Consider the following 57,671-nt stretch of genomic DNA (forward strand, 5'->3'; position numbering starts at 1 on the left):
AACCCGGTAGTTAAGCCTTCCAGCGCCGATGGTACTGCACTCGTGAGGGTGTGGGAGAGTAGGACGCCGCCGAACATATTTTCGCCTTCAGGGGCACTCGACATGTCGGGTGCCCCTGAAGGCTTTTCGCGTTCTGCCCTGGGTCGACGCGGTGCGCCCAAGCATCCGCGACTAAGTTCTCGTCCATGCACCACGAGCCCACCGACCCCCGAACGCAACGCCGCTCCGGCGGGAACGCCGCCGCCCAGGCCGACCTGGCCACGACTCCGTTCCGGATCGACCGGGACCGGGTGGCCAGTTCGCCGTTCTTCGCCCGGCTCGGCGGCGTCACGCAGGTCGTCAGCTCGACCGGCTCGGGCCTGCTGGTGCACAACCGCCTCACGCACAGCCTGAAGGTCGCGCAGGCCGCCCGCGCCATCGCCGAGCGCCTGAACGCCCGTCCGGACCTCGCCAACCTGCTGGACAAGCTCGGCGGCTGCGACCCGGACGTGGTGGAGGCCGCCTCGTTGGCGCACGACCTGGGGCACCCGCCGTTCGGCCACCTCGGCGAGGAGGTGCTCGACCGCCTGGCACGGCACCGGTTCGGGTTGTCGGACGGGTTCGAGGGCAATGCCCAGTCGTTCCGCATCGTCACGACGACCGACGTGCGCGGCCCGGCGGCGGTCGGGCTCGACCTGACGGTGGCGGTGCGCGCGGCGATGCTGAAGTACCCGTGGACGCGCCTGTCCTACCCGCGGCCGCACCCGCGTGACCTGCCCGCGCCGCCGCGGGGCGCGGCCGAGCCGACCGACGCGCCGGGCACGGGTTCCAGCAAGTTCTCCGCCTACGTCACCGAGCTGGAGGACGTGGAGCAGTCCCGCGCGTGCTACGCGGGCCGGGTGGAGCCGTGGCAGCAGACGGTCGAGGCGTCGGTGATGGACACCGCCGACGACATCGCCTACGCCATCCACGACCTGGAGGACTTCTACCGGGTGGGGGTGTTGCAGCACGCCGCCGTCTCGACCGAGCTGAACACGTGGCTGGACCACGCGCTGGAGCTGGCCGGCCTGAGCGCCGCCGACCTCGACGCCCAGCAACGCCGACCGGGCCGTTCGCTGGAGGCGCTGCGCCGACGGTTGCACGCCAAGGACTCGTGGGCGGTGGACGACGGCGCGTTCGCGCAGGCGGTGGCGAAGGTGCGCGCCGAGCTGGTGGACGGGCTGCTCGCGGTGCCGTTCGACGGTTCGGTGGAGGCCGAGCAGGCCGTCGCCGGGTTCTCCGCCCGGTGGACGCGTCGGCTGGTGGACGCGGTCGGCGTGATCGAGGAGCCGACGACCCGGTCGGGGCACGTGGTGCTGGCCGTGCCGCAGTGGCACGAGGTGCAGGTGCTGAAGTTCGTGCACCGCCGGTTCGTGCTGTTGCGCCCTGACCTCGCGCTGCACCAGCGTGGTCAGGCACGGCTGCTGACCGCGCTGGTCGAGGCGTTGGAGCAGTGGGTCACCGACCGGCACGAGGCGAACCGGCTGCCGCGGCGGCTGCACGACCTGGTGGAGCTGGCGGGTGAGGAGTACGCGGCGCTGGCCCGGACCGATCCGTCCGCGCTGGTCGGGGCCACCGGGGAGACGCCGTCGGGGCCGGACGCGGTGCGTGCGCTGGCTCGTGGCCGCGCGGTGGTGGACTTCGTCGCCTCGCTCACCGACAACCAGGCGGCGGCGTTGCTCGACGCCCTGTCCGGCCGGACCGGTCAGCTGTGGACAGATGCTTTTGTACTGTGAAATGTGATGGATTCACCGTCTGAGAAGTAGGCCGAACGGTGGCAGACGGTACTTGTCCATGCGCAATACGTTGACCCCTCGGTCGGAGACATCCGACCGCAGGCCGCGTGCGTCGGGGGCACGCACGATCTGGGGGAGACGCCTGTGCGCTCACCGAAACGCCGTTCGCGAAGAAGCACCTTGATCGCGGCGGGCGCCGCCGTGCTGGTGACCTTGGGCGTGGTGTCACCCGCGTCCGCGGACCCGACCAAGGCGTCCAAGGGTGTCGCGGACACCACCGCCGCGCAGATCGCGGCGCTCCAGGAGATCAAGAGGTCCCTCACCGCCGCCGAGTCCAAGGTGGACAGCGCGCTCGTGGTGGAGCAGCGCAGGCGCGCGAACGCCACCACGTTCGCCAAGCTGCCCGCCGTCGAGACCGGCGTGAAGGTCCACAGCGGAGACACCGTCGTGGTGGACATCCGCGCGTTCGAGGTCACCGACGCCCTGGTCGCCGCGGTGAAGGCCGCGGGCGGCGGGATCCGCTCGGTGTCCACCGAGGGCCGGACGGTCCGCGCCCAGCTGCCGCTCGGCGCGCTGACCGGGCTGTCGGCCCGCGGCGACGTGCGCCGCGTCGAGGCCGCGGTCGAGTACAAGACGTCCAACCAGCAGGACCGCGGCAAGGTCGACCGGACGTCCTCCAAGGAGGACAAGGCCCGCCGGATCGAGGCCCGCACCCGCGACGCCCTGGTCGCGCCGCAGGCGGCCCGCACCGGCGAGGGCGACCGGGCGCACGCCGCCGACACCGCCCGCAACGACTTCCGCGTCACGGGCACCGGCGTGAAGCTGTGCGCGCTGTCCGACGGCGTCGACTCGCTGGCCACCTCGCAGGCCGCCGGCGAACTGCCCGCCGGCGTCGAGGTCCTGGCCGGTCAGGAGGGTGACGGCAACGAGGGCACCGCGATGCTGGAGATCCTCCACGACATCGCGCCGAACGCGAGCCTCGGCTTCGCCACCGCGATCAACGGCGACGCGAGCTTCGCCGACAACATCCGCGCCCTGCGCTTCCAGCTGGGCTGCGACGTGATCGTGGACGACATCCTCTACTTCAACGAGTCGCCGTTCCAGGACGGCGTGATCGCGCGGGCCGTGGACGCGGTCACCGCCGACGGCGCGCTGTTCTTCTCCTCCGCGGGCAACGAGGGCAACGTCGCCGACGGCACGTCGGGCCACTGGGAGGGCCAGTTCGTCGACTCCGGCGTCGGCGTCGGCAAGTTCGCGGGCACCGCGCACGACTTCAACCCCTCCCTGGACGCCAAGCAGGTGTTCAACCCGCTGTCGGACAGCTCGGGCAACGTGCCCGTGACGCTGTTCTGGTCCGACCCGCTGGCCTCGTCGTTCAACGACTACGACCTGTACCTGGCCAACGCGCAGGGCAACGTGGTGGCGTTCAGCCAGGGCGTGCAGGACGGCACCCAGGACCCGTACGAGCGGCTGACCACGCCGAGCAGCGCGTTCGGCCTGCGGCTGGCCGTGGTCAAGTTCCGCGGTGACGACAAGTACCTGGCGCTGACCGCGCTCGGCGGTCGCTTCAAGGACTCCTCCGACGGGCTCAAGAAGTACGCCACGCCCGGCGTGACGCGCGGCCACTCCGCGGCCAAGGGCGCGATCAGCGTCGCGGCGGCCCCGGCGAACAACCCGCTGCCGTTCGACCTGGAGCCGGGTGACCCGGCCAACCCGCGCGGCCCGTACCCGAACGCGTTCGACGGCACGCAGAAGCCGGAGCGGTTCACCTCCGACGGCCCGCGCCGGGTGTTCTTCGCGCCCGACGGCACCCCGAGCGAGGAGGTCCGGCAGAAGCCCGACCTGACCGCGGCGGACGGCGTGCAGACCAGCGTGGCGGGCTTCAACCCGTTCTTCGGCACGTCGGCGTCCGCGCCGAACGCCGCCGCCATCGCGGGCTTGGTGCTGTCCGGCAACCCCGGCCTGTCGCCCGCCGAGGTGCGGCAGGCGCTGACCGCCACCGCGATCGACATCGCCGAGGCGGGCGTCGACAACCGGACCGGTGCGGGCGTCGTGCGCGCCGACCTGGTGCTGGCCTACACCGGCGCGTCGCCGCAGCCGCTGGCGAAGGCGGCGAAGCCGTCCGTGGTCAACGACGCCGACGGCAGCCAGTACCTCAAGCCGGGCACCACGGCCACGGTCACCGTGCCGGTGGTCAACACCGGTGACGGCACGGCCGCGTCGACCAGCCTCGTGCTCACCACGCCCACCGCGGGCGTGACGATCGCGCCCCGGTCGAAGTACTACGGCAACGTCGAGGTCGGCCAGACGGTCACCAACACGTTCAAGGTGAGCGTGCCCGCGTCAATGACCGTCGGCTCGGCCATCCGCCTGGACGCCAAGGTGACGTTCTCCGGCTCCACCTCGCCGACCACGAGCGCGTTCACGCTCAACGTCGGCGAGCCGTCGCGTGACGCGAAGACGTTCGCCTACAGCGGCCCGGTCGTGGCCATCCCGGACAACGACGCCACCGGCGCGACGATCTCGATCCCGGTCAGCGGCATCGGCCGCGGCTCCAAGGTCGTGTTCTCGATCGACGGCGACACGTGCAGCACGGCCACGGGCGCGACCACCGTCGGCATCGACCACTCGTTCGTCGGCGACCTGGTCGGCACGCTGACCTCGCCGTCCGGCGCGACCGCGACGGTGTTCCAGCGCAACGGCTCGACCGGCAACAACCTGTGCCAGGTCGTGTTCGACGACACCGCCGCGCAGCCGTTCTCCTCGGTGACCAGCAACCTCGCGCCGTACACCGGCACGTGGCGGCCCACCACCCCGCTGGGCACGCTGCTCGCCGAGCCGGTGGACGGCACGTGGACGTTCAAGGTCGTGGACGCGGTCGCGTCCGACAAGGGCTCGATCCGGGCGGTCTCGTTGAAGATCAACGGTTACGTCTGATCGTGACGATCATGTGACGAGGGCCCCGGGAGACGCGCTCCCGGGGCCCTCGTTCGTAACGTGTTACTTCGGCCACTCCCAGCGGATGCCGAACACACCGGGCCCGAAACCGAGCGCCACGGCGTGCACGCCACCCGCCGCGTCCAGGGCCAGGTTGCGCCGCCGTGACGGGGTGTCGTCACCGGCGGGCACGCTGAACTGCTGGCAGCGCGCGGGCAGGTTCGACTGGTCGAACCGGACCTCGATCACGTACTCGCGCACCGGCAGTCGGAACTTGCGGGTGAAGGAGTTGTTGCCCGCCGGGTAGTGGCCCTCGGCGAACAGCAGCTCGTACTCCATGATGATGGTCTCGCCCCTGCTCAGGGGCCGGTCGAACATCATCTCGGCGGCCATGATGTTGGCCTCGGTGTCCTCGACCACGCGGCCGAGGTGGCAGTTGCGCAGGTTCACCACCTGCGGCAGCACGTTGGCCTGCTCGGTCTCGAACACCAGCGCCCACCGGTCGGGGCCGTCCTGCTCGGCGCGCAGGATCTGGCGCACCCACACCGAGCGCTGGCCGCCGTCCGCGGCGATCTCGATCCGGTCGTGCTGGCTGATCCGGCCCAGCTTGACGTCCGAGGACGTGTCGACCTTGGTGAGCAGGTTCGCGACCCGCTCGCGGCGCGCCCACAGCGCGTCGATCGGCATCATCGTCGTCGGCCGGGACCGCCTGCCGCGCGGGCGCGGCGGTCCGAGCAGCGCGGACAGGCCCGCCTGCGGCACGCCGAGCACGGTCTCCAGGTGGCGCAGCGCCTCCAGCGACTCGGGTCGCTCGGGTCGGCGTCGGCCGGACTGCCAGTAGCTCAGCGTGGCGACGCTGATGGTGACCCCGCGCAGCGCGAGCCGGTGCTGGATGCGGTCGAGGCTCAGCCTGCTCGCTTTGATCGCGGCTCTCAGCGCCTCGGGGAAGGGTCCCGTGGTGAGAAGCTGCGCAAGACTGCCGTGGCCCGTCGAGTCGAGTTCGTCGACGGACAGGTTGGGTCGACCGGCAGCGTTGGTCATTGTGACTCCCCGCTGTCATGAGATCACGCCCCAGTGACCCTACCCGCCAACGCAGGGCGTTGGTGCCTTCCAGGTGGAGTCATTGATTGGGCCATACGGGTCAAGAGTCCACTGGGGTGGGCATCGTTCTGTCAAGTGGTGAACATCCGTGCTCCCCCTTTTGTAAACCCGTCGGTAACATTGTGCAACGGTAGCTTCGGTGTCGTGTGGCCGGCCCCTTCGGTCCGGGGTGCGCCCCGGCGGTCCCGGCGTTGGCGGTCGTTGATCCGTTGGGCCTACTGTGTGCCCGGTGACCGCCGCCCAGGACCTCGTGCCCCTGCCGGAGGACCCTCTGACGGAGGTCGCCGCCGCCGTGCTCGGCGTCGGCCACCACGTCGTGCTGGACCTGCTGGACGTCGTGCGCCACCAGGGCGGTCCGCCCGTCGACGTGGTCCGCGCGGGTGACGACCTGCTGCCCCGGCTGGCCCACGAGAACGCGCTCGACGAGGCGCTGCGGCTGGCCCGGCGGGCGCTGCGGCCGGGCGGGCTGTTCGTCGCCGCCGTGCCCGAGCTGGACAAGCTCGGCAGGCTGCGGCCCACCGCGCCGCCGCCGAAGGTGTCCGGGCGCGGCCAGGAGCGGCAGGTGACCGTGCAGCTGTGGGACTGGGCGGCCGACGGCGAGTCCTACGCGCTCGAAGTCGTGCGGCTGGTGCGTGGCGCGGACACGTGGGAGGTGGCCAACACCGTGTCGACCCGGCACCGCGTGCTGTCGCCCGAGCAGATCGCCGCCTCGCTGGCCGACGCCGGGTTCGGCGCGGTGCAGCGGCTCTCGCCCGCCGAGTGCGGGCACCCGCTGCCGGTCTGGGTCGCGGTCGCGCCGGCGTGAACGCCCTGGTCGAGCCGGCATGAGCAGGGTGCGCCCGGTGTCCGGGGGCGGCCGGGCGGTCGAGGTGGCGCCCGAGCGCCTGGACGGGTGGTTCGCGCGGTTCGGCCGGCGTCACGGCGGAGTGGTGTCGACGGCGGTGACGCCGGACCGCTGCCTGGTCACGGCGGTGGACGGGGCCACGGCCGAGGTGTCCGCCGCGTTCGGCGGGTTCGTCCCCGCGGGCCAGCACGCGGGCTTGGTGCTCGACGCGGTGCTGGCGAACGCGACGGCGTCGCGCCGGATCGGGCTGCTGCTGGTGCGGCTCGGCGGGCACAGCATCGGGGTGGCGCAGGACGGCGTGGTGCTCGTGTCGACCACGGACAGCCGTCAGGTGCACGGGCGCAACAAGGCGGGCGGGTGGTCGCAGCAGCGGTTCGCGCGGCGGCGCGAGGGGCAGGTGCGGGTCGCGCTCCAGGCGGCGGCGGACGACGCGGCGCGGGTGCTGGCGCCGCGGGTGGGGGAGCTGGACGCGGTCGTGCTCGGTGGTGACCGTCAGGCGTTGGACGCGCTGCGGGGTGACCGTCGGCTGGGCGAGGTGTTCGCGTTGGCGTCACCGCGCGTGTTGGACGTGCCGGAACCTCGCCGGGCGGTGCTGGACGAGGCCGCGGCGCGGGCGCGGGCGGTGGAGATCGTGGTCCGCGAAACTCCCCCGAACTCGTGACAACCCCCGGCGACCCCGACCGCATTGATAAGGGTGAGGGGACGCCGACCAGCGGCGGCCTCACGAACCCGAGGAGCAGTCTTGCTGCGCAAACGACTCGTGCTGGCGGTCGGGGCCGTCGTGCTCGGCGGCATCGCCGTGGCCGGTACCGCGCTGGCGTCCGGAGGCGGGGACGAGGGGCCCGTGTCGACGACGGTCAGGCCACCCGCCACCTCGGTCACCACGTCGCCGCCCGCGCCGACGTCCGTCGAGACCTCGCCGCGACCGACCTCCATCGAGACGTCGCCGCGGCCCACGCCGATCGAGACCTCGCCGCGACCGACGGTCAGCGAGCCGGTCGGCACCACGCCCGGCCCGCGACCGACCACGACCACCCCGCGGCCCGAGCCGACGCCCCGGCCGACGACGTCCCAGCCGCCGGCGACCACGACGACGGTGACCACGTCGCCGGGCGCGTCGTTCCCGGCGGAGACGCCGTCGCCGACCTCCACGAGGCGCTGACGGCGTGAGCTGGGACGCGGAGTTCAGCCACTACTTCGACCGGTGCGCCGACTCGATGCGCTTCACCGCGTTCTTGTTGTGCGGCAACCACCACGAGGCCGAAGACGTGGTGCAGTCCGCGTTCCTCAAGTTCTACCTGGCGGGGCCGAAGCTGGCGCAGCGCGAAGGGGTGCCCGCCTACCTCCGGCAGATCGTGGTGCGCACGTTCCTGGCGGAGCGCCGCCGGGTGCGGTGGAAACGCGAGAAGCTCACCGACACGCTGCCGGACCTGCCGGAGGCGGGGGTGTTGAGCGAGGACCGGCTGGTGGTGTGGCAGGCGTTGGACGCCGTGCCCGCCAAGCAGCGTGCGACGCTCGTGCTGCGGTACTGGCACGACCTGGGGGTGGAGGAGACCGCCGCGGCCCTCGGTTGCTCGGTCGGCACGGTGAAGAGCAACACCAACCGCGGCCTCAAGGCGTTGAGGCAGCGGCTGGGACCGGAGTTCGGCGCGTTGTGGCAGGAGGTGTCGCGCGGTGCTTGAGGACGAGCTGAAGAAGACGTTCGAACAACTGAACATCGAGCCGCGGCCGAGCACGTTCAACGCGGTGGACATCGTCTTCCGCGGCACGGCCGTCAAACGCCGCCGCCGCACCTACGCGGTCGCCGCGACCGGCACCGGCACCGCCGTGGTGGCCGTGGTCATCGCCTTCGCCCTGAACCAGCCGCCGAAGCAGGGCGACCACAGCCCGGCCGGCCCGCCGGGCCCGGACGTCAGCACCAGCTCACCGATGCGGCCGAGCCGCACGACGAGCCCTGAGCAGCCCACCTCGCTGCCGGTGGAGACCCCGGCCATGACCACCACCAACACGACGAGCCCCATCCCCACCACGACCACTAACAGCGTCGACCCCGGACCGCAGAACAGCACCACTGCCACCGACCTGCCCCGAACCACCACCAGCCCGTCGCGCTGACCCAGGTGCCGGGCCATCGACGGTAACGGCGAGGCCCCTCGCCGTGCGCCGTGAGCCCCGCCGTCCACCGCGGCCGTCTCAGCCCAACGTGCCCGTGGCGAGCAGCCCGCCGTCCACCCGCACGGTCTCGCCGGTGATCCACTCGGCCGCGTCCGAAGCCAGGAACGCGACCAGCCGCGCGACGTCCTCCGGCGTCCCGAGCCGCTTCATCGGGTAGCCGGACGCCGCCTCCTCCTCACGCCCCGTGTACAGGGCCTCGGCGAACCGCGTCTTCACCACGGCCGGCGCGACCGCGTTCACCCGCACCTTCGGCCCCAACTGCCACGCCAGCTCCTCCGTCAACCGGATCAACGCCGCCTTGCTCGCCCCGTACGCGCCGATCACGCCCGTCGACCGCAGCCCGCCCACCGACGCGATGTTCACCACCGCCCCGCCGTGCTCCTGCATCCACGCCTTCCACGCCAACTGCACGAACCCGAGCGCGGCGACCACGTTGACGTCGAAGATCTTCCGCACCGCGTCCAGGTCCGCATCCACCAACGCGCCGAACACCGGGTTGATCCCGGTGTTGTTCACCAGCACGTCCAGCCGCCCGAACCGCTCCACCACCAGCTCGACGGCCCGCGCGCGATCGTCGGCGTCGCCCGCGTTCCCCGGCACCGCCAGCACCCGGTCGGGTGACACGCCCACCGTGGCCACCAGTTGCTCGGCCGCCGCCGTCACCGCCTCCGCCTTGCGGGACGTGATCGCCACCGACGCGCCGCGCGACAGCAGTTCCAGCGCGATGCCGTGCCCGATGCCCCGACTGGCGCCCGTGACCAGGGCCGCCCTGCCCGTGAAGTCCGAAGTCATACCGGGCAATCTATGCCGGTCGACACACACGGGTAATCCGGTGGCACACACCCCGTAGACTGGAACCCGTGGTCATCCTCATCGAGTAGGTCCAGCGCCAGCCGCGCCGTCGACCTCGCATGACCACACCCCGGAGTAAAACTTGATCACCGCGACCGATCTCGAGTTGCGCGCGGGCTCGCGCATCCTGCTGTCCGGCGCCACCCTCCGCGTCCAGCCGGGCGACCGCATCGGCCTCGTCGGCCGCAACGGCGCCGGCAAGACCACCTCCCTGCGCGTCCTCGCGGGCGAGGGCCAGCCGTACGCGGGCGACGTCCGCCGCACCGGCGAGCTCGGCTACCTGCCCCAGGACCCGCGTGAAGGCGACCTGTCGGTCATCGCCAAGGACCGCGTGCTGTCCGCGCGCGGCCTGGACCAGCTGCTCCGCGACATGGAGAAGATGCAGTCCACGATGGCCGAGCTGGTCGACGACGCCGAGCTGCAGGCCGCCGTGCGCAAGTACGGCCGCCTCGAAGAGCGGTTCGCCGCCCTCGGCGGGTACGCGGCCGAGAGCGAAGCCGCCCGCATCTGCGCCAACCTCGGCCTGGCCGACCGCGTGCTGGCCCAACCGCTGCGCACGCTGTCCGGCGGTCAACGCCGCCGGGTCGAGCTGGCCCGCATCCTGTTCGCCGCCTCCGAGGGCGGCGTCGGCACGAAGTCCAGCACGATCCTGCTGATCGACGAGCCGACCAACCACCTCGACGCGGACTCGATCGCGTGGCTGCGCGGGTTCCTCAAGTCCCACGAGGGCGGCCTGGTCGTGATCAGCCACGACGTCGAGCTGCTGGACGACGTGGTGAACAAGGTGTGGTTCCTCGACGCGACGCGCGGCGAGGTCGACATCTACAACATGGGCTGGAAGAAGTACCTCGAAGCGCGAGCCGCCGACGAGAAGCGCCGCCGCCGTGAGCGCGCCAACGCGGAGAAGAAGGCCGGCGCGCTCATGGCGCAGGCGGACAAGATGCGCGCGAAGGCCACCAAGGCGGTCGCCGCGCAGAACATGGCCCGCCGGGCCGAGAAGCTGCTCTCCGGCCTGGAGGACACCCGCCAGGCGGACAAGGTCGCCAAGATCCGCTTCCCGCAGCCCGCCCCGTGCGGCAAGACGCCGTTGACCGCGGAAGGGCTGAGCAAGTCGTACGGCTCGCTGGAGGTCTTCACCGGCGTCGACCTGGCCATCGACCGCGGGTCGCGCGTGGTCATCCTCGGGCTGAACGGCGCGGGCAAGACCACGTTGCTGCGGCTGATCGGCTCGATGGAGCGCCCGGACAGCGGCGAGGTCGTCGCCGGTCACGGCCTCAAGCTCGGGTACTTCGCCCAGGAGCACGAGACGCTCGACCACGGCGCATCGGTGTGGGAGAACATCCGCCACGCCGCGCCGGACGTGCCGGAGCAGCAGTTGCGGTCGTTGCTGGGCACGTTCCTGTTCAGCGGTGAGCAGCTCGACCAGCCCGCGGGCACCCTGTCGGGTGGCGAGAAGACCCGGTTGGCGCTGGCGGGGCTCGTGTCGAGCGCGGCGAACGTGCTGCTGCTCGACGAGCCGACCAACAACCTCGACCCGGCCAGCCGCGAGCAGGTGCTCGACGCGCTGCGCCGGTACGAGGGCGCGGTCGTCCTGGTCACGCACGACCCCGGCGCGGTGGAGGCGCTTGAGCCCGAGCGGGTGATCCTGCTGCCCGACGGGACCGAGGATCACTGGTCCCAGGAGTACCTGGAACTCGTGCAGTTGGCTTGAGGCAACGGGATTCGCCGCTCTCACCCCAACGTGAGCCCTGATCGACTCTGCGTGATCAAACGACCGCTCGCAGATCATTTCGCTTGATCACCTGGCGTTCTTGGTCTTCGTGTTCGATCATTGCGACGACAGGGGCTTTCGAAGGCCCGACCTGCTGTCTACGGAAGGCGGGACAAGGTGGCTGACCTGAAGAAGGGCGCCCGGATCACCGGCGCCACGCGGGACAAGCTGGCCGCTGACCTGAAGAAGAAGTACGAAAAGGGCGCGAGCATCCGGGCGTTGGCCGAGTCCACCGGGCGCTCCTACGGCTTCGTGCACCGGGTGCTCAGCGAGTCCGGTGTGCAGCTGCGCGGTCGCGGTGGCGCCACCCGCACGAAGAAGAAGTAAGCTACCCTCCGGTAACCTACAGGTGTCGAGGAGAGACGACGCCTGACGAAACCCGGAGGTTCACGCATGTCGGCACCGACCACCATCGACGCCGGCCTGCTGGAACGCGGAGGCGTGCGGCTCGTCGTCGACGGACCGCGCGCGACGATCACGCTCGACCGTCCCGACGTGCTCAACGCACAGACGCCGTCGACCTGGGTGGCGTTGCGGACGATCGGTGAACAGCTGGGCCCGGACGTCCGCGTCGTGGTCGTCCGGGGTTCCGGTCGCGCCTTTTCCGCCGGGCTCGACCGGCGCATGTTCACGGGCGCCCCGGTGGAGGGCGAACCGGGTCTGCCGGAGATCACGCGACGGGGACCCGAAGCAGGTGCCGCGCTGATCGCGGAGTTCCAAGAGGGCTTCCGCTGGCTGCGCGACCCGGCTCGGGTGACGATCGCCGCGGTGCGCGGGCACGCGATCGGCGCGGGCTTCCAACTCGCCCTCGCGTGCGACTTCCGCGTGGCCGCCGACGACGTCCAGTTCTGCATGGCCGAGACCTCGCTCGGCCTGGTGCCCGACCTGGGCGGCACGCTGCCCCTGGTGCGCCTGGTCGGGTACTCGCGCGCGGCCGAGATCTGCCTGACGGGACGCCGGGTCGGGGCCGAGGAGGCGCTGCGGATCGGCCTCGCGACCTCCGTCGTGCCCGCGGACGGCCTGGACGACGCGGTCGACGCCCTGGTCGCCCAACTCCTCCAGCCACTGCCGGGTGCCGTCCGCGAGACGCTGGCCCTGCTCGCCTCGGCCGCCGACGGCGCCTCGGAGCAGGACCAACTGCGCGCCGAACGCGAAGCCCAACTCCGCCGCCTCGCCGACCTGTCGGCCCTGGTCAACGGCCAATCCTGACCCCCGACCAAACACGATCGGGTGAGATCACCGGGAAAATGTACGGAAACACCGTTCCCGTACCTCGGTTGAATATGACCGAGCCCCGAAACCACCCCCACTGCCCCCACACCCCAGCGCCACCCCCGCCGCCCTAGCCGCCCACCGCCACACTCACCCCACCCCTGGCCCCGCACTCGCCCCGCACCCCGCACCCGGCCCCGCGACGCGCACCCGGCCCCGCGCCCCGCACCCGGCCCCGCGATGCGCACCCGGCCGCGCGACCACACCCGGCCCCGCGACCTGCGACCGGCCGTGTGACCTGCGACCGGCCCAGCCTCGGCCAGCCTCACAGCGACAGCGCCTCCGCCCGCCGGCGTGGCGCGTGGCGTGGGCGGGATGCGGCGAGAGCTCGCGGGTGCACGGGGGAACGTCGGGGCTGCCGCAGGCGTTACCGTCTGTCGTGGACGGTTCCTGGGGATTGATGCGCAGCGCGATGCGGGCGTCGGACGCACCCACCGCGGTGCGGCGGGGCACGTTTCGGCGGGTGTTGGGGTTCGCCGGACCGCACCGCGCGAAGTTGGTCGTGTTCTTGCTGCTCACGGTGGTGTCGGCGGTGCTCGCGGTCAGTACGCCGGTGCTCGCGGGGCGGGTGGTGGACGCGATCGTCGGCGGGCGGGACGTGTCGGTGGTCGTGTGGTTGGCCGTCGTGATCGCGGGGATCGCGGTGGTGGACGCGGGGCTCGGGTTGGTCGAGCGGTGGCAGTCGGCGCGGATCGGGGAAGGGCTGATCCACGACCTGAGGGTCGCCGTGTACGCGCACGTGCAGCGCATGCCCATCGCGTTCTTCACCCGGACGCGCACCGGGGCGTTGGTCAGCCGGCTGAACAATGACGTGATCGGCGCGCAGCGGGCGTTCACGTCGACGTTGTCCGGTGTCGTCACCAATGTCATCCAGTTGGGGCTCTCGCTGGGCGTGATGTTCACCCTTTCGTGGCAGGTGACCGCGCTCGCCCTCGTGCTGCTGCCCGCGTTCGTGATCCCCGCGCGGCGCATGGGCAGCCGGATGGCGGACCTCCAGCGGGAAGCGTCGACGCTGAACGCGGGCATGACCACCCAGATGACCGAGCGGTTCTCCGCGCCCGGCGCGACGTTGGTGAAGCTGTTCGGCCGGCCGGACGGCGAGACCGCCGAGTTCGCCGAACGGGCCGGCCGCGTCCGCGACATCGGCGTCCGCACGGCGATGGCCACCCGCTGGTTCATGACCGGCCTGACCCTGGTCTCCGCCCTGGCCCAGGCCCTGGTCTACGGCCTCGGCGGCTACCTCGCGCTGACCGGCCACCTCGCCGCCGGCACCGTCGTCTCGCTCGCCCTGCTCCTGACCCGCCTCTACTCGCCGCTCACCGCGCTGGCCAACGCGCGGGTCGACGTGATGACCGCCCTCGTGTCGTTCGAACGTGTGTTCGAAGTTCTCGACCTCAAGCCGATGATCGCCGAACCGGACGCCCCGCGCCGCGTGCCCGACGGCCCGGTGTCCGTCGAGTTCGACGACGTCCGGTTCGCCTACCCGGCCGCGGAGAAGGTCTCACTGGCCTCACTGGAATCAGTGGCCACATTGGACACGCGCGGCGGCGAGGACGTGCTGCACGGCATCAGCTTCCGCGCCGAACCCGGCCAACTCGTCGCGATCGTCGGGTCGTCCGGCGCGGGCAAGTCGACCATCGCCTCCCTCGTCCCCCGCCTGTACGACGTGGACTCCGGCGCGGTGCGACTGTCCGGCGTGGACGTGCGCGAGCTGGCCTTCGACTCGCTGCGCCACACCGTCGGCGTCGTCACCCAGGACGGCCACCTGTTCCACGACACGATCCGCGCCAACCTGAGCTACCCCCGGCCGGACGCGACCGAGGACGACCTGTGGGACGCGCTGCGCCGCGCCCGCCTCGACCAGCTCGTCGCCTCACTCCCGGACGGCCTCGACACCGTCGTCGGCGAGCGCGGCTACCGCCTTTCCGGCGGTGAGCGCCAGCGCCTCACCATCGCCCGCCTGCTGCTGGCCCGCCCGCGCGTGGTCATCCTGGACGAGGCCACCGCGCACCTGGACTCCGAGTCGGAAGCCGCGGTGCAGGTCGCGTTGACGGAGGCGTTGCGCGGCCGGACCGCGCTGGTGATCGCGCACCGGCTGTCCACGATCCGCGCGGCCGACCAGATCCTCGTCGTGGAGGACGGGCGGGTGGTGGAACGCGGCACGCACGCCGAGCTGCTGGCCGCCGACGGCCGTTACGCCGACCTGCACCGCACGCAGTTCGACCAAGCGCCCGCGCGAACGGACGGGGAGCCCGCCGTTCAGAGGCCGCCGAGGAACGTGCCGGTGGCCGCGACAGCGACCTTGGAGGAGCCACCGTTCACCACCAGCACCGAGAACGCGAGGTCGCCCCGGTAGCCGATGAACCAGCCGTGCGACCGCGTGCCGTCGCCGAACTGGGCGGTGCCGGTCTTGCCGCGCACCCCGCCGTAACCGGCCAGCTCACGCGCGGTGCCGCCGGTGACGACCTCGCCCATCATCGACCGCAACGCACCCGCGACCCCTCCGGGCAACGGCGGCGGAGCGACGCCCTCGGTCGGCATCTCGCGGATCAGCCGCGGCACCGGCGTGCGGCCGTTCGCGACCGTGGCCGCGACCAGCGCCATGCCGAACGGCGACGCCTGCATCTGGCCCTGGCCGATGCCCGCCTCGACGCGGGCGGGCACGGAGTCGGCGGGCGGGATCTTGCCGGTGTTCGTGGTGATGCCCGCGACGGTGAAGTCCGACGTCAACCCGAAGTACCCGGCGGCCTCGGGCAACGCGGTCGGCGACATGCCCGCCGCCAACTGGCTGAAGCTGGTGTTGCACGACGCCGCGAACGCCCGGTGCAGCGGCACCGTGCCCAGCTCGAACGAGTCGTCGTTGGTGATCTGCCGGGTGCCGATGGTCGCCTTGCCGGGGCACGGCACGGGCGTGTCGGCCGTGGCGAGGCCCGCCGTCAACGCCGCCGTGGCCGTGACGACCTTGAACGTGGACCCCGGCTCGTAGTGCCCGTAGAGGGCGAGCGGGTCGTTGCCGGCGGTCGCGTTCTGCGCCACCGCGAGGATCTCCCCGGTCGACGGCTGCACCGCCACCAGCATGGCCGCCTCGCCCGCCACCTGGTCGACCGCGGCCTGTGCGGCGGCCTGCGTCTTCGGGTCGAGCGTGACCGTCGTCGACGGCGCGGCCTGCGCTTTCTGCTCTTGCAGCACGGTGACCGGCGCGCCGGCCTGGTCGACGATGGCGACCTGCCAGCCCGGCTTGCCGTTCACCGAGCCGACGGCCTGCCGCACCGAGCCCATCACCACCGGGGCGAAGTCCGGTGGCACCGGCCGGCCCGTGCGGTCGACCAGCGCGCCGTCGGCCGCCGTCGTCGTGTAGGCCAGGCTCTGGCCCTCGGCCAACTGGGGGTGCACCAGTGACGGCGACCAGTGCACGAGCCACCGGTCGTCCACCAGCCGCAACTCGACCTCGGTGGCGTACTTGAGCGGCACGCCGCCCGGCAACGTCCACGTGACGTCGACGTCGACCCCGGCCGTCGTGGCGCCCTCGTCGACCTGCGGCAACCGGCCGAGCTGCGCGTGGTACGCCGCGCCGGGCATGCCCTGCTGGGTCCGGGCGAGCACGGCGCCCGCCACGCCCGCCGCGTCGGTGACCGCGGCCGCCTGTCCCGCCTGGCCGGACATCACCGCGGTGAAGAACTGCTGGGCGACGACGCCGGGAGCCACCCGTTCGGGTTTCTTCCCGGCCTTCGGCCCGTCGTCGGGCCACAGCACCAGCACACCCGCGACGATCACGGCGACCGCCGCGGCTCCCCCTGCCGCCAGCACCCAGCGCTTTGCCTTCTTGTTCACGAATGCCCCCTTGTCGTCCGAGGCTAACGCGGACGTGTGGAGGATTCGTGAAAACGATTCAGCCCAGCTGGGGCACGCGCGTCTGGTACTTGCGCAGCAGGTCCGCGTTCGCCGTGTCGCCGCCCTCGACGTTCGCGCTGCGCCACAACGGCAGCGGCACGCCCGCCTCGGCGGCCTTGTCGAACAGGCGCACCATCAGCAGGTTCCACAGGAACGCGGTCGCGATCGTGGACACGGCGGCGGTCACCGGGTTGTCCAGCGGGTAGGTCGCGTCGCCGGGCGGCACCAGGTTGTCCAGCACGACGGTGGCGTTCTCGGCGAGCGTGGTGCCCGCACGGCGCGGTGCGAGCGCGCTCGCGGCGACCGACGTGACGGCGACCACGGGGCAACCGGCGTCCGCGGCGAGCATCGCCAGTTCCACGGGGTAGGGGTTCACGCCCGAGGTGGAGAAGACGAAGAGCACGTCGTGCGCGGCCAGGCCCGCTTCGCGCAGCACCTCGGCGGCCAGGCCGGAGCGGCGTTCGGCGGAGGTGCTGCTCACCGCGCCGTGCATGGGCAGCAGTTCGGGGTGGTAGATCGGGCGCACGCAGGCCAGGCCGCCGGCGCGGTAGAACGTCTCGGCGACCGCGGCCAGCGAGTGGCCCGCGCCCGCGGTGAGCACCATGCCGTCCGCGCGGACGCTCGCCAGCACCAGCTCGGCCACGTCGTCCAGGGCCGCCGCGTTCTGCTGCTCCACCCGGGTGAGGTGGTTGCGCACGACGTCGCCGTAGTCGGTGTCGGTCACGGGCTCGGTCGTCATGCGGTCCTCCAGTGGTCTATACCAACCGGTGCTGGTGCCCACGTTCTACCGGATCGTCCCACCACTCGCCAGGGTGTTGATTTTTGAACATGGTGAGTGTTCAAATGAACGCCGTGGATGTGTCATGGCGTCACGAGAAAATCCTCCACCGCTTGCGCGGCGGCGAGCGGGTGTCCGTCGCCAGCCTGGCGGAGCTGGTGGGCGCTTCGGAGATGACCGTGCGGCGCGACCTCGACGCGTTGGAGCGGGAAGGGCTGCTGCGGCGGGTGCGCGGTGCGGCGGTGAGCATGTTGACGGGGGAGGAGACGCCGTACGCGGCGCGGGCGCGGCAGCGGCTGGAGGCGAAGCGGCGGATCGGGGCGGCGGTCGCCGGGCTGCTGGACGACGGCGAGACCGTGGTCCTCGACGGCGGCAGCACCGCGGTCGAGGTGGCACGGCGGCTGGTCGACCGGCGGCTGACCGTGCTGCCGTTGTCGCTGCACGCGGCGGACGCGCTGCGGGGCGCGGAGCAGGTGCGGATGGTGGTGCCGGGCGGCGACATCCGGCCCGGTGAGCTGGCGTTCGTCGGACCGTTGACCGAGCACGCGTTCCGGGTGATGCGGTTCGACACGATGGTGCTGGGCAGTTGCGGGCTCAGCGCGCGCAACGGGGTGTCGGCGCACGACCTGGCTGAGAGCGCGGTGAAGCAGGCGGCCGTCGAGGCGTCGACGCGGGTGATCGCGGCGATCGACGGCTCGAAGTTCGGCCGCACGGCGTTCGGCCGGGTGTGCCCGGTGGACGCGATCGACGTGCTCGTCACCGACTCGGACGCGCCGGAGGAGGAGGTGTCGCGGATCCGTGAGGCCGGGGTGGAGGTGAGGCTGGTCTGACGGCCGGGCGCCGGTGGTGGTCGTGTCGACGATCAGCGGGGATCACGGGCAGCCGGGGTGGCGGTCGGGCGGCTGGCCGATCGCCGGGCCGGGCGGTGAGCGGCGGGGGTGGCGGCACGGCGGTCGGTGGGGGCTGGGCTGGTCCGCTGCGGGGTGGGGGGCAGGTGTTGGCCGGGCGGTCGGGGTGGTGTGAGGGCTGGGCGGTGGGCGGCGGTGGGCATTGGCTGGGTGGTGGGTGGTCGGACGGCGTGGCGGTCGTCGGTCGGCTGGTCGGCGGGTGGCTGGCTGGGACGGGTGGCGTGGCTGGCTGGGGAGGGGGCGGCTGGGACGGGTGGCTGGCTGGGACGGGTGGTGGCTGGGGACGGGGGTCCGGTGCTGGCTGGGTGGGTGGGACGGGGTGTCGGGGGTGGCGGATGCGCTGGGGTGGTGGGTGTCGGGGTGTGTGGCGGGGCGGGGTAGGGGGTGGTCGAGGGCTCGGTCATGTTCAACCGAGGGGCGGTAACGGTGTTTCCGTACATTCTTGGGGCATGATCACTCGACAGTGTTAGTGGCCGGTCCTGTCAGTGCAGGTCAGGGGCGGCGGTAGCGGGGCTCGACCGGGGGTAGTGGTTTCTCCGGCAGGTTGGCGTGGGCCTTCATCATGAAGTCGAACCAGGTTCGGGCGGGCAGGGTGCCGCCGTAGATGTCGCCCTCACCGCACAGGTGCGGGGGGCCCGAGTTGACGCAGATGCCGCTCGGCGATGTGCTGTCGTTGAACACCTGCACCGCCCCGGCGTAGTCCGCGGTCGCGCCGATGAACGCGGCCGACTTGTACTCCTCCGTCGTCCCCGTCTTCCCCAGCGCCGGCCGGGTCCAGCCGAACTGCTTGGCCGCCGCCGCTGCCGTGCCGCGCTCCTGGTCGTCCTCGCTCAACCCGACCGCGAGGGCGTTCGCCAGCGGCTCCTCCACGACCTGCTCGCACGGCGCGTCGGTGTAGCCGACGTCCTTGCCGTAACGATCGGTGATCTTCACGATCGGCGTCGGCGGGCACCACGCGCCGCCCGACATGATCGTCGCCGCCACGTTCGCCAGCTCCAACGTGCTGGTCGGCGCAGGCCCCAAGGTGAACGAGGCGTTGCCGGACTTCTTGTAGAACTCCGACTGCGTCACCCGCAGTTCCTTCTGCTTCGACTTCGGGTCCGGCGGCACGCCGGCGATGTTGGTGGCCAACGTGTCCCGCATCCCCAACCGGTGCGCCATGTCGACCACGGCGTCCAACCCGACCCGCTCCTCCAGGATCACGAACGCGGTGTTGGGGGAGGTCGCCAGGGCTTCCTTCAACGGCATCCGGGGCGGGTAGCTGCCGTCGTGGTTGCGCAGGCAGTACCAGTACGTGAACGGCTCACCGGTGCCCGGGCACCCCGGCGCGCCGCCGCGGAACACGTGCGAGGCGTACGAACCGGGCGACTCGACGATGCTCTCGATCCCGAGCCCGCCCTTCTCCAGCGCCGCCGCCGCCGTGAACACCTTGTACACCGACCCCGCGCCGAACTTGTTCTCCACCGCGCTGGGCAGGTCGAACTGGGTCTGGAACTCCTCCTTCTTCAACCCGTAGTCCCGGTTGGCCACCAGCGCCACGACCTCGTGCCGCTGCTTGCCCGGCCGCACGACCGCCGCCGTGTTCGCGATGCCCGGCGTCGTCTTCGGCACCTGCGCCTCGGCCGCCTGCTTGGCCTGCTGCGTGAGCGTGCGGTCCAAAGTGGTCTGGATCGTGTAGCCGCCGACCTTCAGTTCGTTCAACGAGTAGCCGTTGCGGGTCAGGTGGTTGACCACGAACGAGCAGTAGAACCCGAACTCCACACCGGACCCGACGCAGCCGGTCGACAGCGGGCGGACCGGCGTGGCCAGCCCCAGCGGCGCCTGCTTGTGCACCTCGGCCTGCTCCCGCGACAGCTTGCCGTTCTCCGCCATCAGGTCGATGACCATGTTCCGCCGCTCGACCGCCTTGTCCGGCCGGGCCTCCGGGTCCAGGAACGTCGGGCTGTTGACCATCCCGGCGAGCATCGCCGCCTGCGGCACGGTCAACTGGTCGGGCGTGGTGTTGAAGTACGCCTGCGACGCCGCCGCGATGCCGTAGATCGTGCCGCCGAACGGCACCACGTCCAGGTAGCGCGACAGGATCTCGTCCTTGCTCAGCCGCGACTCCACCTGCAACGCGATGCGCGCCTCGCGCAGCTTGCGGGCGATGGTCTGCTCCTGCGCCTCCTTCTGCCCGCCGACGTCCTCCCGCTCCAGCACGTGCACCAGGTGGTTCTTCACGTACTGCTGCGTGATCGTGGACGCGCCCTGCGTGGTGCCGCCCTCCGACTGGTTGCGCAGCGCGGCGCGCAGCGTGGCCAGCCAGTCGACGCCCTTGTGCTCGTAGAACCGGCGGTCCTCGGCGGAGACCAGCGCGTCCTTCATCACCTGCGCGACCTTGTCCGGCGGGGTCAGCACGCGGTACTGGTCGTAGAGGTAGGCGAACGGGACGCCGTCCTTGTCGGTGATCGTCGTCATCAACGGGGGCGGCGACTCGAGCATGCTGACGGTGGTGGCGGCGACCTGGTCGCTCACCCGGTTGGACACGAGGCCGGCCGCGCCGACGACCGGGATCGCCATCCCGGCGAGGAGCAGCCCGGCCACCAGGCAGAGGCCGAAGAGTTTCGCGAGGGCGGCGATGCGCATGGCACTGGAGTTGCGCTCGGACGGGCGGTGGAAACACCGATCACCTGGGGTTCACTGCAAGGTACGGATAATGAGACCCCGACGTTTAACCCGGCATTGTTCACCCGTTCGTGGACGATTCTACGCAGCGTCGGATCGGTTGAAGGCGGCGCTCGCGAGATCCGCCGCGTGGCGCATGGCGGCGGCGTGCAGCGCGGTCAACGACAGCGCGTCGGCCTGCGCCGCGGGATCGCCCTCGGCGGCGGCTCCCAGCCGTGACTCGGCGGTCACGTAGACGACGCACTCGGCGGCCACGCTCAACCGGCGCGCGAGGAACGCCACGGCCCTCATCAGCCGCTCCGCCTCGGCTTCGGTGATCGGCACGACCCGCGGCGGGTCGGCGTCGACCTCGTCGTCGAGGTCGTGCCTGCTGGCCCGGCAGGCCAGCCCGCGGTCCCACAGGCCGGCCGCTTCGTGCAGTGACTCGATGAACGGCTCCCAGTCGACTTCGGTCGAGGTCATGCTCCTCACCCTCTCCTGCGTCGTGCTCATCGGGTGAGTGCCCTCGGAAGTGTCACTTCATGCCGGCAATTCCGGACCCTCGGGGGAATTGATCGTCACCGACGCACACCGGTCGCTCACGCGCCGTGCCGCGAAAGACGGCTTTTGTCATTCGATCAGGTGGAAACGGCGTGTCCAGGTTGTCCGGGCACGTCCGGTGGTAGCCGTTCGGCAGAAGTCACGGCCGGGGTCGGTGCGAGCCGCCGAGCCCGGCCCGGCTCCGCCGACGCGGAGAAGGGGAGGAAGTCCCATGCCGGCGCGATCGCACAGGTGGCAGTCCCGCTCGACCGCGTCGGCGGTGGTCCTCGCCTGCCTCGCCGCACTGCACGTCCCGGCGACCGCGGAGCAGCCCTCGACCGAGGTCTACTCCGACCACGCCGCCGGCTCGCAGATCGCCAAGCACGAGGGCTCCGACCCGGTCGCCGCGTCGGAGCTGGTGCTCGACGGCCCCACGGTGTCCGGTATGGACGTCAGCAGCCACCAGGGTGACGTCGACTGGCCGCACTGGTGGGGCCAGGGCATGCGGTTCGCCTACGTCAAGGCGACCGAGGGCACCGGGTACGTCAACCCCAAGTACGGCCAGCAGTACGACGGCTCGCACCAGGTCGGCATGGTCCGCGGCGCGTACCACTTCGCGCTGCCCGACCGGTCCGACGGCGCGGCCCAGGCGAACTACTTCGTCGACCACGGCGGCGGCTGGAACGCCGACGGCAGCACGCTGCCCGGCGCGTTGGACGTCGAGTACAACCCGTACGGCGAGGACAAGTGCTACGGCCTCGCGCCGGAGGCGATGGTGGCCTGGATCCGCCAGTTCGGCGAGACCTACCACGCGCGCACCGGCCGCTGGCCGATGATCTACACGTCCACCTCGTGGTGGGACCTGTGCACGGGCCGCCTCGGTGACTTCACCGCGACGAACCCGTTGTGGGTGGCCCGCTACGCCGAGAGCACCGGCCCGCTGCCGCACCGCTGGTCGGCGCACTCCATCTGGCAGCACTCGTCGACCCCGATCGACCAGAACCTCTTCAACGGCACCATGGACGACCTCGTGGCGCTGGCCCGGGGCTGAGTCGTCCGGAACGGCGGTGGCAGCCATGCACAACGACAAGTCCCAGGGCACGCCCTTCCCCGTGCGGTGGCGCGGCTACGACCGCCGACTGGTGGACGAGGAGCTGATCCGCACCCGGTGGGAGCTGGCCCGCCTGCGGGAGGAGCTGGAGGTGCTGCGGACCGACCGGGACGGCGCCGTCGCCACCGCCGACGACCTCATGCGCGAGCTGGAGGACGCGCGCAGCGAGCTCGCCGAGTACCGGGTGCTGCACGCCGGCTACTCGAAGGACAACGCCGTGTCCGGCTGCATCCGCTACCTGATGCACGTGGCCCGGCAGAGGGCGGACGCCTTCGAGACCGACGCCCGCGAGCGCAGCGAGCAGATGCTCAAGCGGGCCGAGGAGGTGGCGCGGCAGCAGGCCGTGCTGCTGGACGAGACCGAGCAGGAGACGCAACGGCGGCTCGCCGAGGCCGAGCAGCGCGCCCGCGAGATCGTGCAGCAGGCGACGGCGGAGGCGAGCGCCCTGCTGGGCGGCCAGGTGGACGGCCAGGACCGGTGGACGCCGGACACCGAGCCGCCGTCGTTGGACGTGCCGCTGCCGCGGATCATCTCCGGCCCGCTGCCCGTCGTGCAGCCGGACGCCGAGGAGCAACGCCCGACCACGGCGTGAGCCGGGCCGTCACGGGGCCAGGTCGCGCGGGTGGTCCACGTCGTCGCCGTCCGCCACGTCGCCGCACGGCACGTCGAGCGCGCCGTGCGCGCGCAGGTAGTCGCGCGCGCCGGCGTCGCCCACCGCCGACGCGGCCACGCCCGGCCAGTGCGCGGAGCCGATCAGCACCGGGTGGCCGGGTGCGCCGTCGTAGGAGGCGCGGGCCAGCGCCGTCGGCGACGCCAGCGCGCGCAGGCGCTCGACCGCCGCCGCCGTGACGCCGGGCGTGTCCACCGGCAGCACCACGACCGCGCCGACGTCCGCGCCGGCCAGCGCGTCCAGGCCCGCGCGCAGCGACGAGCCCATGCCGGTGGCCCAGTCGGGGTTGTCGACCACGACGCAACCGTCCAACACCGCCCGCGCGCGCACCGACGCCGCCGACGCGCCGAGCACCACGACGACCGGCGCGCACCCGGCGTCGCGCAGCACCACCGCCGCCCGGTCGACCCACAGCGCTCCGCCGTGCGACACCAGCGCCTTGGGGCCGCCGAAGCGCCGCCCGGCGCCCGCGGCCAGCAGCAACCCCGCGACCCGCATGGGGTCACACTAGGGCGCGGTGCCCCTTCAGCTCCGCCCGGTTGGCCACCGCGAGCTTGCGGTAGACCCTGGTCAGGTGCTGTTCCACCGTGCTCACGGTGATGTGCAGCCGCATCGCGATCGCCCGGTTGCTGTGGCCACACGCGGCGAGGGTGGCGACCCTGCGCTCCGAGTAGGTCAACTCCGTCATACGGGAGAACACGTGCGGCGGCGCGGCAGCGGTTCAATCACGACGACAGGTGCTCCAGGAGCAGCGCCGTCAACGCCTCCGGCACCTCCTCCGGCACCCAGTGCGACACGTCCTCCAGCATCTCGAACCGGTACGGGCCGGTGACCCAGTCGCCGGTGCTCAACGCGGCCGTCGACCCGAACGCCACGTCGTCGGTGCTCCACACGTACAGCGTGGGCACCGACACCTTCCCGGCCTTGCCGCCCGGACGCCCGGCCCGGTACCAGTTCAGCGCCGCGGTCAACGCGCCCGGCTCGGACAGCCGCCGCACGTACTCGTCGACCCGGCTCGGCGGCACCCGCCACTCGAACATCTGCCGCAACGCCGCGCCGTCGTCGTCCAGCATCCGCTTCTCGGTGTTGCTGTTGCGCCACTCGGTCATGTAGCCCGACCGCAGGTGCTGGTCCTCGTCGGTGCGCAGCGCCTCGGCGAACGCGCCGGGGTGCGGCGTGGACACCACCGCGAGCTTGCGCAGCCGGTCGGGGTGCTCGGCCGCGGTCCACCACGCCACCGCGCCGCCCCAGTCGTGGCCGACCAGGTCGAACCTCGACCAGCCGAACGAGTCCGCCACCGCCAGCACGTCGCCGACCAGCGCCTCGACGCCGTAGTCGGCGGCGCGCTCGGGCCGCACGCCGGGGGAGTAGCCGCGCTGGTCGAACGCCACCGCCCGGAACCCCTCGCGGCCCAGCACCGCCACCTGGTGCTCCCACTCGACCGCGGCCTCGGGGAAGCCGTGCAGCAGCAACACCGGCCGGCCGTCCTCGGGGCCCGCCGCGATCGCGTCGAAGTCGCCCTCGTCGGTCCGCACGCTCAACTGTTCGATCACGGCGATCTTCAGTCCCCTCACTCGCCCGGTGCACATCTCGCGGTGGGCATTCTCGCGCCGCCACCAGCCGCGGCCGCGGCGGGGACGCGCTCCGGCACGCTGCCCCGGCCGGGTGAGCGGTACCCGCGCGGCGGGGTGGAATGGCCACGCTCGGCTCGACGACGGCGGTCGGGCGGACGGGGAGCCCTTCTGTGCCTACTCCGAAGAGGGTGTCCGGATGGGCTACATGAGTGGCCGGGGAGTCGCCGCACGGTGACGTGACGGCGGCTGCCACTCGGCCGAACGGCTCATCCGTCATCACCACCGAGTGCTGTTGCGACCACGCTGCGTCGGATCGTGGTCAGCTTTTGCTCGTCCCGTATCAGGAGGCCCGCTCCGCGCTCCTCATCAGTGAGCCGGGATGCGCCGGAGGAGTTGACGAGCGTGAGGAGGTCGCCGGATGGTGCAGCACGCATCCGTGCGAGCCGACGTCGAGGTGGGGGTCGGCGCGGTCCGCGACGACGTGGACGTGCCCGGTCGTCCCGAGGTCAGGTTGCTCGTGGGCGGGGGCCCGCGGCAGGTGACCGCCACGTGGCTGGCCGAGGCCGAGCTGTCCGAACTGGTCGACGAGGCGCTGCTGGGCGACCCGCGCGCCATCGGCCAGCTCCTGGCGCGCATCCAACCGCTGGTGCTGCGCTACTGCCGGGCGCGGGTCGGGTCGAGGGAGCGCACCCTCGTCTCGGCCGAGGACATCGCCCAGGAGGTGTGCCTGGCCGTGGTGTCGGCGCTGGGCACCTACCGCTACGAGCCGGGCTCCTTCCTGGCCTTCGTCTACGGCATCGCCGCGCACAAGGTCGCCGACGCGCGAAGACGTGCGGTGCGCAGCCGGGCCGAGGTGGTGCCCGAGCTGCCGGACACGCCCACCCTGGAGGCCGGGCCCGAGCAGCGGGCCATGACCGGGGAACTGATCGGCCACGTCACGCAGCTGCTGCAGAAGCTGCCCGAACGGCAGCGCGAGATCCTGGTGCTCAGGATCGCGGTGGGGCTGTCGGCGGAGGAGACGGCCGCGGCCGTCGGCTCGACCGCGGGCGCGGTCCGCGTCGCGCAACACCGTGCGCTCGCCCGTATGCGCGAGATGTTCGCGGCTGTCGACGGCTGAGCCGGCCTGGCATCGTGGGGTCATGGCCGCCACGCCCCCGCTCGTGCCACCGCTCGTGCCGCCGGACCCGCCGACGTCCGCCGCGGGATCGGGGCCGGGCGAGGAGCCGGTGTTCGACGTGCTGCTCTCGGGGACCGTGTTCCTGGACATCATCTTCACCGGCCTGCCGCGCCCGCCCGCGCCGGGCACCGAGGTCTGGGCCGAGGGGCTCGGCTCGTGCCCCGGCGGGATCGCGAACCTCGCCGTCGCGCTGAGCAGGCTCCAGCTGCGGACCGCGCTGTCCGCCGCGTTCGGCGAGGACGCCTACGGCGACTTCTGCTGGGAGGTCCTGTCCGAGCAGGAGGGCGTCGACCTCAGCTACTGCCGCCGCTACTACGGCTGGCACTCCCCGGTCACCGTGTCCATGGCGATGGACCGCGACCGGTCGATGGTGACGCACGGCCACCGGCCACCGGTGTCGGCCGACGAGATCCTCAACCCGCCGCCGCGCACGCGCGCGTGCTTCGTGCACGTGGGCGCGGAGGACGAGCGGTGGGTGTCGCAGGCGAAGGACCAGGGCGCGCTGCTGTTCGCCGACATCGGGTGGGACCGGACCGAGCTGTGGGCGCCCGAGCTGCTGCGCCGGCTGGAGCGCTACGACGTGTTCCTGCCCAACGACGCCGAGGCCCAGCGGTACACCCGGTCGGACACGCCCGAGCGCGCCGCGGTGGCGTTGGCCGAGCACGTGCCCGTGGTGGTGGTGACGCGAGGCGGCGGTGGCGCGGTCGCGGTCGACTCGGCCACCGGCGAGATGGTGGACGTGCCGGGCCTGAACATCGCGCCGCTGGACTCGACCGGCGCGGGTGACGTGTTCGGCGCCGGGTTCGTGCTCGGGACGTTGTCCGGGTGGCCGTTGGCGCACCGGGTGCGGTTCGCGAACCTGTGCGCGGCGCTGTCGGTGCAGCACTTCGGCGGGTCGCTGTCCGCGCCGGGGTGGGTGGACATCGCCACGTGGTGGCGGACCGTGTCACGGCGGGCGGACGACGACCTGAAGGCGTACTCGTTCCTGGACGACGTGCTGCCGGGGCACGCGGGGGTCGAGGTCCGGCGGGCCAGCGCGACGATCCGGCTGCGCGCCTCGGGGTGAGCCGCGTCCCGGCGGCACGCCACGCGGATCACTCGATCGTGAGCTTGCCGCCGGCGAACACCTGTTCGATCATGGACGGGTCGCCGTTCGACCGCCCGGGTGGCCGGTCGCGGCCGCCGGCCGGGCGTGAGGCTGATCACCTCGCCGTGCCCGTGGCGCTGCGCCGTCCGGCCGAGCGGGGTTTGACCACGGCCTCCGGCGGGCAGGAGTAACTTCGACAACCGTCGCCGGGGATCGCGCCGAAAACTTCTGCTCGTCGGGGAGCAACCCGCGGTGGTCTTCGTGCGACTTAGTCAGTGGGGGTTCCCGCGGGTCTCGGAAGGGGTTGCTGGTTCAGTGTTCGCCGCGCGCGCGACAGGTCTGGTCAAGTTGGTGGGGTTGTGCCTGATGGCGGGGGTGCTCGTCGCGGCGGTGCTGTTCCCGGTGGTCGGCGGCCTCGGGCTGGCGTCCAACCGCGCCGCGGACACGGTGGACCAGACCTCGGGTGAGCTGACCAAGGCCGAGCTGCCGCTGGTGACCACGGTGCTGGACATGCACGGCCAGCCGATCGCCTACCTCTACGACCAGTACCGCGTGCCCGTGCCGTCCGAGGGCATCGCGGACACCATGAAGGCCGCGATCATCGCGATCGAGGACAAGCGGTTCTTCGAGCACAAGGGCGTCGACTGGCAGGGCATCGCCCGCGCCGCCGCGAAGGCGGGCGTCGACGGCGAGACCAGCCAGGGCGCCTCGACGCTGACCCAGCAGTACGTGAAGAACTACCTCGCCTTCGTGGTCGGCAAGGGCTCCGAGGAGGCCTACGAGAAGGCGACCGAGGTGACGTTGGGCCGCAAGATCAGCGAGGCCCGGATCGCCACCCAGCTCGAGCAGAAGATGAGCAAGGACGAGATCCTCACCGCCTACCTCAACGTCGTCCCCTTCGGCAACGGCGCGTTCGGCGTCGGCGCGGCGGCCCGCACCTACTTCGACACCACCCCGGACAAGCTGACCGTGCCGCAGGCCGCGATGCTCGCCGGCCTGGTCAACGAGCCGAGCAGGCTCAACCCCGGCTCCGACGTGGACGCCGCGATCAAGCGCCGCAACACCGTGATCGACCGGATGCGCGACAACGGCGCGTTCGGTCCCGACGCGAAGGTCGCCGAGGAGAAGGCCGCCGAGTACAAGGCGACCGACATCGGCGTCGTGCCCGACCTGAAGCTGCTGCCCAACGGCTGCGTCGGCGCGGGTGACGGCCCGGTCTACGGCTTCTTCTGCCGCTACCTGGTCGACTACCTGGAGAAGGCGGGCCTGCCGACCGAGGAGCTGCTGCGCGGCGGGTACACGATCACCACCACGATGGACCCGGTCGCCACGCGCGCGGCCAAGGAGTCCGCGATGCAGCAGGTGCCCAAGACCCAGCCGGGCGTGGCCAACGCGATGGCCGTGGTGCAGCCGGGCCCGGACAAGCACCGGGTGCGCGCGCTGGCCGCCAACCGCGACTTCGGCAACAACGCCGACGCCGGGCAGAGCGCGTACTCGATCCCGGCCGAGGTGACCAAGTTCGGCGCGGGCTCGATCTACAAGGTGTTCACCGCCGCGGCGGCGCTGGAGCGCAACGTCACCGGCATCGACAAGCCGATCGACGTGCCGAAGACCTACACCTCGAAGGTCTACAAGGACGGCAACAAGCCCTACACGGTCAAGAACGCGGGCGAGTACAAGGAGAAGATGACCTTGACCGAGGCGCTGGCCCAGTCGCCGAACACCGCGTTCATCATCCTGGAGGAGCAGGCCGGGCTGAACAACGTGGTCGACATGGCCTACCGGCTGGGCCTGCGCGAGTCGATGCAGGGCGTGGACTGGAAGGGCGACCCGCTCAAGGCCGACGGCTCCAACGGGCCGTCCCAGGGCGACGTCTACAAGCGGGACAACAGCGGCTCGTTCACCCTCGGCGCGGGCCCGACCAGCGTGCTGGAGCTGTCCAACGTCGCGGCTACGATCATGAGCGGCGGCAAGTGGTGCCCGCCGACGCCGGTGGAGAAGATCGTGGACCGCAACGGCCGACCGGTGCAGCTCAAGGAAGCGGCGTGCGACCAGGCCGTCGCGCCCGACGTGGCGAACGCGCTGGCCACCGCGATGAGCGCGGACGTCAAGCCCAACGGCACGGCGGCGCAGGCGGCGTCGAACGCGGGCTGGAACTGGCCCATGATCGGCAAGACCGGCACCACCGAGAACCACTGGTCGGTGGCCTTCATGGGCGCCACGCCGCAGTACGCCGGTGCGGTCATGACGTTCACCGATGGGGTGGCTCCGCAGGTGATCTGCAACAGCACCCCGCCGAGGCTGTGCGGCACCAACGACGCGGCCGGTGTTTTCGGTGGTCAGGTGGCTGCGCCGACCTGGTTCAACGCGATGAAGGTGATCCACGAGGGCCAGGAACCGGCCAACCTGCCGCCGGTCAACCCGAAGTACCGGTAGTCGACCTTCGTCACGGGTTACGTCAGCCCGCAAGTGGCCTTTGACCTGGGCTTTTATAACGACAGGATGCGGAACTCAGAAGTACTCGAACACGCTGTGTGACGATCAGTGGGTTATCTCACCAAAAAGCACTAGTCGCAGTGCTGAGGCTTGCCTCTTCTTGTTACATCGGGTTACGGTCCCGGCCGCATGTCACGGTTCGGTCACCTTAGGGACACGGCGGCGCTCCCCGAAAGCTCCGCCAGCCTGGATCCCCCGCCAGGTGTCCTGGTGGCCGGGCCGTGCTCCCCGAATGCAGGAAGGCACTACCTTGGCACGGCACACGAAAGGCCGCGGGCGACGCGCGTTCACCGCGCCCCGCACCCAGTCCGGCACCCGTTCCCACCGCGCGGAGTGCGACCGCAAGCCCGTGAGCGGCCGGGTCGCGGCCGCGGTGGTCGCCGCGGGCGCCCTCGCCACCGGTGTGGGCGCCGCCGGCGGTCTCGACACCGGCGAGACGCGCTTCCTCCCCGTCGCCGCGGGCTCCGACCTGGCGGCCGCGCTGGTGCACACCTCGGCGCCGAGCTCGCCCGAGATCCGCACGGTCCACGCCGTCGAGCCCGCGTTCGAGGCGGCCAAGCTGATGCGCTCCGAGGGGCTGCTCGTCCGGCAGCACGTCGACCAGGCGATCCGCCACGCGTCCGAGGGCTACACCGCCCGGCAGGCCGAGCTGAAGCGCCAGCAGGACGCCGCGGCCGCCGAGCGGGCCCGCGTGGACGCCGAGAACGCCCGGATCGCCGCGGAGCAGGCCCGCGTCGCCGAGCAGAAGGCCGCCGAGGAGGCCGCGAAGCGCCCGAAGGTCGTCAAGCCCGCCGAGGGCCAGTTCACCTCCGGCTTCGGCGCCCGCTGGGGCACCAGCCACTACGGCGTGGACATCGCGAACTCCATCGGCACCCCGATCCTGTCCGCGATGGACGGCGTCGTGGTCGAGGCGGGCCCGGCGTCGGGCTTCGGCCTGTGGGTGCGCGTGCAGCACAACGACGGCACGATCACGATCTACGGCCACGTCAACGAGACGCTCGTGTCCGCGGGCCAGCAGGTCCACGCGGGCCAGCAGATCGCCACCATGGGCAACCGCGGCCAGTCCACCGGCCCGCACCTGCACTTCGAGGTGTGGCTCAACGGCTCGCAGAAGATCGACCCGGTCGGCTGGCTGGGCGAGCGGGGCATCACGCTCTGAGCTGACGGTCCGACTCCCCCGTACTGCCCCGCCGGGCGCACTTCCGGCGGGGCAGTACGGCACTTCGGAGGGGGTCGCACACCCCGGTTACCCCCGTCGCGGGCGGTTCACACATCTCGGGCACGTTCTCCGCGACCGGCATACCGACTGGTCGGTACCTGAGGTACGGTGGCGGCCGGAGACCTTCGGGAGGCGAACGTGGCTCGTTGGGGAATCACCCTGCCGCTGACCGGCGTGCCGGTGCTCGACCACCGCGCGCTGGTGGCCGAACTGGCCGACCTCGGCTACACCGACGTCTGGTCGGCCGAGACCGCGGGCACGGACGCGTTCACGCCGCTGGCGCTGGCCGCCCAGTGGTCCGACCGCGTCCGCCTGGGCACGGCCATCGCCCCCGTCTACACGCGCGGCCCGGCGACGCTGGCCATGACCGCCGCCACCCTGGCCGAGGTGTCCGGCGGACGGTTCGTGCTGGGCATCGGGTCGTCCTCGCCCGCGATCGTCGAGCGGTGGAACGGCGTGCCGTTCCACGAGCCGTTCAAGCGCACCCGGGACACGCTGCGGTTCCTCAAGGCGGCCCTGGCGGGCGAGAAGGTGTCCGAGGAGTACGAGACGTTCCGCGTGCGCGGCTTCAAGCTGGAGCGCGCGCCGCGCCACCCGGTGCCGATCATGCTCGCCGCCCTGCGCCCCGGCATGCTGCGGCTGGCCGGGCGCGAGGCCGACGGGGCCATCACCAACTGGCTCGGCGCCGACGACGTGCCCAAGGTGCGCGCCGAGATGGCCGGCGGCGAGCTGGCCGCCCGGATCTTCGTGTGCCCGACCGAGGACGCCGACGCGGCCCGCGCGCTGGGCCGGATGCTGATCAGCACCTACCTCACCGTGCCCGCGTACGCGGCCTTCCACGACTGGCTCGGCCGCGGCGAGGCGTTGCGCCCGATGCACGAGGCGTGGGCGTCCGGCGACCGGCGCGGCGCGGGCGCGCTCATCCCGGACGAGGTGGTGGACGCGCTGATCGTGCACGGCGGCGTGGACGAGTGCCGCGCGCACGTGGCGAAGTACGCCGCCAACGGCGTCGACACGCCCGTCATCGCCCTGCTGCCCACCGGCGCGGACCAGCTCGACCTGGTGCGCGCGCTCGCGCCAGGGGCCTGACCGTGGCGCGGCGGACCGGGGCGACGCCCGAGCGGATCGTGGGCGCGGCCGTGCGGTTGTTCGCCGCGAAGGGGTTCGACGCCACGACGGTGCAGGAGGTCGTCGAGGCCGCCTCGGTCACCAAGGGCGCGCTCTACCACTACTTCGGGTCCAAGGACGACCTGCTGTTCGAGATCTACCGGTCGTTGATCGGGCGGCAGATGGCCGACCTCGACGGGATCGTGGCGGCCGGGCTGGACGCGGCCACCACGGTGCGGCGGATCGTGGTCAGCCTGGTCGAGACGACCGCGGCGAGCGTGGACGAGACCGCGGTGTTCGTGCGCGAGATGCACCGGCTCGACGCGGACCGGATGGCGAGCTTCCGGGCCGAGCGGCGGCGCTACCACGAGACGTTCCGGTCCGTGGTCGAGCAGGCGCAGCGCGACGGCCGGTTCAGCTCCGCCGTGCCCGCCGACACGGTCGTGCTGATCGCGCTGGGCGTGGTGAACCAGCTGCCCACCTGGTACCGGCCGGACGGCCCGAAGTCGCCCGCCCGGCTCGGCGGCGAGATCGCCGACTTCGTCCTGGCCGGGCTGCGGCCCGCGTAGGCCGTCAGGCGGCGCGGTCGGCGCTGGGTCCGGGTCGAGCTCCGATGATGTCGATCACGGTCGGTCGGTGCCGACGACGAGCGGCGGACGGGTGGTCCACACCGACCGCGGTGGCCATCTCGCCACCGCCGACCCACAGCAACGGGTGGTCGACGTCGTGCGGGCGTGCCGTCCTGTGTGAAGGCGGGAGGCCGCTCGCCGGCCCTCCGCACGGTGTCGATCACGTCGCACCGGGTGCTCGCGCCGAGGCGACCGTGCGGATCTCGCTAGTCTCGTACCAGGCCGGGAGGTGTGAGTTGACGAGCATGTCCGACGTCGCGCGGGCCGCCGGGGTGTCCGCGGCGACGGTGTCGCGGGCGCTGCGCGGCGAGCCCGGCGTGTCCGAGGCGACCCGCCGGTACGTCACCGAGGTCGCCAAGCGCATGCGGTACGCGATCGCCCGGGACGCGTCCAGCCTCGCCGGCGGCCGCCGCTACGCGGTCGCGGTCCTCACCGCCGACGTGGGCCGCGGCGACCTGCTCGCGGGCGCGGAGGGCGCGTTGCGGCAGGCCGGGTACGACGTGCTGCTCTACGTGCTGCGCGACGCCGACGCGCGCAAGCGGTTCTTCGAGGACCTGCCGCTGGCCCGCCGCGTGGACGGGGTGCTCGCCCTGGCGGTCAACCTCACCGAGGCCGAGGACGCCGCGCTGGCTGGCCTAGACGTGCCCGTGGTCGCGGTGTGGGACGACGACCTGCGCGCGGCGCTGCGGCTGGCCGTCGGCCACCTCACCGAGCTGGAGCACCGGGAGGTGGCGCTGGTGCTGGCGGGCGACATCGACGAGTCCTACGACGAGGTGCTGGTCGGCGAGGGCCTGTCGGTCCGTCCGGAGTGGACCCTGTGGTCGTCCTCCACGGTCGCGGGTGGGGAGCAGGTGGTGGACGCGCTGCTCGACGGCGAGCGCCTGCCGTCCGCGGTGATCAGCACGAGCGGCGAGGTGGCGCTGGGCGTGTTCCTGCGGCTGCGCCGCGACGGCCGCGACGTGCCCGGCGACGTGTCGATCGTCAGCCTGGAGGGCACGGACCTGGCCCGCGCCGTCGGCATGACCGCCGTGGAGGGGGCGTGGCGCGAACGCGGCGAGCACGCGGTGGACGTGCTGCTGGCCCGCCTGCGCGGCGAGGAGGACGAGACCGAGCCGCCGTCGGTGCAGCTCGTCGTGCGCGAGTCGACCGGTCGGCGGACCGCCCGCTGAACCGACAGGTTTGAGCCTCACTCGGCTGGGTTATTAACCACGGGCAACGTCCTGCAACCTTTGGGTGACCACTCGTCACCAGCCTGGATTCGGAACGACGGGGAAGGCGAAGCTGTCCGACGTGGACGAGGAGCTCGCGGCACTGGCCGAGGCCCACGGGGTGGCCACCCACTACGAAGACGCCAACCAACGTCGAGCCGACGTCGACCCGGACGTGGTCGTGGCGGTCCTCGCCCAACTGGACGTGGACGCGTCGACACCGGAGGCGGTGCGGCGCGCGCTCGCCGCCCCCAAGTCGCCGCCGCGCACGGTCGTCCTGCGCGAGGGCGACGTCCTGGAGGAGAGCGGCACGGTCGAGCTGGAGGACGGCGGCACGGTCGAGCTGCCCGCCGCGCTGCCGCCGGGCTACCACCGGCTCGGTGAGCGGACCGTGATCGTCGCGCCGCGCAAGCTCCCTCCCGTGCCCCGGTCGTGGGGGTGGATGCTCCAGCTCTACGCGATGCGCTCGGCCGAGTCGTGGGGCATGGGCGACTACGCCGACCTGGCCACCCTGGCCCGGCGCAGCGCCGCCGAGCTGGGCGCGGGCGTGCTGCTGGTCAACCCCGTGCAGGCGGTCAGCCCGACGCTGCCGGTGGAGCGCTCGCCGTACTCGCCGTCGAGCCGCCGCTTCGCCAACCCCCTCTACCTGCGCATCTCCGACATCCCCGCCTACCGGGAGGTCGACGCCGCCACCCGCGCGGAGATCGACGCGCTGCGCCCGCCCGACGACACCGACCTGATCGACTACGACGCCGTGTGGACGGCCAAGGCGACGGCGCTGGAACTGCTCTGGCGGCACGTGGAGCACCGGCAGCCCGAGGGCGAGCTGCTGGGCTTCGCCCGGTTCTGCGCGCTGGCCGAGGCCCACGGCCCGGACTGGCGCGAGTGGCCGCCCGAGCAGCGCGACCCCGCCACGGCCACCACCGACCCCGAACGGGTGGCGTTCCACGCGTGGTTGCAGGAGCTGTGCGAGCGGCAGCTGGCCGCCGCGCGGCAGGCCGCGCGCGACGCGGGGATGCCGGTCGGCATCGTGCACGACCTGCCGGTGGGCGTGCACCCGGGCGGGGCGGACACGTGGGCGGTGCGCGACGCGTTCGCCGCGGACGTCACGGTCGGCGCGCCGCCGGACGCGTTCAGCAGGATGGGCCAGGACTGGCGCCTGCCGCCGTGGCGGCCCGACAAGCTGGCCGAGCAGGGCTACGAGCCGTTCCGGGCGGTGGTGCGCAGCGTGCTGCGGCACGCCGACGGCATCCGCATCGACCACGTCGCCGGGCTGTGGCGGCTGTGGTGGATCCCGCCGGGCGAGCCGCCCAAGCGCGGCACGTACGTGCACTACGACCCGGACGCGATGCTCGCCGTGCTGACGCTGGAGGCGCACCGGGCGGGCGCGGTCGTCGTGGGCGAGGACCTCGGCACGGTCGAGCCGAAGGTCACCGAGGCGTTGCACGAGCACGGCATGCTCAGCTCGGCGGTGCTGTGGTTCCAGCGCGAGTACGACCTGCCCGACCACCCGCTGATCCCGCCGGAGAAGTGGACCTCCTCGGCCATGGCGAGCATCTCCACCCACGACCTGCCGACGGTGGCCGGGTTCCTGGCCGCCGAACACGTCCGGGTGAGAGCCGAACTCGGTCAGTTTGACGGGCCCGTCGACGGGGAATACCGGGCCGCCGAGCGTGAGCGCGCGGAGCTGCTCGAACTCCTCAAGCAGGAAGGCGTCCCCGCCGATGACCTCGTCACCGCGTTCCACTCCCTGCTCGCGAAAGCCCGATCCGTGCTCGTGCTGACCTCGCCGCAGGACGCGTTGGGCGAAGTGCGACAGCCCAACCTCCCCGGCACCACCGACCAGTACCCGAACTGGCGCATCCCGTTGCCCGTCGCGCTCGCCGACCTGTTCGGCGACCCGCGCGTGCGGCGGGTGGCGGCGGCGCTGGCGGCCGGTCGCACGGGTCCGGCCGGTGGGAGCGGTCCCCGATGAAGCGGACCGCGCACGTCACAGCGCGCGGCCCGGCCGCGGAGTATGGTCAAGCAGTCACCCGCGTCATGGTTGGAGGTGGCAGTCACCCGTGAACACCGACTTGGTGTCCCGCACCGGGCTCGTGCCCGAGCAGATGATCCCCCAGAGCAGCCCGGCGGACGTCTTGGAGACGACCGTCGAAAGGGCCCTGGTCTCCGTGCGGCCGTCGAACCTGGCCGACCCCCTCGGGGGCGCGCTCCTCGCCGAAGAGTCCCTCGTGAACGCCTTGCGGCGCGTCGAGTGCGGCTCGGACGGCGCGCTGGCCCAGGCGGTGGCCTGCGCCGAGGCCGCCTGCGAGCACCTGCGCTACGGCGAGCTCCAGGAGGCGCGGCTGCTGCTGGTCGCCGCGCGCGGCCAGCTCGCCAGGGCCCACACCACCAGACCCTGACCCAACGGCAGGGGTCGAATCGTTCTCGCTCGTCCGGAGGAAAAACCCTGTGCGGCCCTGGCCCGGAACTCCCTACCCGCTCGGTGCCACCTACGACGGCGTAGGCACCAACTTCACCCTCTTCTCGGAGGTCGCCGACTACGTCGAGCTGTGCCTGTTCGACGACGACGGCAACGAGACGCGCGTGCGGCTGCCGGAGGTGGACGGCTTCGTCCACCACGGCTACCTGCTCGGCATCGGCCCCGGCCAGAAGTACGGCTACCGCGTGCACGGGCCGCACGACCCGGCGCGCGGCCTGCGGTGCAACCCCCACAAGCTGCTGATCGACCCGTACGCCAAGGCGATCACCGGTGACGTCGACTGGGACGAGTCGCTGTTCGGCTACCGGTTCGGCCACCCCGACAAGCGCAACGACCTCGACTCGGCCGGGCACGTGCCGCTGTCGGTGGTGGTGAACCCGTTCTTCGACTGGGCGAACGACCGCCCGCCGAACGTCCCGTACAACGAGTCGGTCATCTACGAGGCCCACGTCCGGGGCCTGACCATGCAGCACCCCGAGGTGCCGGAACGGCTGCGCGGCACGTACGCGGGCCTGGCGCACCCGGTGGTGATCGACCACCTCAAGAGCCTCGGCGTCACGGCGCTCGAGCTGATGCCGGTGCACCACTTCATCACCGACCACGGGCTGCAGGAGAAGGGCCTCCGGAACTACTGGGGCTACAACACTATCGGGTTCTTCGCGCCGCACTCCGGTTACGCGGCGATGCCGGAGCAGGCCAACCAGGTCCAGGAGTTCAAGGGCATGGTGCGCGCCCTGCACGAGGCGGGCATCGAGGTCATCCTCGACGTGGTCTACAACCACACCGCCGAGGGCAACCACCTGGGACCCACGCTGTCCATGCGCGGCATCGACAACCAGGCGTACTACCGGCTGGTGGACGACGAGCCCAAGTTCTACATGGACTACACCGGCACCGGGAACTCGCTGAACGTGCGCAGCCCGCACACGTTGCAACTGATCATGGACTCGCTGCGGTACTGGGTGACCGAGATGAGGGTCGACGGGTTCCGGTTCGACCTGGCCGCCACCCTGGCCCGCGAGTTCTACGACGTGGACCGGCTGTCGACGTTCTTCGACCTCGTGCAGCAGGACCCGGTGGTCTCGCAGGTGAAGCTGATCGCCGAGCCGTGGGACGTGGGGCCGGGCGGCTACCAGGTGGGCAACTTCCCGCCGCTGTGGACCGAGTGGAACGGCAAGTACCGCGACACGGTGCGCGACTTCTGGCGCGGCGAGCCCGCCACGCTGGGCGAGTTCGCCTCCCGCTTCACCGGCTCGTCGGACCTGTACCAGGACGACGGCCGCCGCCCGTACGCGTCGATCAACTTCGTCACCGCGCACGACGGGTTCACGCTCACCGACCTCGTGTCGTACAACGACAAGCACAACGAGGCCAACGGCGAGGACGGCCGCGACGGCGCGGACGACAACCGGTCGTGGAACTGCGGCGTCGAGGGCCCGACCGACGACCCGGAGGTCAACGAGCTGCGGGCCAGGCAGCGGCGCAACCTGCTGGCCACGATGCTGCTGTCGCAGGGCGTGCCGATGCTGCTGCACGGCGACGAGCTGGGCCGCACGCAGGACGGCAACAACAACGCCTACTGCCAGGACAACGAGCTGTCCTGGGTGGACTGGAGGTTGGCCGAGAAGAACCGCGACCTGGTGGAGTTCACCTCGGCGCTGACCGCGTTCCGCAGGCAGCACCCCGTGCTGCGGCGGCGTCGGTTCTTCCAGGGCAAGCCGATCCGCAAGGGCGACGAGCTCCGCGACATCGCCTGGTTCACCCCAACGGGTGAAGAGATGACGGAGCAGAACTGGGGTGACGACTTCGGTCGCTGCGTCGTGGTGTTCCTCAACGGCGAAGGCATCCCCGACCTCGACGCGCGGGGGATGCGCGTGCTGGACGACTCGTTCCTGGTCGCGTTCAACGCCCACCACGAGGACATCGAGGTGACGTTGCCGGAGGAGGGCTACGGTCCGCAGTGGACGGTCGTGATCGACACCGCGACGGGCGAGGTGACGGCGCCCGAGCTGGGCGAGGTGGTCCCGGCGGGCGGCACGCTCACGCTGGTGGCGCGCTCGCTGGTCGTGCTGCAGCGGTTGGAGCAGGAGTGAGCGCCGCACCCGGTCCCGCCACCGGCTCGACCCCGGAATTGTCGGACCCCGCCGGTAAGATCGAGACAGGGGACCCCCAGGGGGGACCCCTGCGCGGCGAGCCCGTCGGTGGCCCGCCGGCGTCGACCTACCGCATCCAGTTCACGCCCGACTTCACGTTCGCCGAAGCCGAAGCGGTGGTCGACTACCTCGACGCGTTGGGCGTCGGCGCGCTGTACGCGTCACCGGTGCTCGAAGCGGTGCCCGGGTCGACCCACGGCTACGACGTGGTCGACCCGACCCGCGCCCGCGAGGAGCTGGGCGGCGAGTCCGGGCGGGTGGCGCTGCACAAGGCGCTCAAGCGGACCGGGCTCGGGTTCGTGCTCGACATCGTGCCCAACCACATGGCGGTCGGGCCCGACGACGTGAACAAGTGGTGGTGGGACGTGCTGCGGCACGGCCGGCAGTCGCGGTACGCGCAGTACTTCGACGTCGACTGGGACTCCGGGCCGCTGCTGCTGCCGTTCGCGGGCGACGAGGCGTCCGAGGAGGAGCACGAGCACTACCGGCTGGTGTTCTGGCGGCGCGGCAACACCGAGCTGAACTACCGGCGGTTCTTCGACATCACCACGCTGGCCGCCGTGCGCGTCGAGGACCCCGAGGTGTTCGACGCGACGCACGGCGAGGTGCTGCGCTGGGTCGCGGCGGGCGAGGTGACCGGCCTGCGGGTCGACCACCCCGACGGCCTGGCCGACCCCGGCGGCTACATGAAGCGGCTGCGCGAGCGCTCCGGCGTGTGGCTGGTGGTGGAGAAGATCCTCGGCACGGACGAGCGGCTGCCCGCGAGCTGGCCGGTCGACGGCACCACCGGCTACGACGCGCTGCGCGAGGTGTGCGGGCTGTTCGTGGACCCCGCGGGCGAAGCGGCGTTCACCGAGCTGGCGGGGGAACTGGGCGTGCCCACCGACTTCGCCGAGGTCGAGCGGGAGTGCCGCGAGCTGGTCACCAGGACGATCCTGCGCGCCGAGGTGCGCCGGATCGCGGCCCTGGTGCGCGACGCGGACCCCGCCGAAGCCGAACGGGCGGTCGCCGAGGTCATGGTGCACTTCCCCGTCTACCGCTCCTACCTGCCCGAAGGGCTCGACGCGTGGGCGGCGGCGGTGCGCGCGGCGACGTCGCCCGCGGTCGCGGCGCTGGACCGCCAGGTGCGCGCCGAACCGCAGGGCGAGCTGGCCACGCGCATCCAGCAGACGTCCGGCATGGTCGTCGCCAAGGGCACCGAGGACACCGCGTTCTACCGGTTCACCCGGTTCGTGGCGCTCAACGAGGTCGGCGGCGCGCCGGACCGGTTCGGGGTGTCGCCCGCCGAGTTCCACGGGCGCGCGGCGCAGCGCGAGGCGGCCGCGCCCGCGGCGATGACGGCCCTGTCGACCCACGACACGAAGCGGTCGGAGGACGTGCGGGCACGGCTCGCGGTGCTGGCGGAGCTGCCCCACGAGTTCGCCGAGGCGGTGCGCCGGTGGACCGCCGCGCACCCGATCGACGAGCCGTCGCTCAACGCGCTGGCGTGGCAGTCGCTGGTCGGCGCGTGGCCCATCACCGCCGACCGGATGCGCGCCTACCTGGACAAGGCCGCCAAGGAGTCGAAGGTCCGCACCACGTGGATCGACCACGACGAGGCGTTCGAAGCGGCCGTGGCGGCGTGGCCGGAGCAGGTGCTGACCGGTCCGGTGGCCGCCGAGGTGGCTTCGTTCGTGGACCGGATCGTGGCCCCGGGCTGGTCCAACGCGCTCGGGCAGAAGCTGGTGCAGCTCACCGCGCCCGGCGTGCCGGACGTCTACCAGGGCACCGAGCTGTGGGACCTGTCCCTGGTCGACCCGGACAACCGCCGACCGGTCGACTACGACGTGCGGCGACGGCTGCTCCAGCGCATCGAGGACGGCTGGCTGCCCGACGTGGACGACTCGGGCGCGGCCAAGCTGCTCGTCGTGCAGCGCGCGCTGCGGTTGCGCCGCGAGCACCCCGAGCTGTTCCGCGGCTACCGGCCGTTGGAGGCGTCCGGGCTGACCGCGCGGCACGTGGTCGCGTTCGAGCGGACCGGGCTGGTCGCGGTGGCGACCCGGCTCCCGGTGGGCCTGGCGAACGCGGGCGGCTGGGGCGACGCGGTGCTGCCGCTGCCACCGGGGGAGTGGGTCGACGTGCTGACCTCCCGGCCGGCCGCACCGCGGTTGGCGGACCTGCTGGACCGCTACCCGGTGGCGCTGCTGGTCGACCGCCGGCGGCTCGGACAAGCGGACTGACTGGGGAGATCTGTGAGTTTCTCGGTGTGGGCGCCGGCGCGCGAACGCGTCCGGGTGCGGGTCGACGGCCGTGACCACGAGATGACGGCCGGTGCCGGCGGGTGGTGGCACGCGGACGTCAGCGGGCTCGACTACGGGTTCCTGCTCGACGACTCCGACGACGTGCTGCCCGACCCTCGGTCGCGGTGGCAGCCGGACGGCGTGCACGGGCCGTCCCGCGTCTACGACCACTCGGCGTTCCGGTGGACCGACCAGGCGTGGACCGGGCGCGCCCTGCCCGGCGCGGTCCTCTACGAGCTGCACATCGGTACGTTCACGGCGGCGGGCACGTTCGACGGCGCGATCGAGCGGCTGGACCACCTGGTCGACCTCGGCGTCACGCACGTCGAGGTGCTGCCGGTGAACTCGTTCGACGGCACGGCGGGCTGGGGCTACGACGGCGTGCTGTGGGGTGCGGTGCACGAGCCGTACGGCGGGCCGGACGGGTTCAAGCGGTTCGTGGACGCCTGCCACGCGCGCGGGTTGGCCGTGCTGCTGGACGTGGTCTACAACCACCTCGGGCCCTCCGGCGCGTACCTCGACCGGTTCGGGCCGTACTTCGCGGGCAGCAACGACTGGGGACCGGGCCTCAACCTCGACGGCGAGGGCTCCGACGAGGTCCGCCGGTACGTGGTCGACAACGCGCTGGACTGGCTGCGGGACTTCCACGTGGACGGGTTGCGGCTCGACGCCGTGCACGCCCTCGTGGACCGCAGCGCGCTGCACGTGCTGGAACAACTGTCCGTCGAGGTGGAAGCGCTGTCGGCCGCCGTGCGCCGGCCGTTGACGTTGATCGCCGAGTCGGACCTCAACGACGCCAAGCTCGTGACCGCGCGTGAAGGCGGCGGCTACGGCCTGCACGCCCAGTGGGACGACGACCTGCACCACGCGCTGCATGTGGCGTTGAGCGGTGAGACGTTCGGCTACTACCCGGACTTCGAGGGCGCGCTGGGCCGGACGCTGCGCGAGGTGTTCTTCCACGCGGGCACCTGGTCGTCGTTCCGGGGCCGCAGCCACGGCCGCCCGGTGGACCGCGACCGGCTGCCCGGCCACCGGTTCCTGGCCTACCTGCAGAACCACGACCAGGTCGGCAACCGCGCCACCGGCGACCGGCTGTCGGCGACGGTGTCGTGGCGGCGGCAGGCGGTCGGGGCGGCGATCGTGCTGTGCTCCCCGTACACGCCGATGATCTTCATGGGCGAGGAGTGGGCGGCGAGCACGCCGTGGCAGTTCTTCGCGTCGTTCCCGGACCCGGAGCTGGCCGAGGCGGTGCGCACTGGTCGGCGGCGCGAGTTCGGCCGGCACGGGTGGGGCGAGTCGGAGGTGCCCGACCCGATCGACCCGGAGACCGTGCGGCGGTCGACGCTGCGCTGGGACGAGGTGTCCGCGCCCGGTCACTCCGAGCTGCTCGACCTGTACCGGGCGTTGATCGCGCTGCGCCGCACGCGCCCGGAGCTCGCGGACCCGCGGCTGGACCGGTTCGTGGTGCGCGAGGACGGTCCGGTGCTCGTGCTGCACCGGGGCTCGCTGAGGGTGGTGTGCAACCTCGGGGACGACACCGAGGTGCGGCTCGACGTCGAGGCGGGCGAGGTGCTGCTCGCGTCGGCGGAGGTGAAGGTGGACGGGCAGGCGGTGCACCTGCCCGCCGACTCCTTCGCGATCGTCGACCGCGCTGCGGTCACTCCCCCGGGTCGGGGGTGAGCCAACCCACCTCGGTGAGCTTCTCGGCCAACAGCCGACCGGCCAGCTCGACCTGGTCGGCGAGCTGTCTTCGCACTTCAGGCCGGTCGTCCCCGGAGAACTGCGCCGCGTCGTAGGCCGCGACGAGCCTGCGCGCCGCGTTCACCACCTCCACGCCCGGCCACTCGGCGAGCGGGAGCGGGCGGTCGTCCGGTTCGGGGGAGGTGTGGACGGCGCGCACGGCCTGCCGCGGCCCCAGCTCGGCGGAGAGGTCCAGCAGCTTCAGCGCTATCGTGTGCAGCTTCACGTTGTGGTGCTGTGACATCCGCACGAGCAGCTGGAAGCCCTCCTGGGGCGTGCAGCCCTGCACGGCGGATATCAGGCCGGTGGCCTGCCCGATCACGGTGCGCGTCTGCACCGCTTTGCGCAGTCCCACGATCTCGGCCTCAAGGCTGGCGATCCGCGCGGTCAGCGAATCGTGCCCGTTGTCCCCGACCACGGTCGGGCTCCTCTCTCGCACGTCGGTACCGGTCAGCCAGGCCAGCAGTGCGAGAGCGTGGGGGCACGCGGGTGCCAGCACCGGCAAGCCCACAGCTCTCGCTGACCCTGGTGCCCTTGCGGGTGCCGGGTGGCTTGCGGCTGGCTTTTCAACCGCGTAGACGATCACCGTAGTAGAGGATGGGCCCTGCGGTGCAACTGGAGGGGTTTCAGCGTGGCGGGAGGACGCAGAACTCGTTGCCCGCGGGGTCCGCGCACACCACCCACGGCAGGGCCGGGTCGGCGTCCACGACCCGCGCCCCCAGGCCGGTCAACCGCTCGACCTCCGCGTCCCGGTCGCCGTCGGGCACGAGGTCGAGGTGCAGCCGGTTCTTCCCCCGCTTCGGCTCGGTCACGGGTTGTAGCAGCAACGTCGGCCCGTCGCCCGCCAACTCGGTGTACTCCACCCCTTTCGGGTCCGTCCACCGACGTGCCACTTGGTGGCCGAGCGCCGCGCGCCAGAACTCCTCCAAGGCGCTGACCTGGCCGGATGGGCAGTCGACGGCGATGGCGAGGATGCGTGAGGTCATGCCGTGCTGGTTTCCCCGTTCGGGCGAGGGGTACCCGTCGGTAGCACAGCAGTCCCGACGAGAGGAACGGTCATGGGGACCGACGACAAGGTCAGCAACAAGGCCGAAGAGCTCAAGGGCAAGGCGAAGGCGGCCGTCGGCGACGCCACCGACAACGAGCAGTGGCAGGCCGAGGGGCGCACCGAGCAGGCCAAGGGCTCGCTGAAGCAGGCAGGGGAGAAGGTCAAGGACGCCTTCCGTGGCGACGACCACTAGTCGCACCGCCGGCGCCGCCGAGTTCGTGCCCGAGGGCGCGGACCTGGCGGCGCTGCGGCGTGCGGCCACCGGCTGCCGCGGCTGCGAGCTGTACAAGCCCGCGACCCAGGTCGTGTTCGGGTCGGGGCCGGAGACCGCCAGGCTGGTGCTCGTCGGCGAGCAGCCCGGCGACGTGGAGGACCGGCAGGGCGAGCCGTTCGTCGGACCCGCCGGCCGGCTGCTGGACAAGGCGCTGGACGAGGCCGACCTGGCCCGCGAGGGCGTCTACCTGACCAACGCGGTCAAGCACTTCAAGTTCGTGCCCGCCGAGCGCGGGAAGCGGCGCATCCACAAGACGCCGACGCGCGGCGAGGTCGTGGCCTGCCTGCCGTGGCTGCGGGCCGAGCTGGCGCGGGTGCGGCCCGACCTGGTCGTCTGCCTGGGCGCGACGGCCGCGAAGGCGGTGCTGGGCAGCTCGTTCAAGGTCAGCGAACGCCGAGGTCGGGTCGAGCGGGTCGAGGACCAGGACGTGATCGCGACCGTGCACCCGTCCGCGGTCCTGCGCGCCCCCGACCGCGACGAGGCGTACCGGGGCTTCGTCGCCGACCTGCGGGTCGTGCGCGCCCACCTGGGCTGACCTGCTCCGGAACGTGAAACGGCCCCCTGACCACTTCCCGCACCGGGGTGCGGGCCGAGCTGGACTGGGCTCGGGATCACGGGGGCCGGGTGGCTGCCTGGGATTCGCCCAGACCACCTGGGAAAGGTAGTCCTAGCGGACAGCCACCTCACGACGAGTCCTATAGCTATTCAACTTCGGACCACCTCCTTCCTCGTGTACTGCGAACCTATGCGAGCCTCCGCGACCCTCGCAACGTAAATTCCGGGATCGCGGCGAGCAGCGGTGCGGCTGACCGTCCCGTCGGGTTCGGCGCGGTGAGGTTGGTCACCGTCGGGCTTCAACGGTCATCGTGCCGAAATCGGAGTGCGGGGTCCGATTCCCGCCGGATCGGAATGCGCTGCGGCGGCAGGATCGTCGGCATGAACTTCGACGGCAAGGTCGCCCTGGTCACGGGCGGCAGCAGGGGTATCGGGGCGGCGATCGCGGTGCGGTTGGCGGAGCTGGGCGCGGACGTCGCGATCACCTACCGCACCAGCCCCGGCGACGTGGTGGACCGGGTGAAGGCGCTCGGGCGGCGGGTGGTGGCCGTGCGGGCGGACAGCGGTGACGCGGAGGCGGTGGTCGCGGCGGTCGAGGAGACCGCGGCGGTGCTGGGGCGGTTGGACGTGCTGGTGAACAACGCGGGCGAGTTCATCGTCGGGCCGGTGGAGGAGCTGGGGGTGGCGGAGTTCGACCGGACGTTCGACGTGAACGTGCGGGCGGCGTTCGTGGCGGTCAAGGCGGCGTTGCCGCACATGGGGCCGGGCGGTCGGGTGATCGGCATCGGCAGCAACGTGTCCGAGCGGGCGGTGTTCCCGGGGTTCTCGCTGTACGCGGCGTCCAAGGCGGCGTTGGCGGGGATGACCAAGGCGTTGGCGCGCGAGTTGGGGCCGCGCGGGATCACGGTGAACCTGGTGCACCCCGGTGCGACGGACACCGCCTCCAACCCGGCCGACGGCCCCGGTTCGGACGTCGTGCGCGGCTTCACGGCGGTGGGGCGTTACGCGGAGCCGGCGGAGATCGCGGCGGCGGTGGCGTTCCTGGCGTCCGATGAGGCCGGTTACGTGACCGGCGCGCAGTTGCACGCCGACGGCGGCTTCACCGCCTGACCTCCGCCGCGAGAGTCCTGCGTTCACGCCGCGAGAGTCCTACGTTCACGACACCCGAGTTCAACGCTCGGCACCGGCTGGGAGTGCGCTGAGCGTTGAACTCGGGGTGCGCGAACGCAGGACTCTCGCGTGCTGGAGGTAGGACTCTCGAGGATCAGCTCGCGTTCACGTCGATGCAGGCGTAGAACGCGTTGGCGGTGTCACTGATGTTCCAGATGGCGAGCACGGTCTGGCGGCCGGACGCACCCAGGTTCACGGTGTGCGACACGGTGGCCGGCGGCTGCTGGTTGTTGCCGCTGAAGTAGCCGACCCGCCTGCCGCCGACGTAGTACTCGTAGTTGGCGGTGGCGTGCCGCGCGGTGAACGTCCAGTTGAACGTCACCGTCTGGCCGGTGCTCGCCACCTTCCAGCCCTTGTTGTTGTCGTTCAGCTCGGCGAACCGGGCGACGCCGCCGTTGCAGCTGCGCAGGCCCTTGGGGCCTTCGACGCTCTGCGGCTCGTACTTGATGTCGCCGCACTGCACCAGACCGCGGGCGCACTGCGCCTGACGGCTGGCCGGTGACGAGACGTACCCGTGCGCGAACGCCGGTGCCGAGGGCAGGGCGACCGATACGAGTGGCGCGGCGAGCACACCGGCCGCCACCGCGGCGATCCTTCGGCGGAGTGACATGGGGACTCCTCTGATCGGATGGGCGGAAACGCTTGTGGCGAACGCCAACCCGAGTGCGCTGGGTGGAGCGTTCACCCAAACGCGGCGGCAGGTCTAGACCATACTCTCTGTGACTGTCCCGTGACAAGCGTCAACCTCGACCGGCCCCCGGTACTGACCGGTCCGCGCGAAGGTGGCGGAGGCCGGGTGTACATGGCGGGGCGGTGGCGGAGTCCGGGTCTAGTCGGCGGGGGTTGGTGCGAGCGGGCCGGTGCTCTGCCGGGAAGATGCCTCGGTGCGGAACCTGGATCTCGTGCCCGGCGGCGCCGGCCCGGCGTCCGACGAGCGGTACGACGTCGCGTTCACCGACGAGGAGGGCGAGCAGCGCCTGCCGTTGACCAAGGCGTGGCAGATCCCGTTCGAGTCCTGCCTGCCCGTGCGCGCGACGTCGTGGTCATCGCCTCCCAGCCGTTCTGGCTGTTCGGGACCACAGCCGTAGGCAAGCCCCGCTCCCACGCCCCGGACTGCTTCGCCCGTCCCGCCGACGGCTCGGCGCGGGTGCTCGACGTCCGCCCCGCCCACCGGATCAAGCCACGTGACCAGGTCGCGTTCGACGCCACCCGCGCGGCCTGCGCACTGATGGGCTCGGACTACGAGGTGGTCGGCGCACCGCCGGGCACGATGCTGGGCACAGTCGCCGGCTGGCCGGCTACCGACACCCGCGCCACGGCCTGGCCGACGTCGCGCCGCGTTACGCGCGGCGTTCAGTCGGCCTCGCGGGCCGATGGACGGAGCCGAGGCCACCGGCGATCCGATCGCGGTGCTGCCGGTGCTGTTCCACCTGCTCTGGCGCCAGGATCTCCACACCGATCTGACCCGGCCGCTGACCCCGGACACCATGGTCACCAGCTCGGCCACGGCGGTGAGCGGGTGAGCGCGAGGTCAGTACGGCAGTACGTAGGCGTGGCTCATGTCGGAGTCGTGCGTGGTTGTCGAGCCCTGGGAGTCGGTGAGGCTGGCAGTGCCATGGATTCCGGCGGTCTGGCCGCTCAACCACTCGACCTTGACGTAGGCGTTGAACCGGGGGATGCAACCCGGCGCCGTGCTCACGGTGAAGTCCGCTTTGTTGAGTGGCACGTATTTGTGGTGCACCCAGTACGGCACGTTGTGCGTGACCTGGATGCTGCTGTCGGTCTTGCAGAGTGTGCCGTCCGACTTCCACTGGTTGATGAACAGCGTGAACTTCACCTGGGTCGACCCGTACTTGTCACACGGGTCGTCCGGGCCGTCCGGATGGCAGACCTTCAGGTTGACGTCGCCGACGACGTTGAGGCCCTGCACAGTCGAGGGAAGGTCGAAGTAGCCGAGGTTGGGCAGCCACAATGTGCCGCCGTTGAGGGCGTGCACCCCTGCGCTCACGCTGGACTGCACCGGTTGCCCGTCGGCGGCGTTGACAACCGAGGTGTCGGCGAACGTGAGGTACCCGCTGACCAGCCGGTAGGTGGCGGCACTGGTCGTGCTGAGCGAGTTACCCCGCACGTTCGCGGTGCAGGTGACCCTGCCGGCGACGCCGGGGTGTACGAGGAAACGGGTGTAGAGCGTCACGTCCTGATACGGGGAGCCCGAGTTCAGGTCGTACACGTTCTGCCCGATCACCATGTTCTTGCTCCACCCGCCCGGCCCCTGGCAGACGACCTCGTTGTCGAAGAGGCTGCGGATGGTGGCGTCGTTGACCCGCATCTTCGACACGACGTATGCGGTCTGCGTGGCGGTCATGTCCAGCCAGATGGTGCCCACGGGAGTGACGCTGTGCACGACAGGCCGGACCTGCTTGGGCACCGAGATCGTTTGCGGGGTGAAGGTGGCGAAAGTCTCCGCCTGCGCGGGCGTGGCGGCAAGCATGCTGGCGGTCAGGGCGAGTACCGCCGTCGCGGCCAGGGAGCGGACGTTCAAGTCGACCTCCTCATCGGCGCTGGCTGACGAGATCATGGCCTAGGCTGTAATCGAATAACAGTAGCCGCAGTACTGCCGTCGTCCACCTGCGTCGCGGTGGAAAGCCGGCTCGCCGGGGATCACCGAGCAGGACGACGGCGGAAGCTGAGCCGGATCGTCCGGATGCACCCCTCTCGCCGCGACTCAAGCGCCGACCGGTGAACGGACCCGGCCGACCCGAACGCATCGGTCGTCGTCGAATCCGCCAACCGGGTCCGGACAACCCGATCGATCGCGGTCCGGACCTACGCGGCGGACTGCTGTTCACCGGACTGGGCGTCCGCCATCTGTGAGCGGAACGGACAGGTACTTTGACCAGGTGACCTCCGCACCCCGGTCGCCGACCGCCCGCGAGGTCGCGACGATCGCCCTGGGTCGCGATCCCGGCCCGCTGGAGCCGGTCCGCAGCCTCTCGCACCGCGTCTTCGTCGGCGCAGACGTCGTGGTGAAGCTGACCGACCACCACACGCGGCTGGACCGGGAGGTCGCCCTGTTGCCGCAACTGCCCGACGGCATCACCGCCCCGCTGCTGGCCGGCGGCCGGCGAGACGGCGTGCGCTACGCCTGCTACCAACGCGTTCCTGGTGCCTCGCCCGGTATCCACCTGCCCCACGCCGATGCCGCCACGGCGCGGACGCTCGCCGTGCAGGCCGTCGAGCGCCTCGACCGGCTGCACGCCTGGCAGCCCGGCCCCAGCGCCGCCGAGATCCTGCGCCGGCCGTCCACCCACGGCGGCTTCACCAGCCGGGAGGCGCTGCGCGAGGAGATAGACCGGCTGCGCGCAGCCGATCGTGACGGCCTCGTTTCACGCCGGGTCATCACCGGCCTGACCGCGATCGCCGACCACGCGCCCGAGCGCGCCGGCACCGACGTCCCCGTGCACGGCGACTGCTACTGGGACAACTGGCTCGCCGATGGCGACACCATCACCGCCCTGCTGGACTTCGAGTGGGCCCGGTTCGGCGAGCCGACCGACGACTGGTTCTTCCTGATCCGGTTCAGCGGCCCGCACACGGGAATCGTGCTCGACGTGGTCGCCTCGGCGACCGGGATCCCCGCGGACGTGCTCCGGGCCGACTGCGAGGTCCGCGAGGCCGGCCACGTGGTCACCGACGTCCGCCTCGGCCTGGAGAACGACCCGGCGGCCGGCGTCGGCACGATCGGCGACCTCGAGCAACTGGTCATCGGCCGCTTCTGGTGGCGCGACACTTGGGCGTAGCGCATCACTCCATGCTCGCGGGCAGTCGGGGGAACGGGCCGCGGCGGATGTAGCGCCACTGCGAGACGAACGTGATGAGGGTCGGTACGAGGCTCAGCGAAGCCAAGTGCAGCCACGCCGTCCAGTCGTCGCGCAGGAGCACCCCGCCGACGATCGCGCAGACCAGGAACACCCCACCTGTCACCAGCCCACGCCAGGTCAACCGCTTGAGCACGCGCATCCGCTCGCGCTGCTCGTCGTCCATCTCGCGCTTGCCCACGCCCCGACTTTCCCACATCAACCGGCACGGTGGTTCGAGCTGCGCGGTTTTGGACGAGCGGCCCAGTCGGCTCACGGCCTCGATCAGGGGTTCGGCTCGGGTTCGAGCTTCGGCGACGTCTCGGGCCACGACTCCGGCGCGGGGCCGAACGCACGCCGGGCGGCCCGGACGGCCAGGGCGGCGACGGTGGCGTTGGCGCCGCCGCCGATCACCGCACCGATGCCGAACGGGACGACCCGGCCGAGCACGATGATCCCCTGCCTGGTGCCGTACCTGGTGACGAAGTTCCTGCCCAGGGCGCTGTTGATCTGGCGCAGCGTCGCCGCGGGCACTTTGCCGACGAGTTGGCGGCCCCAGTGCCGGCCGGTGCGCTCGGCGACCTTGCCGATGGTCGAGGAGCCGGACGGGCCCAGCAGGACACCCATGACCAGTGTGTGGCGTCGTTCGATCTCGTCGAGCTGGACCCCGTGGACCTCCGCGACCGAGAGCACGAAAAGGGTGCTCAACTCCAGTGAGGAGAACGCCTCGCCCGCCGAGAGCGCCAGCGCGATCCCGGTGCCGACGGCGGGCGCGGCGGCAGCGCCCCCGACTGCGGCCCCCGTGCCCGCCAGGGCGCTCACGTACATCCGCTCCAACGCGCGGATGACCTCGGCCGGTGTCGCGTCCGGGTTGCGGTGACGGGCCCGGGCGATGTTCTTGCGGACCAGCGGTGTCTGCAAGCGGATGGCCTTGTCCAGCAGATCGAGGATCGGCTGGCCCCGTCCGCTCGACGCCGAGACCGGTCCTTCGAGGGCGTCAGAGGTCACGCCGAGCTCCCTTGAGTCGTCACGTCGGCGGCCAGTCTCCCACCCGACCCACTCCTTGCGGTTCGACATCAGGGACAGACCCCGGGAGATGGCCATGTCCGGCAGCCGCGATCGAGAACGGGCGGTGGTCGAGGGGTCAGGGGTTGATCAGCGGGTGGAAGGGGGCGTGGACGTCGGCGTCGGACGGGGTGACGTGGACCTGGGACGGTGGGCCAAGGTCGACGCCGGTGAAGCTGGTGTAGCTCAGGATCGGTGGGCAGCTCGTGCCGCCGATCTCCAGCCTCGTGTCGTGCACGACCTGACCCGTGCGCAGTTCGTATACGCGGACCGGGATCGCGATCTTGTGGAACGTCACGTACCGCACCCCGCCCAGCGGTGACTTGGACTCGTACGGGCACGTCTGGACGGCCGCGCCGAGTTCGGTCTCGCCGGCGCAGATGATCAGGACGGCGTCGGCGGCGTCGCCGGCGATCCACTCGCGGGGCAGTTTCTGAGCGTAGGTGGTGTTGCCGTAGATCAAGGCGCGGTTGGGGTTCTGGGCGCGGTAGGCGGGTGCGCCGCTGTACGGGGCGGGGCGGCTGCAGTAGGCGGGTTGCGCGTCGCCGTAGGTGGGCGCGAGCAGGCTGCGGACGTTGGCCAGTTCCAGCGCCCGGGTCGCCTGCTGGACACCCTCGGTCGCCTTGCCGGCGAGTTCGTGGCCCGGGTACTGGTCGAGCAGTTGCTGGTACACCTCACGTGCCGGCTGCCAGTCCTCGGCCGCCGCGCGGTTGGCGCCGCACGCCACGAGCGCCGCGGGGGCGGTGCGGGGGACGACGTCGGCCGCGCGGTCCAGCACGTGGCCGGTCGGCTCGCGCTCGCCGAGCCAGTCGGTGACCGCCACGGTCCGGCACGGGTCGTCCAGGGGCAGGCCCGCCAGGAAGCCGTCCAACGCCCGTTCCACCATCCGCTCGTGGCCGGGCACCTCCGTGAGCACGTCGGCGAGGCGTCCGAAGCCGGCTTCCAACGCCGTGACGTCACCGGTCAACGCGGCGTCGAGGTCGGCCTCGGCCACCCGCAGCCGTGCGCATGCCTCGGCGGTGACCTCACCGCGGACGGTCAGCGGCGCGTCGACCACGTGGTGGACGGCCCCCAACTCGTCCAGCGCGGTCACCGCCCGCCCGCAGTCGCCCTCACCGCGGGCCTCGGTGACGTCGCCCTCGATCCGTGCCGCGTCGAACCGGAAGAAGCCGACGACCAGCAGCACCGGCACCGTGATGGCGAGGGCGACCAGCCGTTGCCGCCGCACGCCCTCCCGTGGGGACCGTCGTGCCAGGAACCAGCCGTGCGCGACCACCGCGGCCCACCACCCGAGCACCGCGACCTCCATCCACACGGTCCGCACGGCGGAGGCGAGGACGGTCAGGAGCACGACCGTGACGAAGGCGGCCGCGATGCCCAGCTTCCTGCGGCCGAGCACGAAGTAGCCGACGCCGAGCAGGGAGGCGTTGCCGATCGCGACCGCCGGCGGGTCACCGGGGCGTGGCGCGGGCCGGGGCGGCAGGTCGGGGTGGAACTCGGGCGGGGCGGGCATGGGTGGCGGCGGCAGGTCCATCGTCGGTCTCCCCCGGGAAGCAGGCCAGTGCCGTTCACATGGTCGGCTGCCCGAGGGGGCGCGCACGGCCGGCGGCAGGTAGCTGCCACGCACCCGGCGAACAAGAGCCTTCAGCGTCCGCCGGCCCGGAACACCCGCTCGACGTGGGCGCGCAGCTCGTCGGAGCCGAGCACGGTCGTCAGCGGCGACGTGGCGATCGCGGTGGACCGCTCGTCCGCGCTCTCGGCGATGGCGTCCGCGGTGCGCCCGCTGCCGCGCAGCACCACCAGCGGCCGTTCGCGGACCAGGCTGTGCTCGGCGTCGTCGAACGTGATCAGGCCGCCGTTGACCAGCACGGTCAGCGACGGTTGCGGGCCCGCCACCACGTCGGCCACGTCGGCCAGCCACGGCGACTCGTCACCCCACGTGCCGCCGGGCACGAGCACCAGGTGGGTGTGGTTCGGCTCGAACTCGTCCAGGTCGACCGCGACCTCGGCGGCCACCCCGACCAGCGGGAACGCCCCACCGGCCGCCGCCCGCGCCCGACCCACCGCCCGCATCACGCCGACGTCCGTGCCACCGTCCACCACCACCGCGCCGCACGCGTCCAGCAACGGCACGAGGTCGACCAGCACCGGCACCAGCGCGTCGAGGTCGTCGCCCGCCATCCCGCCCGCGCCGCCGACCAGCACCAGCACCGGCCGCCCGACCGGCAACCCGGCCGCACCCAACTCGGCCTTCGCCGTGACCCGCACCCTGTCCACGATGGGCGACCGTACCCGCGCACGCCCGGTGCCACCGCGTTCCCGCACGTCGTCGCCCCTGGCCGGCTCGACCGCGGGCTGTGCCGGGAATCAGCGGACCGGTCCTGGCCGACCCGTCGAGTGGAACGCGTGGCGCAGGTAGCCGCACGAGGTACGCACTGCCCGGTGTCGCGGCGGTGGCCGTGCGACCCGGGCGGACGTGGCCCTCGACCTGGCGCAGAGCACCGCCGAGCACGCCACGACGGCGTGGCCGGGTGGCAAGCGCTACAGCTCCAGCCCGGTCAGCACCAGGACCCGCTGCTCGGTCAGGTCCTCCATCGCCGCGCGCACCCCTTCCCGGCCGGTGCCCGACTCCTTCACGCCGCCGTAGGGCATCTGGTCGGCGCGGAAGCTCGGGACGTCGCCCACGATCACGCCGCCCACGGCCAGCCGCTTGGCCGCGCGGAACGCCACGCGCACGTCGTGGGTGAACAGGCCCGCCTGCAAGCCGAACCGCGAGGTGTTCACCCGGTCGAACGCCTCGTCCACCGACGGCACCCGGTCGAGCACCACCACCGGTCCGAACACCTCCTCGTCGACCACCTTGCACGCCGCGGGCACGTCGGCCAGCACCGTCGGCTCGTAGGCCGCGCCCGAGCGCCGGCCGCCGGTCAGCACGCGGGCGCCCGCCGCCACGGCCTCGTCCACCCACGCCTCGACCCGTCGCGCGGCGGCCTCGTTGATCAGCGGGCCGACGTCGGTGGCCGGGTCGGTCGGGTCGCCGGTGCCGAGCTTGCGCACGTGCGCCACCACCGCTTCGGCCAACGCCGGGTACACGTCCTCGTGCGCGTACACGCGTTGCACCGAGATGCACGACTGGCCGCCCTGGTACATCGAGAACGTGGCGATCCGCTGGGCGGCCCAGTCCAGGTCCGCCCAGTCCGGGCAGACGACGGCCGCCGCGTTGCCGCCCAGCTCCAGCACGACGTGCTTGCGCGGCACGCGGTCCAGGATCGAGTAGCCGACCGGGCCGGAGCCGGTGAACGACACCACCGGCAGCCGGGGGTCCTCGGCGAGCGCGCCCGCGACCTCGTTGGGCACCGGCAGCACCGACCACGACCCGGCGGGCAGGTCGGTCTCCGCCAGCAGCTCGCCCAGCAGCAGCGCGACCAGCGGCGTCGCCGGCGCGGGCTTGACCACGATCGGCGCGCCCACCGCCAACGCGGGCGCGACCTTGTGCGCCACCAGGTTCAGCGGGAAGTTGAACGGCGCGATGCCCAGCACGGGGCCGCGCGGCGCGCGCCGCACCAGGGCCAGCCGGCCGTCGGCCGCCGGGTCGGTGTCCAGCCGCTGCAACTCGCCGGAGAACCGACGGGCCTCCTCGGCGGCCCAGCGGAACGTCGAGGTCGCGCGCGTGACCTCGATCCGGGCCCACTTCAGCGGCTTGCCCGACTCGGCGGTGATCAGCGCGGCCACCTCGTCGGCGCGCTCGGCGAGCCGCCGCGACACGTGGTCCAGCGCCGCCGACCTGGCGTGCGCGGGCAGGGCGGCGAACTCGTCGGCCACCGCGTGCGCGGCGGCCACGGCCCGTTCCACGTCGGTCGTGGTCGCGTTCGACGTCACGCCGGCGAGCGCGCCGTCGTGCGGGGTGCGGATCTCGACCAGGTCCTCGCTCGTCGCGGGCTGTCCCGCGACCCAGTACGGCGTCGTCACCGAATGGCTCCTTCAAGCACGTCCAGGCCCTCGGCCAGCAGCTCGTCCGGGATGACGAGAGGTGGCAGCAGGCGGATCACGTTCCCACGGGTACCGCAGGTCAGCACGACCACCCCGGCCTCGTGGCAGGCGGCCGCGACCCGGCCCGCCACCTCGGCGGAGGTCAGCTCCACGGCCAGCATCGCGCCGCGCCCGCGCACCTCGACCACGTCGTCCGAGGGCAGGGCCCGCAGGCGGGGCAGCACGGTCGCCTCGATGCGCCGGGCGGCGGCGTTGAGGTCCAGCTCGCGCATGGTGTCGATCGCGGCCGAGGCGGCGGCGCACGCGACCGGGTTGCCGCCGTACGTGCCGCCGAGCCCGCCCGCGTGCACGGCGTCCATCACGTCGGCGCGCCCGGTGACGGCGGCCAGCGGCAGGCCGCCCGCGATGCCCTTCGCCGTGGTCACCAGGTCCGGGACCACCCCCTCGTGCGCGCAGGCGAACCAGTCGCCCGTGCGGCAGAAGCCGGTCTGGACCTCGTCGGCGACCAGCAGCACGCCGTGCGACCGGCACCAGTCGGCCAGCGCGGTGAGGAACCCCGGGGCGGGCACGATGAAGCCGCCCTCGCCCTGGATCGGCTCGACCACGACGCAGGCGATCTCAGCCGGCCGGTCGACGGCGGCGACCGCGCGCCGCGCCGCTTCCGCGCCGGTCAGGCCGTCGTGCAGCGGGTACGAGCCGGGGATGCGGTGCACGTCGGGCGTGAACGGGCCGAAGCCGTGCTTGTACGGCACCTCCTTGACGGTCAACGCCATGGTGAGGTTCGTGCGGCCGTGGTAGGCGTGGTCGAGCGCCACGACACCCGGCCGCCCGGTGGCGCGCCGGGCGATCTTGACCGCGTTCTCCACCGCCTCCGCGCCGGAGTTGAGCAGCACCGAGCGCTTCTCGTGCCCACCCGGCGTGAGTTCTGCCAGCCGCTCGCACACGTCCAGGTAGCCCTCGTACGGCGTGACCATGAAGCACGTGTGGCTGAACCGGTCGACCTGCTCGTGCACGGCCCGGGCGACGCGCGGCGCGGGGTTGCCCACGCCGGTCACCGCGATGCCGGAGCCCAGGTCGATCAGCCGGTTGCCGTCGACGTCGACCAGCAGCCCCGGCTCGGCGTGGTCGACGTACACCGGGAGCACCGTGCCGACGCCCGCCGCCACCGCGGCCTCGCGCCGCCGCGCCAGCTCGCGGGAGCGCGGTCCGGGGATCTCCGTGCGCAGTCGGGCCATGGGTCCAGCATCGACCGGCGGCGCGTCGGGCGACAGTGTCCACAGTGGCGAACCGGTGATGGCGCGTTGTACACAGTGTCCATGGCGTTGACGGTCGGGCGACTGGCCCGCGAGACCGGCCTGGTCGTGCGCGTGGACGCGGGGCTGGACCGGGTCGTGGCGTGGGTGCACAGCACCGAGCTGGCCGACCCGACGCCGTTCCTGGAGGGCGGCGAGCTGCTGCTGACCACGGGCATCGCGCTCGGGCCGCACGGGGAGTACGTGCGGCGGCTCGTGGCGGCGGGCGCGGTGGGCCTGGGGTTCGGCACCGGGCTGAGCCACGACCGCGTGCCCGACGACCTGGTCCGGGCCGCCCGGGACGCGGGGCTCGCGCTGCTGGAGGTGCCGCGGGCCACGCCGTTCATCGCGATCACCAAGGCCGTGTCGCGGGCCGTCGCGGCGGACGAGTACGCGGCGCTGGCGCGGGCCGGCACGGCGCAGCGGGCGCTGACCCGGGCCGCGGTCGGCGAGGGGCCGCCCGGCGTGGTGCGGCGGCTGGCCCGGCTCATCGACGGCGCGGCGGCGTTGCTGGACCCGCACGGCACGCCGGTGCACGTGGTGGGCTCGGTGCCCGACCTCGCCGGCCAGGTGCGGCGGCTCGCGTCGGCGGGCGGGCCGGCCGGGGCGGCCTGGCAGGTGGGGGAGCGGCACGTCGCCATGCAGGTGCTCGGGCGGCGCGGCTTCCTCGCCGTCGCGGCGGCCCGGCCGCTGGACGCGGGCGTGGTCAACGCCGCCGCGTCGCTGCTCACCGTGGCGCTGGCCCGGTCGGACGAGGTCGAGGCGGTGCGCCGGGAGCTGCGGCGGGCGCGCTGGCTGTTGGCGCTGGCGGGCGTGCCGGTGGAGGGGGTGCCCGAGGGGACGTTCCGGGTGTTCGTGCTGCGCGAGCCCGCCGAACCGGAGGGGTTCTGGGCCGAGGTGGACGGGCGGGTGGTCGTGCTGGCCCGTGCGGTCGACGTGCCCGCCGCCGCGTCCGGCCCGGTGGACGCGGGCAGCGTCGCCCGCGGCTACCGGGAGGCGCTGCGGGCGTGGGAGGCGGGCGTGGCCACGTTCGAGGAGGTCGCCGGGTCCGGTCTGCTGGCCCCGGACGCGGCGGAGTTCGCCGCCGCCCTGCTCGCGCCGCTGGACGACGTGCTGCGGGAGACGCTGCGGGTGTGGCTGGCCTGCCACGGGCAGGCGGACCCGGCGGCCGCCCGGCTGGGCGTGCACCGGCACACCGTGCGCAACCGGCTCAGGCGGGCGGAACGGCTGCTGGGGCGTTCGCTGGAACCCGCGGGCGTCCGCGCCGAGCTCTGGTTCGCCTTGCACGCCTGACCGTACGCTGGGCGCACCGCGCTCCTGCTCGCCGCGGTGTTCACCAGCCCGGCCGGCGCGTGCATCTGCAATCCCGGCAACGAGGCGTTGCGCTACCAGCAGGCCACCTACGTGTTCTCCGGCGTGGTGGTCCACGAGAAGGTCGAGCCGACCGCCTACCGGTACACGGTCGACGTCGACACCGAGTACAAGGGCGACGTGCCCCGCCGGGTGTACGTGCTGACGCAGCGCAACAACTCGTGCGGCCTCACGTTGACCGTCGGCCAGGCGTACCTCGTGTTCGCGAAGGGCGACGTGTCCGACCGCCGCGTGGAGACCGGCCAGTGCAGTGGCATCAGGCTCGCCTCCGGCGGGCCGCCGACGACCACCGGGCCCGCCGTCACCACCACGACCGTGCCGCCCACGACACCCTGCGCGACGGCCACGCCGTGACGCCGCGTGCCGGAGACCACTCGGCTGGGTGGTCTCCGGCACGGGCGGTTTGACCGTACGCTGGGCGGACACCGCCACCGACCCACTCCATTGCCCGAGGGGGATCCTTTGGCGCGCTTCCGTTTCCTGGCCCACGCGGCCGGTGTCGCCACCGTCACCGCCGCCCTGCTCACCGCCGTGCTCACCAGCCCGGCCAGCGCCTGCAGCTGCCTGCCCAGCACCGAGGGGCAGCGCTTCTACCAGGCGACCTACGTGTTCGACGGGCTCGTGCTCAGCGAGACCCTGGAGACCGGCGAC

54 protein-coding genes and 1 pseudogene (1 of these 55 running past the window's edge) are annotated in these 57,671 nt (G+C 72.3%); 36 read left to right on the forward strand and 19 right to left on the reverse strand.

All coding sequences use genetic code 11. The features are described 5' to 3' along the window. Positions 1-185: 185 nt before the first annotated feature. Both LZG04_RS14155 and LZG04_RS14160 read left to right on the forward strand, forming a co-directional pair. Positions 186-1,754, forward strand: coding sequence for a deoxyguanosinetriphosphate triphosphohydrolase family protein (locus tag LZG04_RS14155; RefSeq protein ID WP_233816967.1), 1,569 nt, complete (start codon positions 186-188; stop codon positions 1,752-1,754). Positions 1,755-1,934: 180 nt separating this feature from the next. Next, positions 1,935-4,691, forward strand: coding sequence for a S8 family serine peptidase (locus LZG04_RS14160; RefSeq protein ID WP_233816969.1), 2,757 nt, complete (start codon positions 1,935-1,937; stop codon positions 4,689-4,691). A gap of 63 nt (positions 4,692-4,754) precedes the next feature. Here the strand turns inward: LZG04_RS14160 and LZG04_RS14165 are convergent, their stop codons facing one another. Continuing rightward, complete coding sequence (locus LZG04_RS14165) at positions 4,755-5,732, reverse strand: hypothetical protein (RefSeq protein WP_233816971.1); 978 nt, start codon at positions 5,730-5,732, stop codon at positions 4,755-4,757. Between the two features lie 289 nt (positions 5,733-6,021). On the opposite strand from LZG04_RS14165, the gene LZG04_RS14170 reads away from it, so the two are divergent. The 5 genes from LZG04_RS14170 to LZG04_RS14190 all read left to right on the forward strand — a co-directional run bounded on the left by LZG04_RS14170 (position 6,022) and on the right by LZG04_RS14190 (position 8,751). Then, entirely contained in the window at positions 6,022-6,597 is a 576-nt protein-coding gene (locus LZG04_RS14170; protein ID WP_233816973.1) for a hypothetical protein, read from the forward strand. Positions 6,598-6,616: 19 nt separating this feature from the next. After that, complete coding sequence (locus tag LZG04_RS14175; RefSeq protein ID WP_233816975.1) at positions 6,617-7,297, forward strand: acVLRF1 family peptidyl-tRNA hydrolase; 681 nt, start codon at positions 6,617-6,619, stop codon at positions 7,295-7,297. A gap of 81 nt (positions 7,298-7,378) precedes the next feature. Continuing rightward, complete coding sequence (locus LZG04_RS14180) at positions 7,379-7,798, forward strand: hypothetical protein (protein WP_233816977.1); 420 nt, start codon at positions 7,379-7,381, stop codon at positions 7,796-7,798. A gap of 4 nt (positions 7,799-7,802) precedes the next feature. Further along, on the forward strand, positions 7,803-8,318 hold the full coding sequence (locus tag LZG04_RS14185; protein ID WP_233816979.1) for a SigE family RNA polymerase sigma factor: 516 nt from the start codon (positions 7,803-7,805) through the stop codon (positions 8,316-8,318). Next, the gene (locus tag LZG04_RS14190) at positions 8,311-8,751 is read left to right on the forward strand and encodes a hypothetical protein (RefSeq protein WP_233816981.1); all 441 of its coding nucleotides are present in this window, start codon (positions 8,311-8,313) and stop codon (positions 8,749-8,751) included. Before LZG04_RS14185 ends, LZG04_RS14190 begins: the two co-directional genes overlap by 8 nt. A 78-nt stretch (positions 8,752-8,829) precedes the next feature. Here LZG04_RS14190 and LZG04_RS14195 read toward each other — a convergent pair whose 3' ends face one another. Then, complete coding sequence (locus LZG04_RS14195; protein WP_233816983.1) at positions 8,830-9,603, reverse strand: SDR family oxidoreductase; 774 nt, start codon at positions 9,601-9,603, stop codon at positions 8,830-8,832. Positions 9,604-9,745: 142 nt separating this feature from the next. On the opposite strand from LZG04_RS14195, the gene LZG04_RS14200 reads away from it, so the two are divergent. The 4 genes from LZG04_RS14200 (at position 9,746) to LZG04_RS14215 (ending at position 15,062) form a co-directional block, all read left to right on the forward strand. Continuing rightward, positions 9,746-11,374 (forward strand): ABC-F family ATP-binding cassette domain-containing protein, encoded by a 1,629-nt coding sequence (locus tag LZG04_RS14200; protein ID WP_233816985.1) that lies wholly within the window; start codon positions 9,746-9,748, stop codon positions 11,372-11,374. A 177-nt stretch (positions 11,375-11,551) separates the two neighbouring features. Next, positions 11,552-11,761, forward strand: a complete 210-nt coding sequence (locus LZG04_RS14205; protein ID WP_015103570.1) for a helix-turn-helix domain-containing protein — start codon at positions 11,552-11,554, stop codon at positions 11,759-11,761. 66 nt (positions 11,762-11,827) lie between these two features. After that, positions 11,828-12,643: an enoyl-CoA hydratase/isomerase family protein gene (locus LZG04_RS14210; RefSeq protein ID WP_233816987.1), complete on the forward strand. Its 816-nt coding sequence runs from the start codon at positions 11,828-11,830 to the stop codon at positions 12,641-12,643. Between the two features lie 442 nt (positions 12,644-13,085). Continuing rightward, the gene (locus LZG04_RS14215) at positions 13,086-15,062 is read left to right on the forward strand and encodes an ABC transporter ATP-binding protein (protein WP_233816989.1); all 1,977 of its coding nucleotides are present in this window, start codon (positions 13,086-13,088) and stop codon (positions 15,060-15,062) included. On the opposite strand, the gene LZG04_RS14220 is transcribed toward LZG04_RS14215, so the two are convergent. Both LZG04_RS14220 and LZG04_RS14225 read right to left on the reverse strand, forming a co-directional pair. After that, positions 14,966-16,537 (reverse strand): penicillin-binding transpeptidase domain-containing protein, encoded by a 1,572-nt coding sequence (locus tag LZG04_RS14220; RefSeq protein WP_233816991.1) that lies wholly within the window; start codon positions 16,535-16,537, stop codon positions 14,966-14,968. The genes LZG04_RS14215 and LZG04_RS14220 overlap by 97 nt on opposite strands. Positions 16,538-16,595: 58 nt before the next feature. Beyond that, entirely contained in the window at positions 16,596-17,336 is a 741-nt protein-coding gene (locus tag LZG04_RS14225) for an SIS domain-containing protein (RefSeq protein ID WP_233816993.1), read from the reverse strand. A gap of 104 nt (positions 17,337-17,440) precedes the next feature. Between LZG04_RS14225 and LZG04_RS14230 the strand changes: the two genes are divergently transcribed. After that, positions 17,441-18,205 carry a DeoR/GlpR family DNA-binding transcription regulator gene (locus tag LZG04_RS14230; protein WP_233816995.1) on the forward strand — a complete coding sequence of 255 codons (765 nt, stop codon included), beginning with the start codon at positions 17,441-17,443 and terminating at the stop codon, positions 18,203-18,205. Between the two features lie 570 nt (positions 18,206-18,775). On the opposite strand, the gene LZG04_RS14235 is transcribed toward LZG04_RS14230, so the two are convergent. Continuing rightward, positions 18,776-20,908 (reverse strand): transglycosylase domain-containing protein, encoded by a 2,133-nt coding sequence (locus LZG04_RS14235; protein ID WP_233816997.1) that lies wholly within the window; start codon positions 20,906-20,908, stop codon positions 18,776-18,778. Between the two features lie 120 nt (positions 20,909-21,028). Next, positions 21,029-21,409 (reverse strand): hypothetical protein, encoded by a 381-nt coding sequence (locus LZG04_RS14240; protein ID WP_233816999.1) that lies wholly within the window; start codon positions 21,407-21,409, stop codon positions 21,029-21,031. Between the two features lie 289 nt (positions 21,410-21,698). On the opposite strand from LZG04_RS14240, the gene LZG04_RS14245 reads away from it, so the two are divergent. Continuing rightward, on the forward strand, positions 21,699-22,517 hold the full coding sequence (locus LZG04_RS14245; RefSeq protein WP_233817001.1) for a lysozyme: 819 nt from the start codon (positions 21,699-21,701) through the stop codon (positions 22,515-22,517). Between the two features lie 25 nt (positions 22,518-22,542). After that, positions 22,543-23,169 (forward strand): hypothetical protein, encoded by a 627-nt coding sequence (locus tag LZG04_RS14250; protein ID WP_233817003.1) that lies wholly within the window; start codon positions 22,543-22,545, stop codon positions 23,167-23,169. Between the two features lie 9 nt (positions 23,170-23,178). Here the strand turns inward: LZG04_RS14250 and LZG04_RS14255 are convergent, their stop codons facing one another. The 3 genes and pseudogenes from LZG04_RS14255 to LZG04_RS14265 form a co-directional block, all read right to left on the reverse strand. Continuing rightward, complete coding sequence (locus tag LZG04_RS14255) at positions 23,179-23,745, reverse strand: NTP transferase domain-containing protein (RefSeq protein ID WP_233817005.1); 567 nt, start codon at positions 23,743-23,745, stop codon at positions 23,179-23,181. A 4-nt stretch (positions 23,746-23,749) separates the two neighbouring features. Further along, positions 23,750-23,932 (reverse strand): annotated as a pseudogene (locus LZG04_RS14260) (helix-turn-helix transcriptional regulator); the annotation flags it as partial. Positions 23,933-23,972: 40 nt separating this feature from the next. Next, complete coding sequence (locus LZG04_RS14265) at positions 23,973-24,800, reverse strand: alpha/beta fold hydrolase (RefSeq protein WP_233817561.1); 828 nt, start codon at positions 24,798-24,800, stop codon at positions 23,973-23,975. A gap of 439 nt (positions 24,801-25,239) precedes the next feature. Between LZG04_RS14265 and shbA the strand changes: the two genes are divergently transcribed. From shbA to treZ, 13 genes are all read left to right on the forward strand, one after another. Then, on the forward strand, positions 25,240-25,938 hold the full coding sequence (gene shbA, locus LZG04_RS14270; protein ID WP_233817009.1) for an RNA polymerase sigma factor ShbA: 699 nt from the start codon (positions 25,240-25,242) through the stop codon (positions 25,936-25,938). Between the two features lie 22 nt (positions 25,939-25,960). Next, positions 25,961-27,064: a PfkB family carbohydrate kinase gene (locus LZG04_RS14275; protein ID WP_233817011.1), complete on the forward strand. Its 1,104-nt coding sequence runs from the start codon at positions 25,961-25,963 to the stop codon at positions 27,062-27,064. A gap of 38 nt (positions 27,065-27,102) precedes the next feature. Then, the gene (locus LZG04_RS14280; protein ID WP_233817013.1) at positions 27,103-27,276 is read left to right on the forward strand and encodes a hypothetical protein; all 174 of its coding nucleotides are present in this window, start codon (positions 27,103-27,105) and stop codon (positions 27,274-27,276) included. 124 nt (positions 27,277-27,400) lie between these two features. Next, positions 27,401-29,521, forward strand: coding sequence for a transglycosylase domain-containing protein (locus LZG04_RS14285; RefSeq protein WP_233817015.1), 2,121 nt, complete (start codon positions 27,401-27,403; stop codon positions 29,519-29,521). A 310-nt stretch (positions 29,522-29,831) separates the two neighbouring features. Further along, complete coding sequence (locus tag LZG04_RS14290) at positions 29,832-30,740, forward strand: M23 family metallopeptidase (protein ID WP_233817017.1); 909 nt, start codon at positions 29,832-29,834, stop codon at positions 30,738-30,740. A 198-nt stretch (positions 30,741-30,938) separates the two neighbouring features. Further along, on the forward strand, positions 30,939-31,889 hold the full coding sequence (locus tag LZG04_RS14295; RefSeq protein ID WP_233817019.1) for an LLM class F420-dependent oxidoreductase: 951 nt from the start codon (positions 30,939-30,941) through the stop codon (positions 31,887-31,889). Positions 31,890-31,891: 2 nt separating this feature from the next. Next, the gene (locus LZG04_RS14300) at positions 31,892-32,476 is read left to right on the forward strand and encodes a TetR/AcrR family transcriptional regulator (protein ID WP_233817021.1); all 585 of its coding nucleotides are present in this window, start codon (positions 31,892-31,894) and stop codon (positions 32,474-32,476) included. 305 nt (positions 32,477-32,781) lie between these two features. Beyond that, positions 32,782-33,705 (forward strand): LacI family DNA-binding transcriptional regulator, encoded by a 924-nt coding sequence (locus LZG04_RS14305; RefSeq protein WP_233817563.1) that lies wholly within the window; start codon positions 32,782-32,784, stop codon positions 33,703-33,705. A 121-nt stretch (positions 33,706-33,826) separates the two neighbouring features. Then, entirely contained in the window at positions 33,827-35,719 is a 1,893-nt protein-coding gene (malQ, locus tag LZG04_RS14310) for a 4-alpha-glucanotransferase (protein ID WP_233817023.1), read from the forward strand. A gap of 88 nt (positions 35,720-35,807) precedes the next feature. Beyond that, complete coding sequence (locus LZG04_RS14315; protein ID WP_233817024.1) at positions 35,808-36,146, forward strand: hypothetical protein; 339 nt, start codon at positions 35,808-35,810, stop codon at positions 36,144-36,146. A 49-nt stretch (positions 36,147-36,195) separates the two neighbouring features. Next, positions 36,196-38,319 carry a glycogen debranching protein GlgX gene (gene glgX, locus LZG04_RS14320; RefSeq protein ID WP_233817026.1) on the forward strand — a complete coding sequence of 708 codons (2,124 nt, stop codon included), beginning with the start codon at positions 36,196-36,198 and terminating at the stop codon, positions 38,317-38,319. 89 nt (positions 38,320-38,408) lie between these two features. Further along, positions 38,409-40,598, forward strand: a complete 2,190-nt coding sequence (treY, locus tag LZG04_RS14325) for a malto-oligosyltrehalose synthase (RefSeq protein WP_233817565.1) — start codon at positions 38,409-38,411, stop codon at positions 40,596-40,598. A 12-nt stretch (positions 40,599-40,610) separates the two neighbouring features. Further along, the gene (gene treZ, locus LZG04_RS14330; protein ID WP_233817028.1) at positions 40,611-42,338 is read left to right on the forward strand and encodes a malto-oligosyltrehalose trehalohydrolase; all 1,728 of its coding nucleotides are present in this window, start codon (positions 40,611-40,613) and stop codon (positions 42,336-42,338) included. On the opposite strand, the gene LZG04_RS14335 is transcribed toward treZ, so the two are convergent. Together LZG04_RS14335 and LZG04_RS14340 are read right to left on the reverse strand one after the other, a co-directional pair. Beyond that, the gene (locus LZG04_RS14335; RefSeq protein ID WP_233817030.1) at positions 42,316-42,816 is read right to left on the reverse strand and encodes an ANTAR domain-containing protein; all 501 of its coding nucleotides are present in this window, start codon (positions 42,814-42,816) and stop codon (positions 42,316-42,318) included. The two genes, treZ and LZG04_RS14335, sit on opposite strands and share 23 nt — an antisense overlap. Positions 42,817-43,024: 208 nt before the next feature. Then, entirely contained in the window at positions 43,025-43,384 is a 360-nt protein-coding gene (locus tag LZG04_RS14340; RefSeq protein ID WP_233817032.1) for a VOC family protein, read from the reverse strand. A 72-nt stretch (positions 43,385-43,456) separates the two neighbouring features. Between LZG04_RS14340 and LZG04_RS14345 the strand changes: the two genes are divergently transcribed. The 3 genes from LZG04_RS14345 to LZG04_RS14355 all read left to right on the forward strand — a co-directional run bounded on the left by LZG04_RS14345 (position 43,457) and on the right by LZG04_RS14355 (position 45,385). Next, positions 43,457-43,639, forward strand: a complete 183-nt coding sequence (locus LZG04_RS14345) for a CsbD family protein (RefSeq protein ID WP_233817034.1) — start codon at positions 43,457-43,459, stop codon at positions 43,637-43,639. Continuing rightward, complete coding sequence (locus LZG04_RS14350; protein ID WP_233817036.1) at positions 43,623-44,255, forward strand: UdgX family uracil-DNA binding protein; 633 nt, start codon at positions 43,623-43,625, stop codon at positions 44,253-44,255. The genes LZG04_RS14345 and LZG04_RS14350 overlap by 17 nt, the downstream gene beginning before the upstream one ends. Before the next feature lie 401 nt (positions 44,256-44,656). Further along, positions 44,657-45,385, forward strand: coding sequence for an SDR family NAD(P)-dependent oxidoreductase (locus LZG04_RS14355; RefSeq protein ID WP_233817038.1), 729 nt, complete (start codon positions 44,657-44,659; stop codon positions 45,383-45,385). A 154-nt stretch (positions 45,386-45,539) separates the two neighbouring features. Here LZG04_RS14355 and LZG04_RS14360 read toward each other — a convergent pair whose 3' ends face one another. Beyond that, a complete protein-coding gene (locus LZG04_RS14360; RefSeq protein ID WP_233817040.1) occupies positions 45,540-46,055 on the reverse strand; it encodes a lytic polysaccharide monooxygenase auxiliary activity family 9 protein in 516 nt (171 codons plus the stop codon). Between the two features lie 274 nt (positions 46,056-46,329). Here LZG04_RS14360 and LZG04_RS14365 point away from each other — a divergent pair, with 274 nt between their 5' ends. Beyond that, positions 46,330-46,533 (forward strand): hypothetical protein, encoded by a 204-nt coding sequence (locus LZG04_RS14365; protein WP_233817042.1) that lies wholly within the window; start codon positions 46,330-46,332, stop codon positions 46,531-46,533. Between the two features lie 285 nt (positions 46,534-46,818). Beyond that, positions 46,819-46,968, forward strand: a complete 150-nt coding sequence (locus tag LZG04_RS14370) for a hypothetical protein (protein WP_233817044.1) — start codon at positions 46,819-46,821, stop codon at positions 46,966-46,968. Between the two features lie 8 nt (positions 46,969-46,976). Here LZG04_RS14370 and LZG04_RS14375 read toward each other — a convergent pair whose 3' ends face one another. Beyond that, positions 46,977-48,023, reverse strand: coding sequence for a hypothetical protein (locus LZG04_RS14375; RefSeq protein ID WP_233817046.1), 1,047 nt, complete (start codon positions 48,021-48,023; stop codon positions 46,977-46,979). Positions 48,024-48,345: 322 nt separating this feature from the next. On the opposite strand from LZG04_RS14375, the gene LZG04_RS14380 reads away from it, so the two are divergent. Continuing rightward, on the forward strand, positions 48,346-49,245 hold the full coding sequence (locus tag LZG04_RS14380; RefSeq protein ID WP_233817047.1) for a phosphotransferase: 900 nt from the start codon (positions 48,346-48,348) through the stop codon (positions 49,243-49,245). Positions 49,246-49,249: 4 nt separating this feature from the next. Here LZG04_RS14380 and LZG04_RS14385 read toward each other — a convergent pair whose 3' ends face one another. The 6 genes from LZG04_RS14385 to gabT form a co-directional block, all read right to left on the reverse strand. Further along, on the reverse strand, positions 49,250-49,522 hold the full coding sequence (locus tag LZG04_RS14385) for a hypothetical protein (RefSeq protein WP_233817049.1): 273 nt from the start codon (positions 49,520-49,522) through the stop codon (positions 49,250-49,252). Between the two features lie 65 nt (positions 49,523-49,587). Next, the gene (locus LZG04_RS14390; RefSeq protein WP_233817051.1) at positions 49,588-50,310 is read right to left on the reverse strand and encodes a hypothetical protein; all 723 of its coding nucleotides are present in this window, start codon (positions 50,308-50,310) and stop codon (positions 49,588-49,590) included. Between the two features lie 136 nt (positions 50,311-50,446). Continuing rightward, the gene (locus tag LZG04_RS14395; protein WP_233817053.1) at positions 50,447-51,901 is read right to left on the reverse strand and encodes a hypothetical protein; all 1,455 of its coding nucleotides are present in this window, start codon (positions 51,899-51,901) and stop codon (positions 50,447-50,449) included. Positions 51,902-52,011: 110 nt separating this feature from the next. Beyond that, a complete protein-coding gene (locus LZG04_RS14400; protein ID WP_233817055.1) occupies positions 52,012-52,644 on the reverse strand; it encodes a hypothetical protein in 633 nt (210 codons plus the stop codon). Between the two features lie 264 nt (positions 52,645-52,908). Then, positions 52,909-54,336 (reverse strand): aldehyde dehydrogenase family protein, encoded by a 1,428-nt coding sequence (locus LZG04_RS14405; RefSeq protein WP_233817057.1) that lies wholly within the window; start codon positions 54,334-54,336, stop codon positions 52,909-52,911. Further along, the gene (gabT, locus tag LZG04_RS14410; RefSeq protein WP_233817059.1) at positions 54,333-55,592 is read right to left on the reverse strand and encodes a 4-aminobutyrate--2-oxoglutarate transaminase; all 1,260 of its coding nucleotides are present in this window, start codon (positions 55,590-55,592) and stop codon (positions 54,333-54,335) included. Before gabT ends, LZG04_RS14405 begins: the two co-directional genes overlap by 4 nt. Before the next feature lie 81 nt (positions 55,593-55,673). Between gabT and LZG04_RS14415 the strand changes: the two genes are divergently transcribed. From LZG04_RS14415 to LZG04_RS14425, 3 genes are all read left to right on the forward strand, one after another. Beyond that, on the forward strand, positions 55,674-56,942 hold the full coding sequence (locus LZG04_RS14415) for a PucR family transcriptional regulator (protein ID WP_233817061.1): 1,269 nt from the start codon (positions 55,674-55,676) through the stop codon (positions 56,940-56,942). Between the two features lie 36 nt (positions 56,943-56,978). Beyond that, a complete protein-coding gene (locus tag LZG04_RS14420; protein WP_233817063.1) occupies positions 56,979-57,374 on the forward strand; it encodes a hypothetical protein in 396 nt (131 codons plus the stop codon). A 108-nt stretch (positions 57,375-57,482) separates the two neighbouring features. After that, a protein-coding gene (locus LZG04_RS14425) for a hypothetical protein (protein ID WP_233817065.1) crosses the window boundary here: on the forward strand, positions 57,483-57,671 show its 5' end (the start). It continues 303 nt past the right edge of the window; the window shows 189 of its 492 coding nt (coding positions 1-189); the start codon lies at positions 57,483-57,485; the stop codon falls past the right edge of the window.

The organism is Saccharothrix sp. S26 (assembly GCF_021390395.1).
Classification (GTDB): domain Bacteria; phylum Actinomycetota; class Actinomycetes; order Mycobacteriales; family Pseudonocardiaceae; genus Actinosynnema.

Excerpts from the sequence above, each read along its gene's own strand:
- LZG04_RS14155 (WP_233816967.1), top strand. The coding sequence starts at position 186 with ATGCACCACGAGCCCACCGACCCCCGAACGCAACGCCGCTCCGGCGGG.
- LZG04_RS14165 (WP_233816971.1), bottom strand. The coding sequence starts at position 5,732 with ATGACCAACGCTGCCGGTCGACCCAACCTGTCCGTCGACGAACTCGAC.
- LZG04_RS14175 (WP_233816975.1), top strand. The coding sequence starts at position 6,617 with ATGAGCAGGGTGCGCCCGGTGTCCGGGGGCGGCCGGGCGGTCGAGGTG.
- LZG04_RS14195 (WP_233816983.1), bottom strand. The coding sequence starts at position 9,603 with ATGACTTCGGACTTCACGGGCAGGGCGGCCCTGGTCACGGGCGCCAGT.
- LZG04_RS14210 (WP_233816987.1), top strand. The coding sequence starts at position 11,828 with ATGTCGGCACCGACCACCATCGACGCCGGCCTGCTGGAACGCGGAGGC.
- LZG04_RS14225 (WP_233816993.1), bottom strand. The coding sequence starts at position 17,336 with ATGACGACCGAGCCCGTGACCGACACCGACTACGGCGACGTCGTGCGC.
- LZG04_RS14230 (WP_233816995.1), top strand. The coding sequence starts at position 17,441 with ATGAACGCCGTGGATGTGTCATGGCGTCACGAGAAAATCCTCCACCGC.
- LZG04_RS14235 (WP_233816997.1), bottom strand. The coding sequence starts at position 20,908 with ATGCGCATCGCCGCCCTCGCGAAACTCTTCGGCCTCTGCCTGGTGGCC.
- LZG04_RS14240 (WP_233816999.1), bottom strand. The coding sequence starts at position 21,409 with ATGACCTCGACCGAAGTCGACTGGGAGCCGTTCATCGAGTCACTGCAC.
- LZG04_RS14245 (WP_233817001.1), top strand. The coding sequence starts at position 21,699 with ATGCCGGCGCGATCGCACAGGTGGCAGTCCCGCTCGACCGCGTCGGCG.
- LZG04_RS14250 (WP_233817003.1), top strand. The coding sequence starts at position 22,543 with ATGCACAACGACAAGTCCCAGGGCACGCCCTTCCCCGTGCGGTGGCGC.
- LZG04_RS14255 (WP_233817005.1), bottom strand. The coding sequence starts at position 23,745 with ATGCGGGTCGCGGGGTTGCTGCTGGCCGCGGGCGCCGGGCGGCGCTTC.
- shbA (WP_233817009.1), top strand. The coding sequence starts at position 25,240 with ATGGTGCAGCACGCATCCGTGCGAGCCGACGTCGAGGTGGGGGTCGGC.
- LZG04_RS14275 (WP_233817011.1), top strand. The coding sequence starts at position 25,961 with ATGGCCGCCACGCCCCCGCTCGTGCCACCGCTCGTGCCGCCGGACCCG.
- LZG04_RS14305 (WP_233817563.1), top strand. The coding sequence starts at position 32,782 with ATGTCCGACGTCGCGCGGGCCGCCGGGGTGTCCGCGGCGACGGTGTCG.
- LZG04_RS14340 (WP_233817032.1), bottom strand. The coding sequence starts at position 43,384 with ATGACCTCACGCATCCTCGCCATCGCCGTCGACTGCCCATCCGGCCAG.
- LZG04_RS14345 (WP_233817034.1), top strand. The coding sequence starts at position 43,457 with ATGGGGACCGACGACAAGGTCAGCAACAAGGCCGAAGAGCTCAAGGGC.
- LZG04_RS14355 (WP_233817038.1), top strand. The coding sequence starts at position 44,657 with ATGAACTTCGACGGCAAGGTCGCCCTGGTCACGGGCGGCAGCAGGGGT.
- LZG04_RS14360 (WP_233817040.1), bottom strand. The coding sequence starts at position 46,055 with ATGTCACTCCGCCGAAGGATCGCCGCGGTGGCGGCCGGTGTGCTCGCC.
- LZG04_RS14370 (WP_233817044.1), top strand. The coding sequence starts at position 46,819 with ATGGACGGAGCCGAGGCCACCGGCGATCCGATCGCGGTGCTGCCGGTG.
- LZG04_RS14375 (WP_233817046.1), bottom strand. The coding sequence starts at position 48,023 with ATGATCTCGTCAGCCAGCGCCGATGAGGAGGTCGACTTGAACGTCCGC.
- LZG04_RS14385 (WP_233817049.1), bottom strand. The coding sequence starts at position 49,522 with ATGTGGGAAAGTCGGGGCGTGGGCAAGCGCGAGATGGACGACGAGCAG.
- LZG04_RS14395 (WP_233817053.1), bottom strand. The coding sequence starts at position 51,901 with ATGGACCTGCCGCCGCCACCCATGCCCGCCCCGCCCGAGTTCCACCCC.
- gabT (WP_233817059.1), bottom strand. The coding sequence starts at position 55,592 with ATGGCCCGACTGCGCACGGAGATCCCCGGACCGCGCTCCCGCGAGCTG.
- LZG04_RS14415 (WP_233817061.1), top strand. The coding sequence starts at position 55,674 with ATGGCGTTGACGGTCGGGCGACTGGCCCGCGAGACCGGCCTGGTCGTG.